Genomic DNA, 57671 nt, shown 5'->3' on the forward strand with positions numbered 1-57671 from the left:
CCGGGCTCGGCCCGGACCCGCTCCTCACACGCCGGAGGGGCTGGATCTGCCCCGCGGGGTCTCAAGCGCAGGCGGGGCTGGATGTGCCCCGCAGGGTCGGGAAGGTGCACGCCGGGGGTCAGGCCGACGCGGTCGGGGGCGGGGTCAGGACGACGAAGTCCGCTTGCCAGGGGTCGACGCAGACGGCCAGGCGGCCGACGCCTTCGGCGTCTTCCGGGGGCATCTGGAGCGCGCCGCCGGCAGACGTGACGGCCTCGGCCGCCGCGTCGCAGTCGAGGACGCGGAAGACCGGGTGCCAGTACGGCTGACCCTTCGTCAGGGTCAGCTGCTCCGGGGGCAGTTGCATCAGACCGCCCTGCATCCGCTCCTCCGGAAGCCCGGCCGGGGTGATGAGGGAGTACGTACCGCCGTCACCCGGCAGTTCCATCTCGCCGTACTGCCACCCGAAGAGCCCGCCGTAGAACTCCTTCGCGCCCGCCGCATCGGTCGTGTACAGCTCGGTCCACGCCAGCGACCCCGGCTCGTCCACCAGTTCCACGCCCGTGTCCCGGCCCGGCTGCCACACCGCGAACTGCCCGCCCTGCGGATCGGTGTACTGGGCCATCCGCCCCCACTCGTCGAGGTCCCGCGGCGGCACCCGCACCGTGCCGCCGGCCGCCTCGACCGCCCGGGTCGTCGCGTCCGCGTCGGTGACGGAGTAGTAGAGCATCCAGGCCGAGCGCGCGCCCTCCTCCGTCAGCCTGCCGAGTCCGGCGACGAGCTTGCCGTCCTTGCGGAACATCCCGCCTTCCATCTCCTCCGACGCGCCCATCGACTCGTACTCCCAGCCGAGCACGGCTCCGTAGAAGGCCGCGGCGGCCGGCACGTCGGGCGAGCCCAGGTCGAGCCAGCAGGGTGCGCCGGGGGCGAAGTCGGTGGTGATCATGACCGTTCCCTTCAGTGGTGCCTCGTCCCAGCCTGGCACCGGTCACGGCCCCGCGCCGTGCGACCCGAGGAGGGGCGGGTCCCCGGGCCGCAGCCGCTGCGATCATGGCGCCATGACCACGACCCCCGACCCTGAACTCCTCGTCGGCCATCTGCGGTCCCTGGACGGGGACGAGGCGGTGGCGGCCGTCAGGTGCCTCAGCGGCCCGGTACGGCTCGGCGCACGCTTCCACCGCATCCTCGGCACCGGCACCGGCGCGGCGCTCGCCACCCTCCGCGGAACGGGCGTCCACCTGCTCCGGACGGGCGACCCCAGCGCCGGCCGGCAGACGGTCCTGGGGACCGATCCGCGCCGGAGCTGAGGCCCCCCGAGGCCCGGCGGGTCAGGCAGTCGTACCCGCAGGTACGTTCAGCCCGTGGGCCGTGACCACCTGCGCCGTGCCGTCGGCGAGCCGGTAGGCCAGGCCGACCACGGCCGCCTCGCCGGCGGCCACCCGGTCGGCGAGCAGGCGGGAGCGGTCCAGGAGCAGGTCGACGGTGTGCCGGATGTGCTCGGCGATGAACTCGCTGTCCTCGGTGTGCCCGGCGGCCCGCGCGGCCAGCACGCTCGGCGTCACCCGCTCGATCACGTCGCGGACGAAGCCGCCTGCGGTGGCCCCTCCATCCACGGCCTCGCGGGTCGCCGCGACCGCGCCGCAGGCGTCGTGCCCGAGGACGACGACCAGCGGGCACTCCAGCACGCTCACGCCGTACTCGATGCTGCCGAGCACCTCCGTGCCGACGACGTGGCCGGCCGTCCGGACCACGAACAGGTCGCCGAGCCCGCGGTCGAAGATGATCTCGGCGGCGAGCCGGGAGTCGGAACACCCGAACAGCACGGCGAACGGCGTCTGCGCCGGTGCGATCTCGGCACGCCGGGCCGCGTCCTGGTTGGGGTGCTCGGGCGCGCCGGCAACGAAGCGTTCGTTTCCGGCCAGCAGGGTCGCCAGGGTCTCCTGCACGGTCATACGATCATCTGTCATGGTCGCAGACTATGCGGATTCGGCCGTCCTGACCGTGTGAGCTGGATCCCTCCCGGGTCCGCCGGCCGACTGCGGGCGCCCGGGCCTTGCCTGCTGCGGCCCGGCGGCCCACAATCGCCTCCCCGGGCCGGTCGGGCGCACCGCTCGGCGGCTCGGCACACAGGGGGTGCTCATGGACACGGTGGCGGACGGCCTGTTCGTCATGTTCGGGGTCGTCACCCTCATGCTCGGAGCGATCAGGGCCTACCTGTGGTGGCCGGAGCTCCGCGAGGCCCGGCGGGCCGGGCCGCCCGCGCACGAACCGGCGCCGTTGACCCTGCACGAGGTGGCCTTCCTGCAGGGCCGGCACACCCGCGTGGCCGAGACCGGCATGGCCGCGCTGTGGCTGTCGGGGCGGCTGACCGTGACGGGCCGGCACGGGGTGCTGATCGGTCCGGGACCCCGGCCGCGCGACCCCGCCCAGGCGGCCGTGGTGGCGGCGCGCGGCGGCCCGCGCGGCCGTGACGCCCGGCAGGTGCGGGACGCGGCGGCCGCCGCCGAGGGCCTGCGCTGGGTCGGCTCCCGGCTGTACGCCGACGGCCTCCTGCGCACGACGGGCCTGGCGCAGGAACCGTTCCGCAAGCTGGTCCGCGTGCACCTGGTCTGCCAGGTCCTGGCGGGCCTGGCAGGCGCCGCCTGGATCGCCGAGGCCGTGGCCGTGCGCACCGTCCCGCTGGTCGCCGCCCTGGTCGTGGCCGCCGTCCTCGCCTTCGGCGTCGTCGTGGCCCGCCTGACCCCGCTCCCGCAGGCTGCCTCCCTCCTCACCCCCCGGGCCCGGCAGCTGCTCGCCGGACTCGATCCGGACGGCGCGTGGGTCCGCCGTGCGCCGGGCGGCCGGACCCTGTCGGCGGAAGAGGCCCGCACGCTGGCCGCGGTCGCCCGCCAGGGCCTCGGCGCCCTCCCCCACTCCTCCGGCCTCGCCCACGCCGTCCACGGCACCCGCGGCCGCACCCCCTGACCACCCCGCCACATGCCCGGTTCCCCGCCGGGTGTCAGGACGGTCCGGGCGATCCGTCCGGCCTCGTCCGACGCCGCCGCCACCAGCAGGGCGGCCGGGCTGTCGTCGCAGCGGGCCACGCCGGCGGGCCGGCCGCGGGCCCCGGTGAGTGCCGGACGGGCGAGCCGCAGGCCCCGGGGCGTCTCGGCGAGGGAGCGGTACGAGGGGCTGACGCCCACCCGGGCGGTGCAGGACCGCTCCAGGACGCGCAGCACCGCCGCGTCCGCCGCCGGGCGGCGGCGGCCGACCACGCCGACGTGCAGGTCGGGCAGCAGCCGCCAGGCCGACCTCAGGTGTTCGGCCTGGGGCCGGGCCTCGATGCCGGGCAGCGCCTCCCGGCCGGGGCCGGCCACCTCGGCGGCGACCACCAGGTAGGGGCCGCCGGTCGGCAGGCCGAGCACGTCGGCGGCTTCCCACAGGGTCGTCCGGTCGGTGAGCAGGCCGGTGAACAGGGCCTCGACCATCGCCGACCGTTCCCGCTCGCGCTGCAGCAGCAGCTCGGACGCCTCTTCGCGGTAGGCGGCGCTCGCGGACGCGGCGAGTCCTCCGTTGACCCACCAGGCGGCCAGGGACACGACGGTCTCGGTCGTGAGGGCGGGGACGGACGACGCCTCGGCGACGAGTGCGGCCCACAGCACCTCGGAACCGACCTGGTAGGCGGCCGGCAGTCCGGCCAACGGCGTGCCCAGGCGGGCCCGTTCGCGTCCGGTCTCCTGAGCCGGTACCGGGTCTCCGGTGCCGCCGTCGGCCAGCTGTCGCAGCACCTGCTCGCAGTTGAGCCGGCACGACGCGGTCAACTCCGCGAAGGGGACGTGCTCGTCGCTGCCGTAGTACGGCACCTCCGCCCGGATGCGTCGCGCCATCCGCCCGCCCAGCTCCGCGCTCCGGTCCGGCATGGCGGCCGCCACGGGCGCGAACTCTGCGGGAGGAACGGGCGTCACACGGCTCATGTCCCGCAGGCCGGCGGCGAGTCGGTGGATGCGGTGTGTGCCGCGGGACAACGGAAAGGGCCGGGGCGCCCTGGACTGCGCGCCGGCACCGGCTTCCGGCGCGCCGGACGGCCGCCCGGTCGTACGTCAGCGCCGCGCGGCCCGTACGCTCCGTTCGCCCCGCTCCCATGCGACGACCTCGGGGTGGTGGAGGTCGAACGCCGGTGACTCGGAGCGGATGCGCGGGAGTTCGCGGAAGTTGTGGCGCGGCGGCGGACAGGAGGTGGCCCATTCCAGGGAACGGCCGTATCCCCAGGGGTCGTCGACCCGGACGCGCGGGGCGGACGCAGCGGTCGTCCAGACGTTGTAGAGGAACGGGAGGGTGGAGATGCCGAGGAGGAACGCGCCGACGGAGGAGACCGTGTTGAGGGCGGTGAAGCCGTCGGCGTCGAGGTAGTCGGCGTACCGGCGGGGCATGCCCTCGGCGCCCAGCCAGTGCTGGACGAGGAAGGTGGTGTGGAAACCGGTGAACAGCGTCCAGAAGTGGACCTTGCCGAGGCGTTCGTCGAGCAGCTTGCCGGTCATCTTCGGCCACCAGAAGTAGAAGCCGGCGAAGGTGGCGAAGGCGACCGTGCCGAAGACGACGTAGTGGAAGTGGGCGACGACGAAATAGCTGTCGGTCACGTGGAAGTCCATCGGCGGCGAGGCCAGCACGACGCCGGTGAGCCCCCCGAAGAGGAACGTGACGAGGAAGCCGATCGACCACAGCATGGGGGTCTCGAAGGAGCAGGAGCCGTTCCACATCGTGCCGATCCAGTTGAAGAACTTCACTCCGGTCGGCACCGCGATGAGGAAGGTCAGGAACGAGAAGAACGGCAGCAGGACCGCCCCGGTCGCGAACATGTGGTGCGCCCACACGGTCATCGACAGGCCCGCGATCGCGAGGGTGGCCCCGACCAGGCCGACGTAGCCGAAGATCGGCTTGCGGGAGAAGACCGGGATGATCTCGGTGATGATGCCGAAGAACGGCAGCGCGATGATGTAGACCTCGGGATGGCCGAAGAACCAGAACAGGTGCTGCCACAGCAGCGGGCCGCCGTTGGCCGCGTCGAAGACGTGCGAGCCGAACTTCCGGTCGGACTCGAGCACCAGCAACGCCGCCGCCAGCACCGGGAACGCGAAGAGCACGAGCACGGACGTCAGCAGCACGTTCCAGGTGAAGACCGGCAGCCGGAACATCGTCATGCCCGGTCCGCGCATGCAGACGATGGTGGTGACGAAGTTGACCGAGCCGAGGATCGTGCCGAAGCCGGACAGCGCCAGCCCCATGATCCACAGGTCGCCGCCCACGTACGGGGCGCGTTCCGCGCCGCTCAAGGGGGTGTACGCGGTCCAGCCGAAGTCGGCGCCGCCCTGCGGGGTCAGCAGCGAGGCGACCACGAGCAGCCCGCCGAACAGGAACAGCCAGAACGCCAGCATGTTGAGCCGCGGGAAGGCGACGTCCGGCGCGCCGATCTGGAGCGGCATGATCGCGTTGGCGAAGCCGGCGAAGGTCGGCGTCGCGAAGAACAGCAGCATGATCGTGCCGTGCAGGGTGAAGGCCTGGTTGTACTGCTCGTTCGACAGCAGCTGGATGCCCGGCCGCGCCAGTTCCACCCGGACGAGCAGGGCCAGGATCCCGCCGAGGAGGAAGAACGCGAACGACGCGATCAGGTACAGGTGCCCGATCTTCTTGTGGTCGGTGGTGGTGAGCCAGTCGACGAGCACCTGCCCGCGGCCGGACCGCCGTTCGGGCACGGGCGCGACCGGCTCGGTGACAGCCGAAGCAGACAAGGGGACCCCACTCTCCGCGACCGGACTGGATCCGGTTCCCGGCAGGCGTGCCGGGATCCAGGACATCCGTATATCCGAAGCGGTCGAGCGGGCACGTGCACGGAAGCCGCGGCGTCCGCACCGCACAACCCGATCGGCCCAAGCACGGGCGGTGTCAGGCCGTCGTGCCGGACACCGCCCGCCGGGGTGCCGTCAGGCCGCGCCGCTGCCGGGGCGCTCCCCGTCGATGAACTCGTTCGCCTTCTCCTGGGCCATGTCGACCTTGTCCGCGTACTTGCCGCCGGTCTTCTCGTCGATCATGTCGCCGCCCTTCTCGACGGCGTCCTTCGCCTTGTCCGCGTTCTGCCCGAGCATGCCCTTGAGCTTGTCCACGAGACTCATGTCCGCGTTCCCACTTCCGTTCGGCCACCCCGAGTCACCCACCACGCTCCCAGAGGCGGCCGCACTCCGCCATCCGTGACCGCTTCGTGCCTCCTGGGCGGACGCGGACGGGAGCCCGCCCGCGCTGCCGGACGTCGTACCGGATCGCGCCGCCGCTGCCGGGGGTGGCGGACCGGGACCCGTCCGGTCCCGTCCCTCACGGACGGCACGGTGACCGGGTCCGGCCGGCTCCCCGCCCCGTACCGGATCGGCACCCCCGAGCGGCTCCGCGCGGCGGGCGGCCTCCTGGTCCGGGTCAACGGGCAGGACCGGTACGGGCTCGTGGGCTACGACACGGCCTGGGGCGGCGGCGGGTGGGCGGGGGCGGTTCCGGCCGGGCGGTCAGCCGTCGGCGAGTGCCGGAGTCAGCGTCCGCCAGGGATTGGGGGGTTCGCCGGTGACCGGGCCGGAGATCGCGGCGCCGCGGGCGGCGGCCGTGCGGACGGCCAGGGGGACGAGGGCTTCGGGGACGCCGTAGACCAGGTGGCAGAACCGTTCCGGCGGGTGGCGGGCGGTCCACGGCGGGCGGCTGAAGGCCGTCGTGTACGTGGACCAGGGGCCCTCGAAGGTGACGACCAGGTCGGCCAGCCGGAGGTGTCCGGGGGCCGGGTGGACGCCCGGGTTGAGGACGACGGTGGCGGCGCCCTGCCGGCGCAGGGCGCGCACCAGGCGCCGGCAGTCGCGGACGTCGCCGGGGCCCGGCGCGATCCGGTCGAGGAAGCAGCCGTGCACGCCGTACCACTGCTGGTGGCGGCGCAGTTCGTCGACGGCCTCGGCCCGGTCGCGGGTGCCGTACGCGGTGTCGATGTAGCCCAGCAGCCGGGCGCCGGCCGTCCGCAGGGCCGCGGCGGCGGCCGTGAAGGCCGGGTCGGGCCGCATGCCCGGACCGTCCGCGGGGTTGATGACCACCGCGTGGGTGCGGGCTGCGGCCCCGATCAGCCGGTGCCAGGCTCCCGGGTCCTCGGCCGGGTGGACGTACAGCGGGACCAGCAGGCTCACGGCGCGACGCGGGCGGCCGCCTCCTGCCAGAGTCCTGCCGCCATGTCGCCTATTTCCAGGGCGGGTTGCCAGCCGAGGGCCCGGCGGGCCGCGGCGTTGTCGGAGCACTGCCACGAGACGGCCGCGGAGCGGGCCGAACCGTCGCCGCCCTCGTCGATCCGGCCGCGGAACCCGGCCCGTTCGGTGAGGGCGGTCACCAGGTCGCGGACCGGCACGGCCCGGCCGGAGCCGACGTTGAGCACCGGCGGCAGCGGCTCGGGGGCCGTGACCGCCAGGGCCACGGCGCGGGCGACGTCGCGGGCGTCCACGAAGTCGCGGTAGGCCGACAGGTCGCCCAGCCGCAGCACGGCCGCCGGGTCCGTACCGGCCGCCCGCAGCAGGGCGGCGACCCGGCCGGGCAGCCCGGTGGCCGGGGCGCCGGCGCCGACGGGGTTGCCGACCCGCAGGACCACGGCGTCCAGGCCGGAGGCCGCGATGGCGAGGGTGCCCACCAGCTTGGTCGCGCCGTACGGGGTGGTGGGGCAGGCGTCGGCGGTCTCGGCCACCCGGGTCCCGGGGGCGCCGGGCCCGTACTCGGCGGCCGAGCCGAGGTGGACCAGGCGGGCGGCGGGGGCGGCCTCGCGGAGTGCGGCGCACAGGGCGGCGGGGCCGCGGGCGTTGACCTCGGCGAGACCCACCGGGTCGCCGCCGGTGCGGCCGGCGCAGTTGACGACGGCGTCGGGAGCGGCCGCGGCCAGGGTCTTGGCCAGCCGTGCGACGCTGTCGGCGCCGAGGTCCGCGGGGTAGCCGGACCGAGCCGACCGGCCGCCGTCGAGCAGCCGTACGCCGTCCAGCGCGCCGAGCCGGTCGGCCACGTGGCGGCCCAGGTAGCCGGTGGCTCCCAGCAGGAGGATGCGCATCGGGTGCTCAGGCTCCCTTGAGGAGGTGGGACTTGCGGCTGGTGAACTCGGCGTTGGCCCGGTCGTAGTCGTCGGGGCGTCCGATGTCCAGCCAGTAGCCGTCGAAGTCGTAGGCGTGCGGCGGGTTTCCGGCGCGCAGCAGGTCGAGGACCAGTTCGTCGAAGCCGAGGGGGAGGCCGGGGGTGTAGCCGTCGAGGGTGGCGCGGCTGAGGCCGTAGACGCCCATGGAGACGCGGTAGTCCATGCTGGGTTTCTCGGTGAAGGCGACGACGCGGCTGTCGTCGGTGGTGAGCACGCCGAAGTCGATGTGCACCTTGCGGGAGTAGGTGGCGACGGTCAGCGGGGCGCCGGACGCGGTGTGGCGGCGCAGGACGTCGGCGTAGTCGAGGTCGGTGAGGACGTCGCCGTTCATGACCAGGAGGTCGTCGGGGAGCCGGTCGCGCAGGCCGAGGAGCGGGCCCATGGTGCCGAGCGGGCTGTCCTCGGTGGCGTAGTCGATGCTCATGCCCCACTGGGAGCCGTCGCCGACGTAGGCGCGGATGATCTCGCCGAGGTGGCCGATGGCGATGGTGCAGCGGGTGAATCCGGCCGCGGACAGCTGGCGCAGCACGATCTCCAGGATCGCGTGCTGGTCTCCGATGGGCACCAGCGGCTTGGGGAGCGCGGTCGTGTAGGGCCGCAGTCGGACGCCCTTGCCGCCCGCCAGGATCACTGCGTACACGGGGGTTCCTTCCTTCGTGGTGGGTTCGAGTGGCGTGGGGGGATGCCGGGGGGAGCGGTGGGGGACCGGTCGGCGCCGGGGTCAGATGTTGTAGATGCCGGTCTTGTAGCGGGCCAGGTTGGCCGGGTTGCGGAAGAAGTCGACGGTGCGGGCGAGGCCTTCTTCGAGGGTGTGGGCGGGGGTCCAGCCGGTCGCGGCGTGGATCCGGGTGGTGTCGGCGACCAGGCGCATGACTTCGGAGGCGGCGGGGCGGATCCGTGCGTCGTCCTCGCGGACGTCGATGGGGGTGTCCATCACCTTCCCGATCAGGGTGACCAGGTCGCCGACCGAAATCTCACTGCCGGTACCGGAGTTGAAGGTGCGGCCCACGACGGCTCCGGCGGGTGCGGTGCCGACGGCGAGGAAGGCGGCGGCGGTGTCCGCAGCGAAGGTGAAGTCGCGGGTGGGCCGCAAGTCGCCCAGGGTGATGGTGCGTTCGCCGGCGGCAACCTGGCCGATGACGGTCGGGATGACGGCGCGCATCGACTGGCGGGGGCCGTACGTGTTGAAGGGGCGCAGGGTGACGACGGGGGTGCCGAAGCTGGCGTGGTAGCTGTCGGCGAGCCGGTCGCCGCCGGCTTTGGAAGCGGCGTACGGGGACTGGGTGTTGATGGGGTGGTCCTCGCTGATGGGGACGGTCTGCGCGGTGCCGTACGTCTCGCTGGTGGAGGTGTGCACGAGGCGGGGCGTGCCGAGGGCGCGGACGGCTTCGAGGACGTTGAGGGTGCCGGTGACGTTGGTGTCCACGTAGCTGTGCGGTGCCTGGTAGGAGTACGGGATCGCGATGAGGGCGGCGAGGTGGTAGGCGCAGTCGGCACCGTCGAGGAGGGTGCGGACGGAGCCGGGGTCGCGGACGTCGCCGAGGACGATGTCGACCTGGTCGAGGACGTCGGGGGCGAGGGTTTCCAGCCAGCCGTAGGAGGAGAAGGAGTTGTACTGGACCATGGCGCGGACCCGGTGGCCGGTGGCGACGAGGGCTTCGGTGAGGTGCGAGCCGATGAAGCCCTCGGCGCCGGTGACGGCTGCGAGCGGGGTGGCGGTCAACGGAGTGTGTTCCCTTCGGTGGGCGGTGCGGGTGCGGACGTGAGCGGTTCAGGCGTGCAGGGCGGGCCGGCCGAGGAGCCGCAGGGCGCAGCCGGCCAGGCAGAGTGCGGCGGCGGCGTGGAACACCGGCAGCCAGTGCGGCCCGGGTGGCAGGCCGAGGAGGTCGACGGCGGCCGCCGCGGCCGCGGTGGTGAGGCAGATGAGGGCCGGCGGCCAGGCCGCGCCGAAGGCCTGGAGCAGCAGGGCGGTCCACAGGATGGCGGCGAGCAGCGGCAGGGCCGTCCAGGAGGCGGATCCGGTGAGCCGGGCCGCGGGGACGAGGGGTGCCGTGTAGGCGAGGAGGCACAGGCCGAGGACGCCGGCGGAGCGCAGCAGGAAGCCGGCGGGGGTGGCGCTGCGGCCGAGTGCGGCGAGTGCCAGGCCGCGGAAGCGGTAGAGCAGCCATTCGGCGGGGCCCATGCTGAGGGTGAGCACGATGACGGCGTACGGTTCGTGCCGGCCCTCGACGAAGACGAGCACCGCCGCGGCCAGCCCGAACAGCCCGTACGGCAGCGAGTCGAGCAGGGCGGGCCGGCCGCCCTGGCCCGGCGTACCGGACGCGTCGGCGAGTCCGGCGTGCAGGGCGTGTCCGGCGGTGGCGGCGACGGCGGCCAGGGCGAGGCCGCAGGCGGCGGTGCGCAGCAGGGGGCCGGGTTCCCACCAGGGCAGGACGGCGGCTCCGGCACACAGCGGGCCGAGGGCGGCGAGCAGGGTCCGTTCGCGGCCGAGGACGAGCAGGACGCCGGCGGCGGCGAGGTAGAGGGACTGGGCGGCGGCCGCCCAGGTGACCGGGCCGGCGCCGGCGGGTACCGCGGCCGCGCCGGTGGCCAGGGCCGCGCCGAGCGGGGCGCCGTACAGAAGGGTGCGGGCGGCTTCGCGGCGGCCGGCGGCCATCCGCAGGTAGGCGCGGTGGCCGAGGGCCTGGCCCCAGGCCCAGGAGACGATGCCGCCGACGACCAGGGGGGCGGCGTCGCGGCCGGGGTTCCACAGCGGGGCGGTGAGGAGGTAGGCGAGGGCGGGCAGCGCGAACAGCACGCCGCGCAGCAGGCAGCGGACGGTGTCGGGGCGCCACGGGTCGGGGGTGGCGGGCGGTTCGGGGAAGGTGCGCGGCACCTGGGCGTAGAGGGCGGCGGCCAGGGAGAAGATGTCGGGGTGCCCGTAGCGGCTGCGGATGGTGTCGGCGGACAGGCCGTCGGCTTCCAGCAGGGCGGCGACCTCGTACGGGTGGACGGCGGGGCCGACGCGGTCGGCGAGTTCGGCGGCGAGGCGGCTGACGGCGGCCCGGTCGGGGCCGTGTCCGGGCAGCCGCAGGGTGAGGGTGGCGGCGTCGGCGAGGTGGCGGCGCGGGGTGCGGGCGGGCGGTACGGCCAGCCGGAGCGACAGGGTGTCGGGCCCGCTGCCGCGGGGTTCGAGGTCCATCGGGCCGCTCATCCGGCGAGGCTCCCGGTGACGGAGACGGTGGGGCCGACGGGGGTGGGGCCGACGGGGGTGGGGCCGACGGGAGCGGGCCCCGCCGGTACGAGCTCCTTGGCTCCCGTGAACGGCTTTACATCTGAGGCGAGTTCGAGGTAGATCGCACGGAAGGTGTCGATCGTCTGCCGGAGGGTGAACTGTTCGATCACGCGCAGCCGGGCGGCCTCGCCCATCGCGGCGCGTCTCGGGGCGTCGCCGAGGAGTTCCAGGGCGGCCGCGGCCATGGCCGACGGGTCCCGCGGCGGGACCACCAGACCGGCTTCGCCGACGGCTTCGCGTACGCCGCCGACGTCGGTGGACACGGTGGCGCGGCCGCAGGACATGGCCTCGATGAGGGTGAAGGGGAAGCCTTCGCTGATGCTGGAGAGCATCACGACGTTCCCCGCCGCGTAGGCGTCCTTGATGTCGTCGACGCGGCCTTCGAAGGTGACGGCGTCGGCGTGCCCGAGTTCTGCGGCGAGCGCCTCGCACCGCTCGCGGTAGGCCTCGCCGCCGCGCGGGGTGCCGCCGAAGAGCCGTAACCGGGCGTCCGGCAGCTGTCTTCTGACCAGGTCGAAGGCGCGGATGAGGGTTTCCAGGTCCTTGATGGGGTCGACGCGGCCGGCCCAGCTGAGGGTGGGCGCGGCGGGTTCCGGGCCGGCCGGCGGGAAGGCGGCGGGGTCGACGCCGTTGTAGACGGTGCGGATGGCGTCGGGGTCGGCGCCGCCCTGTTCTTCCCAGAGCCGGTTGTAGCGGTTGCCGGGGGTGATCAGCGCGGCCCGCCGGTAGCTCTCCTCGGCGAGCAGCCGGAAGAACCCGAGGACGACGGCCCTGACGGGCCAGCGGTACGGGGCAGTGCGGTAGCCGAGGTAGCGTTCGCGCAGGTAGACGCCGTGTTCGGTGAGCAGGAGCGGGACGTCGTGCCGGTGCAGTCCGGCGAGTCCGGGCAGGACGGCGACGCCGCCGCTGACGGCGTGGGCGACGCCGTGCCGGGGCGGTTCGGCGGCGAGGGGCCGCAGCGCGTGTTCGAGCAGGGAGGTCGCGGTGAGCGCGTCGCGCAGGGTCGGGCGGGATTCCCGTACGGCGAGCCCGGGGCGGTTCCAGGCAGCGGCCAGGATGGCGATGGCCCGGTCGCCGCGGAGGAACGCGCTGAGCGTGCCGTCGGCGGCCGCGTGCGCCATGGCGTAGAGGGCGGGCGGGAAGCCGGCCTCGGCGGTGGGGTCGACCAGGGCGGTCAGGAACCGCTCGTAGGCTGCGGACAGCCGGCGCAGCGCGCGGCCGCGCGGGGCGCGGCCCTCCGGCGGTGTCCCCCACATGGGGACCGACATGACGTTCCCGACGTGCGGTGGCAGGTCCCAGGCCAGGGCTTCGCGACCGGTCCCGGTGACGGCGATGACGTCGAAGTCGAGGTCGGGCATGCCCTGGACCAGCTGGTCGCACCAGACGCTGACTCCGCCGTGGCTGTGGGGGTACGTGCCTTCGGTGAGCAGGGTGACGCGCGCCGCGCCAGGGCGGCGCGCGCGGTGCTGAACGTGCATGGGTGTGCTCCGCGGCGGTGGGAGGTGTGGGTGGTCCTGCGTGGTCCGGGCGCCCCGGCCGCGCGCGGCGGCGGTGGGGCACCCGGACGTGCGGTCAGCGCGGACCGGCGGCGGTGCGGGTGTCGCGTACGGCCGCGGGGACCCGGGTGCGGGGCGCGGGGGCGGGCACCCGGGCGGGGTGCGCCGCGGTGTTCGCCGCGGCCGGTGCGGTGGTGTTCGCCGGGAGCGTGTAGGTGAGCGGGGCGCCGGTGGAGGTGGTCCAGCCGGAGGTGCGGCCCGCGTAGGAGGTGCCGAAGGCGGCGTCGTCGAGCCGGGTGCCGTCGGGCAGGGTGGCGGGGACGGCGAGGCCGGCGGGGGCCTGGACGGTGACGGTGTCACCGGTGCGGTGGGCGGTGACCTGGCCGGCGGCGAGGGCCGCGGTCCAGGCGGCGCGGCGGCCGAGTTCAGTGCCGATGTCCTTCATCCGCAGGTTGACCAGGGGGGTGTTGGCGGCGAAGAGGGCGTCGTAGCCGTCGAGGACGCCGTCGAGGACCGGGTAGGCGATGCGTTCCTCGGCCAGGTTCGACTGGTGGATGAAGTGCGGTTTCGGGTCGCCGGTGAGGACGTGGCCGAGGGCGGTGCGGATCTCCTGGGGCACGATGTGGGTGGCGTACCCGGTCGCGGTGTCCAGGGGTGCGGGCAGGCAGGTGGTGGTGTCCGGGTGGTCCTCGCAGATGCCGCTGCCGCCTTGGGCGCGGCTGGTGTAGATCCAGTTGTATTCGTCGGTCTGTTCGACGGCCCGGGCGGCGTTGAAGAACACGTTCACGGGGTGCCGGGCGACGGTGGCGGCGGGGCCGACGAGGCGCTGTTCGGGGGCGCGGGAGTTGTCGGCGGCGAGCCACTTGATGCCGTTGTCGGCGAGGGCGAGGGCGAGGTTGGGGTTGTCCTGGGGCTGCTGCGGCAGGATGGCCATGCCGGAGTGCTCGCCGGTGACCAACTCGTCGTTGTGGAGCGGGAGTCCGGAGGTCTGGCCCCAGACGCGGTTGAGGGCGATCTCGTCGCTGATGGCGTTGCGGCTGACCCAGCGGGTGGCGCCGCCGGGGGTGGTGGCGCATTTCCAGGGGACGACGCTGACGTCCTGCTCGCAGCCCAGGTAGGCGTGCGTGTAGGTGTGGTTGACCCAGCGGAACTCGCTGCGGCGGGCGAGCAGCCGGTCGGCGAGCGCGTCGGTGCCGTTGTTGTCCTCGCGCTGGTCGAGGCTGCCGGCGCCGTTGTAGACCATGTCGAGGGTGAAGCCCTTGCGCTGCTGCCAGTCGGCGGCGTGGTCGGCGTCGGCGGCGGACATGCGGATGGGGTCGGGGGTGCCGGCGCCGCCCGCGCAGTCGACGTCGCCAGGGGTGCAGTTGAGGACGGTGTCCCAGCGGTCGTCGGCGGCGAAGACGTCGTCGACGTGGACGGCGAAGTGGTTGCGGGAGGCGCCGAGCCGGACGCCGCCGGTCATCCAGTCGACGATGCCGCGGGCGAGCAGCCGGAACTGCTGCTGGTACTGGTTGTAGACGAAGGTGACGACGAGTTCGCGGCGGCCGTCGTGGCGGTATTCGCCGACGAGCGAGCCGCGTCTGGAGCTGCCGGGGATCGGGGCGTCGACGTACGTGGTGAAGTCGGCGCCGGGGGCGGGCTGGGCGAGGTAGGCGTAGCTCTCCGCCACGGAGGGCGAGACGTCGTCGAAGGGCACGGTGCCGTCGAGGTAGCCGAAGGGGCCGTTGCGGCCGGCGGTGGTGGTCGCGGCGCGGACGCCGTCGAGGCTGCCGGCGTAGCCGCCGGGGACGAAGTACTGCAGGCCGACCTGGGGCCGGGCGTACGTGTACGCGTCGACCTGCGGGATCCCGTAGGTCTGCTCGTAGCCGATCAGGGCGCTCATCTCGGCGGAGCCGGCTCCGAACGGGTTGTCGTTGGGCAGGACGACGGCCTGGTACCTGGCGCGGGGCGTGGTGTCCGGACCGGAGCCGGTGCCGGTCAGGAAGGCGGAGTCGACGGTGGGGCGGTCGGTGCGGTTGAGGTCGATCTTCGTGTACGGGGTTCCGGCCGCGGCGAGTTCCGCCGCGATGGCCTCGGTGGCCGGGCCGCCGTCGGTGACGACGAGCACCTTCAGGTCGATGCGGGGCGTGGTGGTCTCGGCGTGGGCAGCGCCGGTCGGCAGGCCCAAGGCGGCAATGAGCGCGCCCACCGTCAGGGCGGTGGTGCGTACGGTCCGCTTCATGCGGTGAAGTCCCCTCCCAGGCAGGGGTGAGTGCGGCTCACATGGAGCGGACGCACCCCCTTGCGCGACGCCGGCGCCCCCTCAGAAGCCAGTCGTCGACGCATCCGTCGCGTCACATGGTGATGGCTGTGTGTAGCTTCTGTGGTGATGCCGGGAAAACCGGCGGAAAACCGCAGGCGCCCAACTAGTTGTCACTTCAAGCGAGTTGGTGCCGATTTCCCGGGTTTCGCCGGTGCCCCGGACCGCGCACCGGGGGGCGTGTGCGCTGGTCCGGGGCGGGTGCCGGACACCGGCGGACCCGGGGGTCCACCGGCGCGGCGGCGAGTGGTCCAGACCATCCCGGAGTTGTCGGCTCCGGCGATTTCAGGCCAGGTCCGGATCCGGGCGGCGGCGAGCGGGCGCGTCGGGTCGCACCGGGCGCGTCAGGCGCGTCAGGCGCAGAGGACGCGCGTCTCCGGGGTGTAGACCGGACCGGCACTGGTGCTGCTGCTGTCGCTGAACTCGGCGTAGTAGTACGAGTAGAAGCCGATGTTGCCGTTGCAGCCGGAGTCGGCGGCGATCTGGAGCGTCAGGGTGACGGTGCGGCTCTGCCCGGGCGGGATGGTGGCGCCGTAGTTCTGGCCGAGGTTGGCGGGACCGGTGCCGGCGCAGGGCGTGCTGCCGGAGGCGGTGGCGAGGGTACAGCTGCTGAAGCTGTACTTCAGGTCGGGGCGCTGGGTGGTGAGCCAGGTCGGGTCGATCGTCTGGTAGACGAACCAGACGTCGTACGTCTTGTTGTTGGTGAGCGTCATGGACAGCTCCACCGAGCCACCGGGGGTGGTGGTGGCCTGGCTCGTACTGAACGTCAGCGGCGCGGGGGCGGGGTCGGCACTCGCGGCCGGCGCGAGGCCGAACAGCGCGAGGACGACGGCGAGTACGGCGGCGAGTCCGAGGCGACGGTTCAGAAGTGATCGCATGCCGCCGGACGCTAGACGGCCGCGGGAACCTCCGTCTGCCCCTCCGGAATGCAGTCGGCCGGAAGTGTTCGTACCGTGAAGATCCCGTGCGCAATCGATGGATCAAGATCACACCGCGTATACAACCACGGCACACAACGTATCGGACGCCTCCCCTCCGCCCACCCCCCTTCGCACGAACGCCCGACCATCCCGAACCCCTTTGGCGCACATGCAGTGGGCACATGAACCTCCCGGGGCCGCGGCGTCGCCGTCTACCGCACGGTCCACACCGGAGCGGGGCGCGGCGGCAGGGCCCGGCGGGTCTGATGGAGGAGGAGCGCGGCACCCGCGGCGGCGGTGGCCGCGAAGGAGAGCAGGGCGGCGGCCGGCCACCAGTGGTTCCCCGTGGTCAGGACGGCCGCCCAGGCCACCGAGGTGGCCGCCGCGACGACGGGGAGCAGGACACAGCGGACCCACAGCGGGAGCCGGGTGCTGAGCGCGACGAAGGCGAGGCCCAGGAGCGCCCCGGGCACCGCGGTCACGACCAGACTCAGGACGGCAAAGAAGAGCAGAGCGAAGATCATGCGGATCAGGCCTCCGGCAGCACGGTGAGCGGCGAAATGCAGGCACGAGCAGGGGGTTCACCCGCCCGCTACGGGGCGGCCCCTCATGCGGATCATCCTGCCAAATGATTTGAACGTGTTCAACATCGACGCCGACACCTCCCCCGCACCTCACCCCGCACCTCCGCCACAGGGTCCGGTGGCGCAAATTCACAGCACACGTGTATCCGGAACGTGTCGAACGGCCATTCCGGGCGCATATGCCATCACAGCCGCCCGGGCGCATCGCTTCGCGCGCCCCGCCCGGCGCGCTGAACACGCCCTCCCCACGCACCTGCCGCTGTCATACCTTCACATCACAGGCCGCAAGGACGGGGCCGCCCGAGTCACCCACACCGGGGGCGCGGGCGTGCAGAAACGTTCGCCGCAGTCCTGTTCGAGCCAGTCCGGGTATGGCGGAGGGAGCCGTTGTGGACATGCGCTACGAGGCGCATTCGTACGCCGACAACCTGTTCTACGACTCGCCGGTGCGGTGGGCGACGCGCGACGAGTTCGACGCCGTCGGCGCGCCCCTGCCGGCCGGCTGGCGGGGCACCACCCAGGACGTGTGGGTCGGCAGGACGCCCGACGGCGTCGCACTCCCCGACCAGGGCTGGAAGATCCACGTCTCGGCCTGCCCCGACAACGCCGAGTCCGTGCTCGCGATGGTCGCCGGCTACTGCTTCTACCACCGGGTGGCGTTCAAGTTCCTGCGCAGCCCCGCCCTGGTCCGGACGCAGAACGCGAAGTACGCCTCACGCGGCTCCAGCGGCAAGTTCATGACCCTGTACCCGGTCGACGAGCCGGAGCTGGAGCGCTGCCTCGACGGCCTCGACGCCCTCCTCGCCGGGCAGCCGGGCCCGTACATCCTCAGCGACCTGCGCTGGCGCGACGGTCCCCTGTACCTGCGCTACGGCGGGTTCACCGAGCAGTACTGCCGCTCGGAGACCGGCGAACTGGTCCTCGCCCTCCGCGAGCCGTCCGGCACGCTGCGCCCGGACGTGCGGCGCGCCGTGTTCGAGGTCCCCGACTGGGCGCCCGTTCCGGCCGTCCTCGCCAAGGCGCTCGCCGACCGGGACGCCGCCAGCCGGGCCGACTTCCCGTACGACGTCCAGCGGGCCCTGCACTTCTCGAACGGCGGCGGGATCTACGTCGCCCGCCCGGCCGGGGACACCGGCGGCGAGGAGGTCGTCCTCAAGGAGGCGCGCCCCTACGCCGGCCTCGACCAGCGCGGCGACGACGCCGTACTCCGGCTCCGCAAGGAGTACGACATCCTGCAGCGGCTGTCCGGACTGCGCGCGGTGCCCGCCGCGCTCGACTACCTCACCGCGTGGGAACACCACTTCCTCGTCCAGGAGTTCATACCGGGCGAACCGCTCAACCGCTGGTTCGCCCGCCACTATCCCCTCGTCCGCCCCGACCCGGACGCGGCGGCCGTCGCCCGCTACCGCGAGGAGGCAGAAGAGGTCCTCTCGGGGATCGAGGAGGGGCTGCGCGCCATCCACGACCGCGGGATCGTCTTCGGTGACCTGCACCCGCGCAACCTGATCGTCCGTCCCGACGGCTCCGTCTGCTTCATCGACTTCGAACTCGCCTCCCCCGTCGACGAGTTCCTCCGCCCCGGGCTCGGCGCCGCCGGCTTCGCCGCACCCGCCGGCCTCCAGGGCTTCGCGATCGACCAGCACGCCCTCGACGCCCTGCGGCTGTGGGTGTACCTGCCGCTGATGCAGCTGACCGCCCTGGACCCGGGCAAACGGGCCGAGCTGGAGGCGGCGGCGGCCGTGCGGTTCGGCCTCGCACCGCCGGCCCGGGTGGCGCCGGCCGCCACGCCCACCGCACCGACCGCGCCCGACGCCACCTCACCCGTGACCACCGATCCCGCCGAACGGGCCCGCCTCACAAGGCTCTTCAGCGGCGACCCCGAGGACTGGCCCGCCCTCCGCGACTCCTTGGCGGCAGCCATCACCCGGTCCGCGACCCCCGACCGCACCGACCGCCTCTTCCCCGGCGACCCCGGCCAGTTCACCCACGACGGCCTCGGCCTGGCCTACGGTGCCGCGGGCGTCCTGTGGGCGCTGCACACCACCGGAGCCCCCGTCGACCCCGGCCACGTGCAGTGGCTCCTCGACGCGATACCCCGCCGGCCACTGCGGCCCGGGCTATACACCGGCTCGCACGGCGTCGCCCTCGCCCTGGACCGGCTGGGCCGCACCGAGGAGGCGCACCGCCTCCTCGACCGCCTGATGCAGGACCCGCCCGAAGGCCACGGCGACGACCTCGCCGGCGGACTGCCCGGGGTCGGCCTCACCCTCCTCCACTTCGCCGCGACGACCGGCGACGGCGCCCTGCTCACCGCGGCCGTGGACACCGCCGACCTGCTCGCCGACCGCCTGGCGGACGCCTCCGGCGCCGGCCGACGGCAGCTGCGCCCGGGCCTGTTGCACGGCGCCTCCGGAGCCGCCCTGTTCTTCCTCCGCCTGTACGGCCGTACGTCCGACCCCGGGCTCCTCGACCTGGCCGGGCAGGCCCTCGTACAGGACCTCGACCGCTGTGTCCTGGGGGACGACGGGACGCTCCAAGTCGACGACGGCAGCCGGGTGCTGCCCTACCTGGAGACCGGCAGCGCCGGGATCGCCGCAGTCCTCCACGAGTACCTGCGCCACCGGCCGGACCCGGTGCTCCGGCAGAGCCAGGGCCGCATCCGGGACGCCGCGACACCCGAATTCATCGTCCAGTCCGGGCTGTTCAACGGACGGGCGGGCCTGATCCTGCTGCTGCACCTGCTCCGGACCGGCGAGGGCGCGGGCGACGGCATTGGCGACGGCGACGGCGACGGCGACAACACCCGCGTCATCCGGCGCCACATCCGCCGGCTGCCCTGGCACCTCGTCCCGTACCACGGCCACGCGGCCTTCCCCGGCGAGCAGTTGCTGCGGCTGTCGACCGACCTCGCGACCGGCTCGGCGGGCGTCCTGCTGGCCCTCGGGACCGTCCTCGCCGGCACCCCCGGGCTGCCCTTCCTCGACACCCCGGCCCCGGTCGCGCACGCCGCCCCCGGCCGGACCGCCTGAGCGTCGCCCCCACTGCGGTACGAGCCGGCTGACCACCGCAGTCCACGAGTTTCCGGCGACCGCCGGAAAGCACGGCACCATCCTCACCCGTCAGGAGTACACCATGTCCATCCTCAGCCTGCAGGCCATGGAGCCCGCCGGGGACACGACCGAGTACATGTCGGTCATCAGCTCCCTGAGCGTCGTCAACTGCACCAACAGCACCGTCAGCACCCTGCTCTGCCTCTGACGGCACCCCTGCCGGCACCCGCCCGCCGGACGCGGCGGCGCGTGACCGGATGAACCACGGCCGGCCCGGGCTGCACGAGAGCCCGGGCCGGCTCCTCATGCCCCCCGCACGCCCGCACGCCGGACGTGTGCCCGCACCCCCGACCCCCGTCCGACCGGCCCGAATCCGGAGGAGCACGGCATGGATGCAGACCGGCGGCCCCCCGGCCGCCCCGGCGCACGACGCCTGCGCCACGGGTGGTGGCCGGCGGTACTGGCCCTGTCGGTGGCCGTCAGTTCGCTGGCCGCCCTCGCGCTGCCGGCCGTCCTCGCCGGGGCGGTCGACCGGGCCCTGGCCGACGGCGCGGCCGCCGGGCTGGTCCCGCTCGCACTCGTCCTCGGCCTGCTGACCGCGGCCGAGGCCATGGCCCAGTACGCCGGCCCGTGCGGCACCGCGGGTACGACCGCCCGGCTGCGCGCCGGGCTCTTCCGCCACACCATGGCCGCCGGGCCGTATCCGGCCGAGCGGCGGGCCACCGGGGACCTGGTGGCCCGGCTGACCGCGAGCACCGCCGAGGGCGCGCTCGGCGCACAGGCCGCCGTGTACGCGGTGGCACAGGCCGTGATGGCCCTCGGCGCCGTCGTCGCACTCGGCCTGCTCGCCCCGGAACTGGCCGCCGCGTTCGTCGTCACCGCCCCCCTCGGCTACCTCCTCATGCGCCGCCACGTACGCCGTACCACCGCCGGCGGGGTCGGCTACCAGCAGGCCCAGGCCGCCGTGGCCGCCCGGCTGCTCGACGCGCTCGCCGGCAGCCGCAGCATCGCCGCCGACGGCACCGCCGACCGCGAGATCGCGCGCATCCTGCAGCCCGTTCCCGAACTGTCCCGCCACGGGCGCACGTTGTGGGACAGCCAGCGGCGCGTCGCCTGGCTGACCGGGCTGCTCGCCCCGGCCACCCAGCTCGCCGTGCTCTCCGTCGCCGGCCACGAGCTCTCCCGCGGCACCCTGACCCCGGGGGACCTGGTCGCCGCCCTCGGCTACACCGCGCTCGGGCTCGGCGGCTTCGGCACCGCCCAGAGCCTCCTGGACCTCGCCCGGGCCCGGGCCGGCCGGACCCGCGTCCGGGAAGTCCTGGGCGTGCCCCTGCCGCCGCCCGGGCTGCGCCGGCTGCCGGACGGGCCGGGGCGGCTGGAACTCCGCGGGGTCGGCGTCCGGCGCGCGGGCACCGCCCTGCTCGACGGCGTCGACCTCACCGTTGCCGCCGGCAACTGCACCGCGATTGTGGGCAGTTCGGGGGCCGGTACCTCGCTGCTGACCGCGGTGGCGGGCGGACTGCTCGCCCCCGACGCGGGCGTGGTCCTCCTCGACGGCGTCCCGCTGGACGAGGTCCGGCCGGACGACCTGCGGACCGCCGTCGCCCACGCCTTCGCCGACCCGGTCCTGACAGGCCCGACGATCCTGGACTGCCTGCGCGCCGGCGCCCCCGGGCCGACCGCCGAGCGGGTACGCGCGGCCGCACGCGCGGCGCAGGCCGACGCGTTCCTGCGCCGCCTGCCGGCCGGCTACGGCACCGCGGTCGCCGATGCGCCCCTGTCCGGGGGCCAGCGCCAGCGCGTCGGGCTCGCCCGCGCCCTGACCCGGGACGCCCGGCTGCTCGTCCTCGACGACGCCACGTCCAGTCTCGACTCGGTGACGGAAGCGGCGGTCCTGCGGGCCGTCGATGCCGGCCACGGCCACCGCACCCGCCTGATCGTCACCCGCCGCGCGTCCGTGGCCGCCCGCGCCGACACCGTGGCCTGGCTCGACGGCGGCCGCCTCAGGGCCTGCGCCCCGCACGCCGAGCTCTGGCAACAGGACGCGTACCGAAGGCTGTTCGGGTCGGACAGGGACGAGAACGGCGGCGGGGGTGGCGGCGGGGACAGCGGCGGGGGTGGCTGCGGGGACGGCCCGGACGACACGCCCTGAAGGCCACCCGCCGCCGGTCACGACGAAAGGACCGCCCACCATGCCCGGCCCGCCCGCCCGCACACCGGCCACCCGCACGCCGGCCACCCACCCGGCCACCCGCCCCGCCCTCCGCCTGGTCCTCGCCAGTCTGCGCCGCAGCCGCCGTGCGGCCTGGTCGCTGACGCTGTGGACCCTGCTCTCCGCGGCGCCCGCCCTGGTCACCGGCAAGGCACTGGCGCTGGCCGTGGACCAGGGCTTCCTCGTGCAGCGGCCGCGGACCGCCGCCCTGGGGCTCGGGGTGTTCGCCGGCGCCGCACTACTGGGCGCCTGGGCGAGCCGGCAGACGTACCCGGCACTCGCGGAGATCGTCGAGCCGGCCCGTGACGCGCTGCTGCGGGACGTGGTCACCGGCACGGTGCGGCGGGCCGTCGCCGATGCGACCCGCCCGGACACCGGCGCCGCCGCCGTGGCCGTCGCCCAACTCACCCGCCAGGTGGAGGCGGTTCGCGATGCCCTCGCCGGACAGCTCATGCTGGTCTGGCAGTTCGCCCTGACCCTGGCCGCGGTCGTCGTGGGCACCGCGGCCGTCGCACCGGCCGCCGTCCCCCTGTTCGCCGTGCCGCTGACCCTCGCGCTCATCGCCTTCGGCTGCCTGGCGCCCGTGACCGTGCGCCGCCAGCGCGAGGCCTTCCGCACCGAGGAGGAGCTGGCCGCGCACACCGCCGCCACCGTCGGCGCGCTCCGCGACATCATCGCCTGCGGCGCCCGCGCCGACGCCGAACGCGAGGCCCTGGAGCTCGTCGCCGCGCAGTTCCGGGCGGCCCGCGCCCTGGCCCGGGTCGCGGCGCTGCGGCGGCTGATCGTCGCACTGGGCGTACACCTGCCGGTGGTGCTGATCGTGGCGTATGCTCCGGCGCTGGTGCGCGGCGGGCTGACGCCCGGTGCGGTGGTGGGCGTCCTCGCCTACCTGTTCGCCACGCTGGAGCCGGCGCTGCGGCTGCTCGTCCAGGGCGTCGGCGCCTCCTGGCTGCGCCTGGCGGTCGCCGCCGAACGGCTGGACCTGGCGGCACGGCACCCCGCCCCGCCCGCCGATCCCACGCCCGGGATGCGCCCCGCGGACGGGTCGGCGCGCTTGGCAGCGGTCACGTTCGCCTACGGCCCGGGCGCCGAACCGGTTCTCGACGGACTCGACTTGAGCCTCGCCGATGGGGAACACCTCGTCGTGGTGGGGCCGTCCGGCATCGGCAAGTCCACCCTGGCCGACGTACTGACCGGCCTCCTGCGCCCGGGCGGCGGCCGCGTCGACCTGGGCGGCGTGCCGCTCGACCGGATCGCGGCACGGGATCTGCACCACGCCCGGGTCCTCGTCCCGCAGCACCCGTACGTGTTCGCGGGAACGCTCCGGGAGAACCTGTGCCACCTCGCCCCCGCCCCGGACGCCGTACTGGCGGACGTGATCGGGAAGTTGGGACTGGACCCGCTCGCGGAGCGCCTCGGCGGGCCCGACGGACGGCTGGAGCCGGGCGCCCTGTCCTCCGGAGAGCGCGCCCTCGTCGCACTCGCCCGCGCCTACCTGTCGCCGGCCCGGCTGGTCGTCCTCGACGAGGCCACCCGGCACCTGGACGCGGCGGCGGAGCTCGCTGTGGAGGAGGCCTTCCGGCAGCGCCCGGGGACGGTCGTCACCATCGCCCACCGCCTCGCACCGGCCCGCCGCGCCGACCGCGTCCTGCTCCTCGACGGCGTCCGCCCGCTCGCCGGCACGCACGCCTCGCTCCTGGCCGGGTCGCCCCTGTACGCCGATCTCGTCGGGCAGTGGGACGGGCGCGGGCCGGACACCGCCGGGCCGCCAGGTGCCGACCCCGGCGCCGGCACCGGCTCCGGCGCCGGCACCGCGGGAGGCGGTACCGGCGCCGGGCAGCCGGTCAGCCGCCCGGGCGCAGCGTCAGGTCGCTGACGGTGGCGTCCCCGGGCAGGTCGAGGGCGGTGGCCACGGCGGCGGCGACGGTCTGCGCGCTCATGTGCGCCGCCGGGTCGTAGGGGAGGCCGAACTGCGCATGCAGCCGTACCTGCATCGGAGTGTCCGTCTCGCCGGGGTAGACGGTGGTGACGCGGATGCCGCGCCCGTACTCCTCGGCGCGCAGCGACTCGGCGAGGGCTTTGAGTCCGAACTTGGACGCGGCGTACGCGCTCAGCCGTGGCGGCGCGTGCAGACCGGCGCCGGAGTTCATGAAGACGACCTGCCCGCGGCCGGCGCGCAGCGCGGGCAGCAGCAGGCGGGTGAGCTCGGCGGGGGCGGTGAGGTTGACGGCGAGGGTGTGTTCCCAGGCGGCGGCTCCCGTCTCCTCGACGGTCCCCGCTTCCGCGACCCCGGCCACGTGCAGCAACGAGTCGAGTCGGGTGGGCAGTTCCTGTCCTTTGAGGCGGTCCTGGAGCAGCGCAGGCTCTGCCAGGTCGGCGACGACTATGCGGCACCCGGGGTGGCGTTCGCCCAAGGCCTGCGCCCGCGAGCCGTCCCGCGCGAGCAGCCAGAGGGTGTGCCCGCGCGCCGCGAGGAGGTCGGCCAAGGCCGCACCGATTCCTGAACCGGCTCCTGTCAGCAGATGTTCTCCCATACCTCCTTGTCTACCCATACATGGGCTTTCATCCACCAACTCGCCGTGAAATTGCGGGAGTTCAGCGGCAGCAGGATCCGGCCATCCTCACCGCCAACGGTGTCCGGATACCGACTCCCCCACCCATCGCTCTGCAAGTTCTTGCAGAATCTTGCGCAAGAACTTGCCGCACTCCACCGCCCGAAGGAGCCCCGACCGATGCCCCGCCGCCGACCCGCCCACCGCCCGACGCGCACCGCCTCCGCCGCACTCACCGCCCTCGCCTCCCTCACCACGGCCTGCCTCCTCGCCACGGCGACGGCTACGGCCACCGCCACGGCCGCGCACGCCGCCACCGCACCCCCCGACCGCACCACCGTCACCTTCGACGTCCGCACCACGACCACCTGGGGCGAGGGCGTGTACGTCACCGGCAGCACCGCCGAGCTCGGCTCCTGGGACCCGGCCAGGGCCGTCCCGCTGTCCGCGGCCGGCTACCCGGCCTGGAGTGCCACCGCCACCGCGGCCGCGGACACGCCCGTCCTGTTCAAGTACCTGATCAAGCGGCCCGACGGGCAGGTCGTCTGGGAACAGGGAGCGGACCGGCTGCTGACCACCCCGCCCGGCACCGCCGCCCTCACCCTGCACGACGTCTTCCGCACCGAGCCCGGCACTGCGGGCTCCGGCACCGCACCCGCCTGCGCCTCCGTGGGCACGACCTGGCGCTACGCCTCCGTCCACAACGGCTGCGGCACCCCGCTGACCCTCCAGGTCCAGCACCGCAGCGGCGGCCTCAGCGACTGCCGGCCGGTGCCGCCCGGCGCCACGGCCACCTTCCCCGGGTCCGGGCCGGAGTCCGATCACGTGGTGGCCGTACGAATCTGCTGACACACAAGTCACAGGAGCATCGGGGGTCTCGGCAGCATCGGAAACCCCGGGAACCTCAACAACCCCACCAGCCCCTGTGGCATTCGGGTGATTTTCGTTAATCCACGAAGTTTTCAGTGCTTATGATCCACCGTCATGACAGCAAGTCAGAAGGCCCGAACACCGGCCCGGGACACGGCAGATGTGGTGATCCTCGGCGCCGGACCCGCCGGGCTGGTGCTCGGAAATCTCTTACACGGCGCCGGAATCGACTGCGTGGTCCTGGAACGCGCCACCCGTGAGCACGTGCAGACCAGGACCCGCGCGGGCTACCTCGCCGAGCACAGCGTGCGCGTCCTCGACCGGCACGGCCTGGCCGAGGGCGTGCACCGGCGCGGACAGCGGCACGGCGTCTGCGAGTTCCGCACCGAGAGCAATCGTTTCCGCCTCGACTACGGCCGCCTCGGCAAGGGCGAACAGCACGTCGTCTATCCGCAGCACGACCTCGTGACGGACCTCCTGACGCAGTACGTCGGCGCCGGCGGCCGGATCCGATTCGGGGCCGAGGCGCTGGCCGTGCGCGACGCCGACGGACCGCACCCCTCGGTCGACGTGCGCGATGCCGACGGCCGCCCCGGCCGCTGGCACGCCCGCTACGTCGCCGGGTGCGACGGCCGGCACGGCGCCGCCCGCCGTTCGCTGCCCGCCGGCGCGGGCCGCCGCCACCACCGCGACCACGGCGTCACCTGGCTGGGCCTGCTCGCCGAGGCACCGCCCAGCCTCGACGCGGTCGGTTACGCGATCCATCCGCGCGGATTCGCCGGCCACATGGCCCGCTCCGCGGAGGTCACCCGCTACTACCTCCAGGCCGAGCCCGGCACCGCCCCCGACGCCTGGTCCGAGGACCGGATCTGGGACGAACTCGCCCTGCGCCTCGGCGCGGCGGAGCACGGCCCGCTCCACCGCGGCCGGATCGCCCAACGCACCGTCGTGGCACTGGAGTCCGACGTGCTGGAACCGCTGCGGTACGGCTCCCTCCTGCTCGCCGGCGACGCCGCGAGCCTGATCAGCCCCTCCGCCGCCAAGGGCGCCAACCTCGCCGTACTGGAAGCGGAACTCCTCGCCCGGGCCCTCACCGCCGCCCTCCGGCACGCCGAACACTCCGCGCTCGACCGCTACTCGGCCGACTGCCTCGCGTACATCTGGCGCGCGCAGGAATTCTCACACTGGATGATCCGCCTGCTGCACGCCGAACCGGAGGCGGCGGCCGGCACCGGCCCCGAGGGCGGCTCCCGCTTCCAGGACCGTCTGCGCCACTCCCGGATCGACGCGCTGCGGACCTCCCGCACCCAGCAGGACTGGTTCGCCGAGAACTACGTCGGCCTCTGAGCCGGCCGCCCCTCCACCGGGGCGAGCCACCGGGGCGAGTCCCCGCATCCCCGAAGCCGGCCCCTCCCCGCTTCTCCCCCACCCGGAAACGGAACGGAACCAAGGATGTCCTCTTCGCCATGACCACACCCACGGCACCCCCCACCTCCACCCCCACCGCCACGGCCACCGCCACCGCCACCGCCACCCACGCCCCCTCCCCCGACGACGCGGACCGCCTCGCCGCCGCGGTCGACTTCGTCCGCAGCCAGGACACCACCACCCTCCTCCGCCTGCTCCTGCCGGACCTCGACGCACCGGAACTCCGCGCGCTCGCCGACCGCTGCCGGTTCGCCCACGCCGCCCTGCTGCTCTTCCCGCCCGACGCGGCAGCCCTGCGGGGCCAGTTGACCGCCTGCGGACTGGACCCCGCCGCCCCGGCCCAGCCCAGCGTCGTCGTCCGCGACCGGCTGGCCCTGCGCCACCAGCGCGATGCCGCAGCACTCGACGTAAGGATTCTGCGTCCCGAAGTGCCGTGCGCCGACGGCGAGCGCCGGGTGGTGGAGGTGTTCACGCTCACCGTGCCGCCCGGCTCGGACCTGGCGTCGGTCGCCGCACACGAACGCGCCGCCGACCACGAGGCGCACCTCGCGTTCGAGGTCGTACGGCCGGACCCGCTGGTGCTGCGCGGCCTGTGCGCGACGTTCGCCCGGCACGGGGCACTCGCCGACGGCGGCGGCTACAACCCGCACGAGGACGGCACGGTGTTCTACTTCACCGCCCCCGCCGACTCGAAGGCCGGCCACCGGCGGGTGGAGCTGTACGCGAGCGGCGACCACCGCGGTGTGCTCGCCCCGCACCTCGACGCGTACCGGTCGCGGCAGCCGGCGGAAACGCTCCTGCGGCTGATGACCGGCGCGTGGACCACCCAGGCCCTCGCCGCGTGCGCACAGCTGCGGCTGCCCGAGGCGATGGCCGCGCCGGCCGGCGGGGGCGAGCACCCCACCGCCCACGGCGTGGACGCACTGGCGCACGCCGTCGACGCCGACCCGCAGAACCTCGCCACCCTGCTGCGCTACCTCGCCATGCTGGGCGTCGTCGACCAGCAGCCGGAAGGATTCCGCCTCACCGCGCTCGGGGCGCTGCTGCGGGCGGACTCCCCCGGCTCGATGCGGCCGCTGGCGCTGATGTACGGCGGCGCGTTCTACCAGTCCTTCGCGCTCCTCGCCCATGCCGTGCGGACCGGCCAGACCGGCTTCGAGCAGCTCTTCGGCGAGAACCACTTCGACTACTTCGCCCGCCATCCGGAGCTCGCCGAGCGCTTCGACCAGTCCATGGCGGCGAGCTCGCGCATGTTCGAACCGCTCCCCGCGCACCCGGTGATCGCGGCGGCCGGGGCCGGTCCCGGCCGCCGTACGGTCGTCGACGTCGCGGGCGGCACCGGTGAACTCCTCGGGCGCATCCTGGCCGCCCGCCCGCACCTGGACGGCGTCCTCCTCGAACGCGCGCACGTGGTCCAGGCCGCCCGCCGCCACCTCGACGCGGCCGGGGTCGGCGCCCGCTGCAGCTACCGGGTGGGCGACTTCGCGGACGTCCCGGCCGGCGGCGACGTGTACGTCCTGTCCCGCGTCCTGCACGACTGGGACGACGACCGGTGCCGCGACATCCTGCGCCACTGCGCCCGCGCCATGCCGGCCCATGCCGACCTGCTCATCGTGGAACGCCTGCTCCCCGCGGACGGCTCCCCCTCCCTGGCCACGGCCTGGGACCTCCACATGATGTGCAACGTGGGCGGCCGGGAACGCCGCGCCTCCCACTACGCCGGCCTCCTCGACCAGGCAGGCCTCCACCTGGTCGGCCACAGCCCGCTCCCCCTGGACGCCCACGTCCTCCACGCCCGCCGCACCCCCCACCTGCCGTCCCCGTCCCGCCAGGCCTGACCACCGGCGCCCGCCCCGGGGCTCCGGCCCCGGGGCGGGTGTCCCGCCGGATTCCGGGGCGGGTGTCCCGCCGGATCCGCAGAACCCGGGCAGGTGGTGCATCCGGGTGGGCGGGTCGGGCCGAAAGGGCGGTAGGGGGTGGGGGCTCCGGTCGGGGTTCTCGCCTTCGGTGTTCTGCTGGGGTTGTCCGGGGGTCCGCTCGGTGCCGGCTCCGGGCCGGCGGGCGGACCGTTGACGGGAGTGTCGATGTCCGTTGCCGTTGTGCTGTTCACGTCCGATCTGCGCGTGCACGATCATCCGCCGCTGCGGGCCGCGTCGGAGGCCGCGGACGAGGTCGTGCCGGTGTTCGTGCGGGACCCGGCCGTGGACCGGGCCGGGTTCGGGGCGCCTAACCGGCTGGCCTTCCTCGCCGACTGCCTGGCCGATCTCGACGGCGCGCTCCGCGCCCGCGGCGGCCGGCTCGTCGTGCGCAGCGGGGAGGCCGTGGCCGAGGTGTGTGCCGTGGTGCGCGAGGCGGAGGCCGACGAAGTGCACATGTCGGCCGGCTACACGGCCTTCGCGCAGGCCAGACAGGCGCGGCTGCGCGAGGCGCTGGAGGCCGACGGCCGCCGCCTGTACGTGCACGACGGCGTGACCACGGCCGTGCCGCCCGGCTACGTCCTCCCCCAGGGCAGCGACCACTACGCCGTCTTCACCGCCTACTACAAGCGCTGGGGCGCGGAACCGCTCCGCAATCCGCTCGCCGCGCCCCGGACCGTCCGCGTGCCGTCCGCCGTGCGCTCCGAGACCCTGCCGGAGCGCACGGCGGTCGGGGGCGTCTCGCCGGGCCTGGCCCGCGGCGGCGAGACCGAGGCCCGCAAGCGGCTCAAGTCCTGGCTGCCGCGGCACGGCGGTGCGTACGAGGAGCTGCACGACGACCTCGCGGGCGACGCCACCTCGCGGCTGTCGCCGCACCTGCACTTCGGGACGCTGTCGGCGGTCGAGGCGGTGCACCGGGCCCGCACCCTCGCCGGGGCCGGTCCCGGGGCGGCGGCGTTCGTCCGCCAGCTGTGCTGGCGCGACTTCTACCAGCAGGTGATCTCGGCCCGCCCGGAGGCCTCGGCCGAGGACTACCGCACCCGCCACGACCGCTGGCGCACGGGCAAGGCGGCCGAGGAAGACCTGCGTGCCTGGCAGGAGGGGCGAACGGGGTACCCGGTGGTCGACGCCGCGATGCGGCAGCTCGCGCACGAGGGCTGGATGCACAACCGCGGCCGGTTGATCACTGCGTCGTTCCTGGCCAAGACCCTGTACATCGACTGGCGCGCGGGCGCCCGCCACTTCCTCGGCCTGCTGGTGGACGGCGACGTGGCGAACAACCAACTCAACTGGCAGTGGGTGGCCGGAACGGGCACCGACACCCGCCCCAACCGGGTCCTCAACCCCGTCCTCCAGGGCAGGCGCTACGACCCGGACGGCACGTACGTCCGCCGCTGGGTCCCGGAACTGGCCGCCCTGCCCGGCGCCGCGGTCCACGAACCGTGGCGCCTCCCCGGCCTGGAGCGCGCGGCGTACGACTACCCGGACCCGCTGATCGCCCTGCCGGACGGCCTGGCCCGGTTCCGGCACGGGCGGCAGGGGGACTGAGGGGAAGCGGGCCCGCCCACGTCGGCAGGACCGCCTCCGCAATTCGCTGCGCAACCGATGCGACTTGCCGGGCCTCCCCCGTACGGCGGAGTGTCGGCACAACGGCACCGCCTCGGGTGCCGTCGCCCCGGGAGGAGCAGCGATGACGCGCACGACGCCCGCGCAGACGGCCACGGCCCGCCCCCGGATCCCGCCGGACCCCGACTCCTCCGACGCCGAGGTCGCCCTCGGTCTGGCCGCCGGTGACGAGGACTGCCTCGCGCTGGCGCACCACCGCTGGAGCGGCCTCGTACACGCCTACGCCGCCCGCGCCCTGGGCGACGTACGCGAGGCGGAGGACGTGACGCAGCAGGTGTTCGTCGCGGCGTGGCGCGGGCGGGCCGGGTTCCGGCCGGAGCGGGGTTCCGCACCCGCCTGGCTGCTGGGCATCGCCCGGCACAAGACCGCCGACGCCCTGTCCGCCCGTACCCGGCGGCTGGAGCTCGCCGCCGCCGCGGCCGCGGCGCCCGGCGCCGGCGGGGAGGACGGCACCGACCGGCTCCTCGACCGGATCGTCATCACCCGGGAGCTGGCCCGCCTCCCCCGCGCCCAACGCGACGTCCTGGCCCTGGCGTTCTACGCCGACCTGACCCAGGCGCAGATCGCCGCCCGTACGGGAATCCCCCTCGGCACGGTCAAGAGCCACACCCGCCGCGGCCTGCACCGCATCCGCCACAGCCTGACCGGTGCCCCGTCCTGACCCGGGCGGCGGGCTCCCGTCGGCGGGCGGAGCCGGCCCCCCCGGAGCGCGGGCCGCTGACCGGCCGAAACGGGACGCCGGGGACGACGGCGGCTTTAGGATCTCCGGTATGGCTACGCGACTCGTGCAGATCAACATGAAGGCCCACGACGACTCCGCGCTGGGGCGGTTCTGGGCGGCGGCGCTCGGTTGGGTGGTCGACAGCGAGGGGCCCGGCGTCACCAACCTCGAACCGGCGGGGCTCGCCTACCCCGACCCGTCGGCCGTCTGCATCGACATCATCGCCCGCCCGGAGCCCAAGACGGTCAAGAACCGGGTGCACCTCGATCTGGCCACCACGTCGGCCGCCCATCAGGCGGAGCTGGTCTCGCGCCTGAAGGACCTCGGTGCGACGCTCGCGGACATCGGTCAGGGGGACGTCCCCTGGACGGTCATGGCGGACCCGGAGGGCAACGAGTTCTGCGTCCTGGAGCCCCGCCCGGTCTACGGGGACACCGGGCCGGTCGCCGCGGTGGTGGTCGACTGCACCGACCCGCGGGCGATGGCCCGGTTCTGGGGCGAGGCGATGGACTGGACGGTGCACGAGGTCACCGACGACCAGGCGAGCCTGCGGTCCGCGCAGGGTGTGGGCCCCTACCTGGAGTTCGTACGGACCCCTGACGCGAAGACCGGGTGGAACCGGGTCCACCTCGACGTCAGCCCCTACCGCGGGGACGACCCGGCGGCAGAGGAGGCGCGGCTGCGGGCGCTGGGAGCGGGCGATCCCGGCATCGACCAGTCCTCGATCTCCTGGCGGATCCTGACGGACCCGGAGGACAACGAGTTCTGCCTCCTGAGCCCGCGCTGAGCCTGCGCGCCTTTGCCGGGGCTCAGGCGCGGGGCCCCGGTTCGGGGCCGGACAGAAGATCCAGCGCGTCCCGCAACCCGTGCGGCCGCAGCATCCCGCCCCTCGGCACCCTGCCCGCCCACCCCGGCCCGGCCAGGAGCACCCGCGGCCCCACCCGCGCGCCCCGCGGCCCGAACGCCATCTCCGCCACGTGCCGCGCAAGGCCCCGGTCCGCCGTGGACCGCGCCTGCGACCACAGCACGACGGCCACCGGCCCGGACCGCCGTACGGCCGCATCCAGTGCCTCCGCCGGCACGGCCGCGCCGAACATCCGTACCGGCACGCCCCGTTCGGCCAGCCCGGCCGCCAACGCCTCCAGCGGCAGCGTGTGCTGCTCGGCCGGCACGCAGGCCAGCACGACGGGCGCCGCCCCGGCAGCACCCGGCCGCCCGACAGTCGCCCTCCGCAAAGTGGTCGACACGTGCCAGGACAGCAGGTGCTCCACCTCGACGTAACGGTCCCCGGAGGACTCCCATTTGCGGCCCACCGCGTGCAGAGTCGGCATCATCACCTCCTCCCACGCGGTGACGAGCCCGTGCTCGGCCACCACCGAGCCGAGCAGCGCCTCCATCGCCGGCCCGTCAAGCCGCACCGCGGCCCGCGCCAGCCCCCGGCACTCCTGCCGTACGTCGCCCAGTGGCAGCCCGTTCCCGGCCCCCGGCTGCCGGGCCGCGCGGACCGGCGCGGCCACGACCGCCGCCGACCCCGCGGCCGCCGGCGGAGGGGCCCCGGCCGCTGCCCGCGCCGCCTCCGCCGGCGGGATCCCCAGCGCCGTCAGCCGGCACATCTCCTCCAGCACGGCCACGTCCTCGGGCATCCACCGCCGGTGCCGCCCGCCCTCGCGCACCGCGGGCCCGATCCCGTACCGCTGGTCCCAGGACCGCACGGTCGTCGGCGACACCCCCAGGCGCCGCGCCACGGTGCCGGTGGACACGCCGAGGTCCGCCCGTACGGCAGTCGTGTCGTCCATGGCTCCAGACTACGACGCACAACCGATGCGAGTCATCCGGAAGGCGGCGGCACGGGTGGTGGCGGCACCACCCACCGGATCGCCGCCAGCACCACCCGCCCGCCGGGTCCGGCCAGGAACAGCAGGGCCCGCCGCCACCACGGCAGCCCCAGCGCCGCCCGCGCCCACGGCGGCAGCAGGCCGACGGCCGCCCCGGCCAGGAACACGTACGGGATCTGCGCGGGCACCGGCAGTGGCGGCCGGGCCAGCAGGAACCGGGCCGTGTCCCGCGAGGCCGGTGTGGCCCGCAGCTCGGGCCGGTAGGCGGCGATCCGCGCCGCCAGCCCGGCCAGTGTCTCGGGCGGGTCCTCGGCCCCCAGCCGCTGCGCGACCTGCGCCATGTCCGCGACGTATCCGTCCTGCCCGGCCCGGTCCAGCGGCCGGCGCCCGTACCGCTGGTGCGCCCGGAGGAAGCACGCCGTCTCGGCGATGTGCACCCAGGTCAGCAGGTGCGGGTCGGAGGCCCGGTACGGGATCCCGTCCCCGGTCGTCCCGCTGATCGCCGCGTGCACCTGACGCACCCGCGCCACGGCCTCCCGGGCATCGGCGTCCGTGCCGAACGTGGTCACGGCGAGGAACGTGCTCGTGCGCTGGAGCCGCCCCCACGGATCGCCCCGGAACCCCGAGTGGCCGGCCACGGCCGCCATGGCCACCGGGTGCAGCGACTGCAGCAGCAGCGCCGCCAGCCCGCCGGCGTACATCGAGGCATCCGCATGCACGACCCGCACCGGCCGTTCCGGCCCGAACCAGCGGGGCCCCGGCGTCCCGTGGATCCGCGCACGCTTCGCCCTGGCCGAAGGGCCCGCCACCCGCAGCAGCAGCACCTCTCCCGCCCGCTCCCGCACCCTGGCGACGAACGCCGGTCTCCACCCCATGCACCCAGCATCCCCCACCGGCGGACCACGGCACAGGGGGGTTCTCGTGGTGTCCGCCCGTCGGCCGGAACCGGCGGCCGGTGCGGCGACTTCCGGCCGCTTCGGCACGGTCCGGGAGCGGCCGCGGTACGGGCGTGGTACGACGCTGACCCGTAGCCGACATCACGGAGGATCCATGGCACTCGTACCCGGTTCCGCGGACGGGGAGCTCCCCGGCAGGCCGCCCGTCGTCGATCCGGCCACCTGGCAGGCCGCCCGGGCGGAGCTGCTCGTGCGGGAGAAGGCGCACACCCGGGAGGGGGACGCGATCGCCGCGGCCCGGCGGCGGCTGCCGATGGTCGAGTTCGACGGGAAGGCCGAAGTGACCGGGCCCGACGGGCCGGTCCCGTTCCTCGACCTGTTCCAGGGGCGCAACGAACTCGTGGTCTACAAGCACATGTGGCACGACGGTGCGCCGCACCAGGGGCAGTGCGAGGGGTGCACCACCGTCGCCTGGCACCTGAGGGACGCCGTCTACCTCAACGCCCGCGGCGTGTCCGTCGCGTTCGTGACCACCGGCGCGTGGGACGAGGTCGCCTCCTTCGTCGCCTTCATGGGGTACACCCAGCCCTGGTACTCCGTACGGGACGTCGAGGGGCCGATCGGCGGCGACATGGGGTACCTCGCCTGCTTCCTCCGCGACGGGGACCGCACGTTCCTCACGTACGAGACGACCGGGCGCGGCAACGAGGCCGCCAACGGCTCTTTCGGTCTGCTCGACATGACCCCGTACGGCCGCGGCGAGGCGTGGGAGGACAACCCCGGGGGACGGCCCGTGATCGGCAACGTCAAGGAGGGCTACCCGGCCGCCGGGAGCCAGGCCTGCTGGTACTGGCGCACGGACTCGGACGGCGACGCCACCTGGGGTCCGACGAGCCGCCCGACCCCGCAGTGGACCCGGCCCGGCGTCACTCCCGAGGAGACCCTGGGCCGCAAGGACGCCTGCCACTGACCCCGACTGCCGACGAACCGTCACCGGCTGCCGGCACCAGCTCCCCTGGCGCCGTCAGTCGTCGTTCGGCAGGCTGCCGACGAGTGCGTGGTAGGCGTCCATCACGTCGACGGCCAGCACGGTGGTGATCTCCTCGGTTGTCGGGTCCTCGTCGATGCCGTGCAGGTCATGGACGCGCAGGTCCCGTACGGCGGCGGCGCGGCGGGCCAGTTCGCGGGCGAAGCGGCCGTTGCCCAGGCGGTCGACGAGGCCCTCGGCGACGACGAGGTCGCACGCGGCCGCGAGGGCGCGGTCCGCGTCCTCGGTGAGCACGTCGCCCTGGGCTTCGAAGAACGAGGCGGTGATGCGGACCAGTTCGCCGGCCGCGTACGCGGGGAAGTCGACGCGGGTGGAGAAGCGGGAGGCCAGTCCCGGGTTGGCGGAGAGCAGCCCGTCGATCTCGGCCGGGTAGCCGGCCAGCACGACGACGAGCCGGTGCCGGTCGTCCTCAGCCCGCTTCAGCAGCGCCTGTACCGCCTCCTGGCCGAACGCGTCGCCGTTGTGGTAGCCCGCGTTGACGAGGGAGTAGGCCTCGTCGACGAAGAGGATGCCGTCCAGGGCCGAGTCGATCACCTGGTTGGTCTTGATGGCGGTCGCGCCGAGGTACTGGCCCACGAAGTCGACACGCGTGGCTTCGACGAGGTGGCCGCGCTCCAGCAGGCCGAGCCCGGCGTAGATCTTCCCGATGATCCTCGCCACGGTCGTCTTGCCGGTGCCGGGCGGACCCGTCAGGACCAGGTGCTGCGGTGTCGCCGCCGTGCCGATCCCGCCGGCCCGGCGGATCGCCGCCATCCGCAGCTGTGCGGTCAGGGTGCGCACCTGCTCCTTCACCGGTGCCAGCCCCACCATGGCGTCCAGCTCGGCCCTGGCCTCGTCGAGCAGCGCCGCCCGGGCCCGCTCGGCGGCTTCGGACTCGGTCGCATCGTCCGCGCCGGCCCCGGCAGCCTCGGCGGGCGGTTCCGCCGGCGGCCCCTGGGGCGGAGCCGGGTGCGTGGGCGTGATCGTCGTGATGTGGACGGACTGGTCCGAGGCCCCGGCGGCACCCCTGCGGCCGGCGACGCGCTGTGCCACGTCACCGAACCCCGGGTGGTAGCGGTACGCCTTCTCGTACTGCGCCAACGCCTCTTCCGTGCGCCCCAGTTCCTCGTAGGCACGGCCCCGCAGGTACGCCGCCTCGCCCCGGAAGTGCGCCGAGTCGCAGAGGGCCAGCGGCAGCGGTTCCAGCACGCTGAGGGCCTCCCGGTGGATGCCGCGTGCCAGCAGGCCGTACGCGATGTAGAGCTGGGACTGGTCGCGGAGGAAGCGGTCCGTGATCGGCTCGGCGGTGGTGCCGAGCAGGGTCCAGTTCTGCCGCAGGTAGGCGTAGCGCGCGCAGACGAACCGGGTTTCGTCGCAGTCGAGGACGGCGGTGGACAGCCGCTGCCACGCCTCGTCGAGCCGCCCGTGGTCGAGGTGACGCGACACGGCGGCGAGCCACAGGTCGCGGATGAGCTCCAGGCGGAAGACCACGTACGGGCTGATCTCGTACTGCGACTTCAGGGGCATGGCCAGTTCGTTGCGCAGTGCCCCGAAGGAGTGCGCGGTGCGGTCCATGACCGTCAGCGCCTCGTCCTGGCGGACTCCGGCGGCGTGGAGGCCCAGCCAGGCGTCGGCTGCGGACGGGTCGTGGGCGACGGCGGCCGTGAACGCCGCTGCCGCCGCGTCCCTGTGCCCTGCGTCCAGGAGCCGGACGCCCTCGCTCCAGGCCTGCCGGCACTTCCGGCCCGGCCCCCACAACCCACTCATCCCAGCCTCCGCCCAGTGGTCGCCGGGCGCCGCCTGCCGCGCCGTCCCGTACCGGGGACAACGGCGCGGGGCCGCTCCCGGTTCCGGGCCGGGAGCGGCCGGTCCCCGTCAGCAGGCACCGGCGTGGACGCGGTCGCCCGACCGGTCCGCGGCACCGGCCAGCTCCAGCCGGCGGCCCGGGAACCCGGCCCGGAGCCGGCGGTCGTGGCTCACGACGACCAGTGTGCCGGGGAACGGGGCCAGGGCGGCTTCGAGGTCCTCGACGACGCCCGGCGCCAGGTGGTTCGTGGGCTCGTCGAGGAGCAGCACGTCGTACGGGCCGCCGGCGACGAGCCGGCCGAGTTCCAGCTTGCGGCGCTGGCCGACGGACAGCTCCCGGATCGGCTTGGCCGTGTCCGCGACCGTCAACAACCCGCAGCATACGATCAGTTCACCGAACTCCTCTCCGAACTTCGCCAGCACCGAACGTCCTTCGCGCGTCCATCCGGTGTCCTGCCGCAGCAGTCCGACCCGGCCGCCCACCCGTGCACCGTCGTGGCGCTGCTGCTCGGCCAGAGCGTGCAACAGGGTAGACTTCCCTGCCCCGTTGGGGCCGGTGACGAGCAGCCGCTCGCCGGGCTCCAGACGGAAGGAGACCGGTGCGAGCCGGCCCGGGACCGCCAGGTCCACGGCCTCCACGACCCCCGCGCCGCCTTCGGCGGCGAACCCTCCGGTGAACCGCAGCGGTTGCGGCGGCGCCGGCACCGGGTTCTCCGTGAGCCGGTGCAGCCGCTCGCGGGCGTTGCGGATGCGGCTCATCGCGCCGTGCGCCCGTGACCGGGCCCGGAAGGCTCCGGCGCCGCTGAAGGCCGCGGGCGCCTTGCGCGGGATCTCCGCGAGCCGCCCGATGTTGGCGTCGGCGAGCCTCCCCACGCGCCGGACCTCCTCACCCCACTCCTCGTACTCGCGTTCCCAGCGGGCCCGGGCGGCGGCGCGGCCGGCGAGGTGCCCGGCGTAGCCGTTCCCGTAGCGGTGCAGGGTGTGGCGGTCCTGGTCCACCTCCAGGATCGCCGTGGTGACCCGGTCGAGGAACGTACGGTCGTGGCTGACGGCGACGACCGTGCCGCGGTGGCCGGTCAGCCGCTCCTCCAGCCATTCCAGGGCCTCGTCGTCGAGGTCGTTGGTCGGCTCGTCGAGGAGCAGCAGTTCCGGTTCGGACGCCAGGGTGGCGGCGAGTGCGAGCCGGGACCGCCGGCCGCCGGACAGGGTGCCCAGCGCCCGGTCCCGGTCGAGCGGGGCCCGCTCGCCGAGCCTGCGCAGGGTGGTGGCCACCCGCCGGTCGGCATCACGGCCGCCGCGTGCCTCGTACGCCGCGACCAGGGCGTCGTAAGCGGCCAGTTCCTCGGGTCCGGCGGCCGCCATCCGCTCCTCGGCGGCCCGGATCCGCCGTTCCAGGGCCCGTACGTCGGCGAGCGCGAGGTCGATCGCGTCCCCGACCGTCGCGGCCGGCCCCAGTTCCAGGGTCTGTCCGAGGTACCCGACCCCGCCGGGCGCCCGTACGCTCACCGTCCCGCCATCGGCCCGCTCCTTTCCTGCCAGCAGTTTCAACAGGGTCGACTTCCCCGACCCGTTGTCCCCGACCACACCGACCCGCTCCCCGAGCCGTACCGCACCCGAAACCCGATCGAGCACGACCCGGTCCCCGTACCGCTTGGAGACCTCGTCCAGAACGACCTGACTACCGGCGACTGAAGCACGCAAGGGCAATTCCTCTCACTGGACTACGTGGACGCGAGACGCGAGGCACGACCCGAGACCAAGATCCCGAGACGCAACGTCTCGTCTCGTTAGAACTATAAGCACAATCCCTTCATCGACGCAAGACGTTCCGTCTCGTTTGTTTGCGACTGCCGCCGGACCGTCCCCGCCGGGCCGCCTCCGGACGCACTGCGGGGGCGGCCCGACATCGTCGTCGGGCCGCCCCCGCAGTGTGGGCCGGGTGGGTCAGGAACCCACGTGGGTGCCCTTCGCCCACTCGACCTCGCCGCTCTTGGCACAGGTCGAGCCGTAGATCGGGCCGTTGAACGCCGGGAGCATGTGCGGCACGGCGGCGATCGTCTTGCAGTCGGACGAGAAGCCCGCGTGGCCGCCGTTGAAGTAGTCGATGTCGAAGCCGTCGTGGGCGACGGCGGCACCGGCACCGCCGAGGAGCATGCCGACGGCGAGGACGGACGACGTGACAGCGGAACGGATGGTCATGACTCTCCCAAAGAGATCTGTGGAACCGCGCCAATCGGTGTGCGCGTCGGCCGGTCCAACCGTGCGAGGGCACTGCCGGGAACGGGCGTTCACTCTGATGCCACGGCTGTATCGTTCCTTCACTCCTTACGACGGGGCGCACAGCACGCACATCGCACGGCACGCACGGCATCGGCGAGGCACTTGCGGCGAAGGGGAGAGCAGTGCTCTACGAAGAGAGCGGTGGTCAGCGGGGTATCCATGCCTGGGTCGACGACGCGACCGCGCGGGCGGCGGCGCTGGGGCCGACCCAGGAGCAGCCGCTGCGCGAGGCGGTCGAATACGACACCTGCATCGACGAACTGACCCAACTGGCGGCCCTGTTGCAGCACGACCCGGCCGCAAGGGCCGGGGTCGCGATCCGGCTGGGCGTCCTGCTCGTCCTCCGGTACGCGGCCGGCAACTGCCCCGAGGACAAGGACCGCGCGGACCGGCTGCTGCGCGACTTCCGCGCGGCGGAACCCCCGGCGGAGGTCCCGCCCGACGACCTCCACATGGCACGGCTCTTCCACGCGTACCTGTCCGTGCCGCAGCTCGGCAGAGTACTGCGCGGTGACATGACCTTCACGGAACTGTCCCTGCTGAGCGCGGAGGCCGGCTCGGCCGAGGCGATGGAGACGGTCATGCGGGAGTTCGTGGACGCGCGCCCGGCGGACCGGTCCCCCGAGACGATGCGCGTGCGCACCATGGTCGCGGCCGTGGACGCGTTCCGGGCCACCGGCGACGCCGACGGCCTGCTCGCGGTCATACCCGAGGACCATCCGTTCGCCTCCCAGCTGCGCACCATGGCCAGGCAGTTGCAGGGCGTCCCCGCGGACGTGCGCGCCGAATGGGTCCGGCAGGCACCCACCCCGGACGTGCAGTCACCCGACGCCCTCGCCATGCAGGGCCTGGTTCCGGCGCTCACGCTCATGACGGCCGGCATGACGGCCGACGACCCCGACCAGGTGCGGGCCGCGGGGGCGGCGCTGCGCACGGCGCACCGGCAGATGCCGCCCGGCCACCCGCTCACCGAGGCGGTCGGAGAGGCCGCGGACGCACTCCGGTACCTCGGGGAGGGCAGCGGCGGGGTCCGTGAGGACATGGCGGCCGCCCGGCAGTCCCTTCCCGAGGCCCTCCGGAAGCTCACCGGCGCCCTCGCCACCCGCGCCGGCGCCGAACACGCCCTGCCGATGCGCCTGCTGGAGCTGCGCACCGCCCTCGACGACGCACGGCGTGCGGACGACGTGCCCGGCGTCGAGGCGGTCACCGCCGAGCTGCACGGGATCGCCGACGGCCTCACGGCGGACGCGCCGGCGTACTGCCTGGTGCAGCTGGCCCTGGCCGACGCCTACCTGGCGGCGGGCCGACTGCTCGACGACACCGCCCTTCAGCTGCGCGGGGTCGACCACCTCGACCTGGCCGTCGCCGCCGGTCCGCAGGCGCCGTCCGCCGTGCAGGAGAACCTGCGGGTCCGCGAGGAGCAGGCCCGCGCCCTCCGGGCCGGGCTCACCCGGGATCCGGCGCCGCTGGCGGAGATGCCCGCGGTCCCGGCGGACGCCCCGCCCGGGGACCTGCGCCGGGCCGCCCAGGCCGTGCACATCCGCTACCTGCTGACCCGGGACCCGGCGGACCTGGACGAGGCGATCGGGCTCGGGGAACGCGCGCGGGCCGCGTTCGGGGCCGGACGGGCGCAGTCGATCGCCGCCGACACGCTCTGGGAGCTGTCCGGGTACCTCCGCAGCCGCTGGGACCTGTCCCACGAGGTCCGGGACCTGACCGGTGCGACCGGGACCGCCCTCGCAGCACTCCGGGCGCTCGGGGCGGACGTGGTCCTCCAACTGGGCGCCGAGCAGGGCCTGTACACCGCCCGGTCCGGAGCGCAGCGGGCGGTCGAGGCCGCGTGGTGGGCCGCCACCCGCGGCCAGGCGGAGGAGGCCGTGACGGCGCTGGAGCTGGGCCGGGCGCTGGTGCTGCGGGCCGCGTCCGTCTCGGCCGACGTGCCCGGGCTGCTGGAGTCCGGGGAGCGGCCGGGGCTGGCCGCGGCCTGGCGGGAGCACCTGCGCCGGTCTGCCGACGGCGACCCGGGCACGTTCGCCGACGAACTGCCGAGCGCACTGCGGCGCCAGGTCCTGGAGGCCCTGGACTACCGGGGCGAGGCGCTCGCCGCGCCGCCCGGCTGCGGGGAACTGGCCGCGGCGGTCGAAGCCTGCGACGCGGACGCCCTCGTCTACCTGCTGGCCGGTCCCGGCAGCGAGCCGGGCGTGGCGGTGCTCGTCGGCCCCGCCTGCGGGACGCGCGCCGTACTGCTGCCGGGGCTGTGCGCGGACCGCAGCGGACCTCTGCTCCGCTACCTCGCGACGGCCGCCGACCGGTCACGGGTACTGGCGGGCGAGGCGCTGACGGACGGTGCACCGGCGGCAGCCGACGGCCGGGCCCCGGCCGGACCGGCAGGCCCGCTCGGTGAGGCGGCCACGCCCGACGCCGCCGAGCCCCCGCCGCTCCCCGACGAGCAAGCCGTCGAGCAGGCCTGGGAGTCCGCCCTCTCCGACCTCTGCGACTGGGCCTACCCGGCCGCGTTGGGCCCCGTACTCGGCGCACTGTCCGCCCGTACCGAGGGCCCGCCCGGCTCCGCCGGCTCCGACGGACCGCCCGGACGGCAGCGCCTGCCCCGCCTGGTCCTGGTGCCGTGCGGGAACCTCGGCGTGGTGCCCTGGCATGCCGCTCGGCTGCCCGGCGGCGGCCCGGGCGACTACGCGTGCCGGATCGCGGCGGTCAGCTACGCGGCTTCGGGCGGCCAGTTCCTGCGGACGGCGGGCCGTGACCGAAGGGCGCCCGCCGAGGCCCCGGTGCTGCTGGCCGATCCCCGGCTGGAGCTGACCCATGCGGAACGGGAGGCGGCCGCGCTGAACGCGGCGTTCTACCCGGGTGCCCGGATGCTCGGCGCGTACTACGAGCCGGTCGTGGAGCCCGAAGCGGAAGGCACTCCGGACGAGCTGCTCGCGGTCCTGCGGGACCGGCCGTCGCTGGTGCACCTCGCCTGCCACGGCTCGGCGGGCCCGAGTCCCGACGTGTCCTCGCTGCACCTGGCGTTCCCGGTGGGGGCCGAGGAGCTGTCCGCCGCGGACGGCGGGCCGGGGGCGCGGCCGGACCTCGGCATGCTGACCGTGGCCCGGCTCCTCGACCACGCGAGCGGCGGCCGCCCCGACCCGTCCGGGCCGCTGGTGGTGCTCAGTGCCTGCGAGACGGACCTGAGCCGCCGGGACCACGACGAGGCCCTGACCCTGGCCACCGCTTTCGTCACGCACGGCGCCCGGGACGTGGTCGGTTCCCGCTGGACCACCCAGGACGGCGCCTCCGCGCTGATGATGGCCGTCTTCCACCACCACGTGGCGGTCGAAGGCCGCTCCCCCGCGGACGCCCTGCGCGAGACGCAGCTGTGGATGCTGGACCCCGACCGCCGCGACCCCGGCACCCTCGGTCCGGAGCTGGCCCGCGAGCTGCACCGGCCCGGCCTGGACCGGCTGCCGGTCTGGGCGGCGTACGTCCACCAGGGCAACCCGGGCGCCCGGCCGGCGGGCCACGTCCCCGAGCCGCCCCACACCCGCCGCCGCCCGGCCCGCGACCCGGCCCTCACCCTGCTCCGCCTGGTCGGCGTCCATCTCGACGGCGTCCGGACGGCCCTGAGCCCCGGCGAGTACGCCGTCCTCCGCACCCGTCTCGAAACCCTCGCCGCACGGGACCCGGCGGCACCCCGCCCCGTACGCCTCGCCCTCCAGGGTGTCCGGCTCGCCCTGCTGCCCCTCCCCCTCGGCCACCCCGTGCGCCGGGCGCTCGACGGCACCCGGCTGTCCGGCGTCCGGCCCGGCCCGGCGGTCGTGTCGGGGGCGGCGGCGGTGCTGGAGCTGATGGCGGACGAGGCGGCACCCCCGGCCGTGTGACCGGAGGTGCCGCCTCGTTCCCCTGCAGGACCCGGTGCCGTGCTACGGGGCCACCGGCAGGTCCGGGGTCATCAGCGTCGGGATGCTCCAGCGCTGGGCCGGAGTGCCGTTGCACGTCCACAGCATGAGCTTCGTGCCCCAGTCGCGCTTGGCCTGCGGGAGGTCGAAGCAGGCGTTCGACTGGGGGTTGAAGAGGCTGCCGTCGGCGCGCGGGAGCCACTGCTGGCCGCCCTCGCCGAGGCACTGCCAGAAGATCAGGTCGGTGCCGGCCGCGGTCTGGTTGCCGCGGACCGCGACGCACTGGCCCTTCTGGGTCAGCGTGCCGTTGGCGTTGACGCTGAACTTCTGGGAGTCGCCGCCGTTGCAGTCCCACAGCTGGAGCTGGTTGCCGTTGCCGTTGGCGCCGCCGGGGGCGTCCGCGCAGAAGTCGGGCGAGGCGGCGTAGCGGACCGGCAGGTCCGTGGTCGTCACCGGCGGCACGTGGTTCTGGTAGACCGACAGGCCGGCGACGGCGCCGTCGAGGTGGTTGCTGGGCTTGCTCACGTACTTGTAGCGGCCGATGACCAGGGCGCCGCCGGGTGCGGGGCTGGTGCTCGCCCGGTGGTGGCCGCTGGAGGCCAGGGTGCCGTTCACGTACAGGTTCATCGCGCCGGTGGTGGCGTTGTACGTGGCCGTCAGCTGGGTCCAGACGCCCGGCTTGAAGGCGTTGGCCGAGGTGACGGTGGAGTTGTGGTCGTACGGCCAGCCGTCGTTGTCCCCGTGGGCGATGGCGAAGCGCCAGTGGCCGGCGTCGGCCCAGAGCTTGAACGCGCTGGCGTGGGCGCCGTCCTGACTGACGATCATGCCGTCGGGCGCGTTCATCCTGACCCAGGTGCTGATGGTGAAGGACTGGCGGGTGTCGACGGCGTTGGCGGGGCCGGTGACGACCGACTTCGCCGCCGGGTCGAAGACCGCGACCTTGCGGGGGCGGCCGTCCACGGTCTCGGTGGCGTAGGTGACCGCGGTGGCGGTGGCGTCGTTGGAGGCGCCGCTGCCGTTCTTGGCGGGGATCGCCTTGGTGTCGCCTTCCAGGCGCCACTGGACGGTCGGGGCCTGGGCGTCGCCGCGGACGTGGTGGCCCTCGTAGCCGGTGACCGCGCCGCCGGCGGCGGTGCCGGCCCAGGCGTGCAGGGTGCCGTCGGTGCCGACCGCCCAGAAGTCCGGGACGTCGTCGCCGGTCACGTCGCCGTCCGAGCCGACGCGCGGGTAGTCCGCTCCCTTGATGCCGTAGCCGATGCGGGTGGCGGGCTGGGCCGCCGCGCCGGTGACGACGACGTACCCGTCGGCCGCGCGGGTGGCGGTCGTCAGCTTGTACTGGAAGATGTCGCCGCTGGTGCGGTTGCGCACCCACAGGGCGGGGGCGGTGTCGGTCGTGGCGCCGATGTTCAGGGCGTTTCCGGGGATCATCAGGTCCTTGTCGTCCCAGGTGCCACCGGCGTCGACCAGTGTGGGTGCGGCGAGGGTCTGGTTGGTCTTGACCGGGTAGAACCACAGGTTGCCGGCCTCCACGGCCAGCAGGCCGGTGGCATCGGTGACCTTGCGGCTGGGTGTACGGGTGGTGCGGGCCGGGCCGGTCGGGGTGATCTGGCTGGAGTACTGCCAGGTCGCCTCGTTGCGGTAGCCGGTGCAGGCGGTCGTGTACGCGGTGGAGCACTCCGGCTTGTCGACGGTGGTCTTCGTGCCGAGCGTGAAGCGGCCCGGGTCGGAGAGGGTGTTGTCGTAGGCGAAGAGCTGGGCGCCGCCGAGCGCGCCTGGGGTGGCGGGTTCCTGGTGGACGAACAGGTCGTCGACGTTGCGGCCGGGGTCGAGCGAGCCGCGGTGGACGGTGCGGTAGTCCTTCCAGGTCCGGCCGCCGGCCGCCTCGGGGGCCTGGAGGGCGGTGGCGGCGGTGCCGCTGGGGATCATGCTGCGGCTGGTGCCGTCGGAGGCGCGGCCGTGCGTGACGAGGTTGCCGGCGGCGTCCGGGAGCAGGATGTCGGAGCGGGCGTCGCCGGTGGTGTCACCGAAGGCGACCGCGCCGTCCTTCCACGGCACGTAGAACGCGTACGACTTGGTCGGTGAGGCGTTGCCGGCCTCGTCCAGGACCCGGGCGTAGACGATGTTGGTGCCCCAGTGGGTGGGCTTGACGCCGAGCGCGCTCTGGGCGAGCGGGCTGCCGCACTGCTTCTGGGCGCCGGTGAGCTGCGGGTCGAAGCCCCACTCGATGCAGGCCAGGCCGGAGCTGCGCAGGCCGGCGCCCGGGCTCGGGTCGGAGGCGACGAAGGGCAGTGAGCCGGTGTCGCCGAGGCGCAGCCGGGAGATCTGGCCGTGGCCGGCCGGCGGGAACTGGGTCGCCGGGTCGGTGAACGGGCCGAACTCCAGGACCGGCGGGGTCAGGTCGACCGCGAAGTGGCAGGGGGCGGAGCCGGGGCCGCGGATCAGGCCGTCGTCGCCCTGGACCGCCCATCCGTAGTTGCGGCCGTCCTTGAGCGCGTCCAGCGGGGTCGAGTAGAAGGCGTCCGTGCCGGTGGCGACGAAGCCGGACCAGCCTGCGTTCACCTCCGTGCCCGTTTCGTGGTCCCACACGCGGACGTACTCGGTGAGCTGGCCCTGGTTGGGGCTGCCGACCTTCGAGGCGAGGGTGACGGTCGGGGTGGTGATCCAGCCGAACTGGTCGGCGGGCACCTCGGCGCAGGCCTGCGTGTCCCCGGCGACGACGCGGCGGGGAGCGGGGACGGTGCGGGTGTTCTCGGGCACGAGCGGCGGGAAGTCGTACTCGGCGCTGAGCACCGCGGTGTACGCGAACCGCTTGAAGGCGATCTTGTCGCCGGTGCCTTCCTTGCCGGTCAGGGCGAAGGCGAGCGGGGTGCCGGTGGTGCGGATGCCGTCACGCATGGCGTTGGTGACGTTGAACTCGACGGGAATGTTGGGGTAGCAGTCGTTGCTGTTGCCGTTGCCGCCGACGTTCTGGTTCTGGATCCACTCGCGGATCTGGTGGTTGCTCCACTTGACCGAGGAGTCGAAGGCTCCGGCCCGGTAGAGGTGCACCGGGTACTGGTTGGTGCACGACCAGTCGGCCGACGTGTACTGCTCCAGGCGGAGCTTGGCGTAGTTGACGGTGGCGCCCGCGTATCCGCTCAGGTCGAACTCGTAGAGCGCGCGCTCGATGCCCTTGCTGGTCTCCCAGCCCTGGTAGCCGACGCCCGGCTTGTCGCGGTCGCCGGAACCGGTGCGGTCGTAGTTGCCCGCGTCGTACGCCTGCTGGACCCACGCGTGGTGCTGCTTGCCGCGGCTGTCCACGGACCACGAAGGGTCCACGTAGACCGGGTACTTGGTGGCGGCGCCGTCGAGCAGGGCGGCGCTGGGGGCGAGGGCGATCCGGCCGGTGGCACGCCGGTGGGCGGCCTTCGCGCCGGCGGCCTCCGCGCCGGCCGTGCCGGCGCCGGCCGTCTTCGCGCCGGCCGTCTTCGTGCCCGCCGTCTTCGTGCCCGCCGTCTTCGTGCCCGCCGTCTTCGTGCCCGCCGTCTTCGCGGCGCCGGGAACGGGCACCTCGGTCACCTGTGCGCCGGTCACCGGGATCCGCGCGACGGAGGCGCCGGCGCCCGGGCCGTCCGCGCTGCTGAGTCCGGACGCGCCGTCGAGGTCCGCGTAACGGGAGCCGCGGGCACCCGGCGTGCGGGCCTCTCCGGCCGACCACATGAGGGGGGCCGGGGCGCGGAAGACGGTGTCCTTGCCCGCGGTGGCGGTGAGGCCGCCGTCCTTGCCCTTGTTCAGGGTGAGGCCGTGGGTCTCGGCCGGGAACACCAGGTTGCGGACGGCCGGGTTGGCCGCGGCGGCGGGGGTGCGGAGCACGACGACGGTGGTGTAGCCGCCGTACTTGGTGGCGGTGACCTGGAGGTCCGTGTCGGTCGCCACGTTCTCGAACACGGCGTCGTTGCCGCGGAGTACGGGCTTGGGCAGGGCACCGGGGAACGGCGAGGACACCGACAGCTTCTTGCCGTCGGGGGTCGTCATCGTCGCCAGCGGGCCGTTGCCGCCACCGGAGATGACGAGGTCGGAGCCGGCCGACTTCGGTGCCACGGTGCCGTCCGCACGGACGGTCAGCGTGTCGTCGAGCGTCTGCCAGCGGCCCTTGGCGCCCTTGCGGCGCTGCGGCAGCACATGGCTGTCGGAGCGGAGCTTGCCCTTCGGGGTGGCGACCGTGGTGGTGTGTTCCGTGGTCAGCTCCGGGACCGGAACGTCCTTGCCGGTCTTCGCCGCCTGCGCCCGCGCCTTCTCGACGGCGGTGGACACAACGGACTGCGGCCGGGCCGCGGACCCGGCCGTGGGGGCCGGTGCCGCCGGCGACGCGGACGCCTTCGGCGCGTTTCCGGCGTCGGGCAGCGGCACCGGCGCGGCCTCCGCGACGTACGGCGTCGCCAGCAGCAGGGCCGCCGAGACCCCCGCCGCCAGTCCGGCGGCAACCGGCTTGCGCAGCCCGGCTCTTCGTGCATTGGACATGCGAGTGCCCACTCTCCCTGGACGAGTTGAGTCCCTGATCGGATCGAGTCCCGGATCGGACTGGCAAGGACCGGGGCACTGTGGCAGGCGGTGGTGCTGTCCGCCAAAGGCCGGAGGAGTCAATTCCGCCCCTCCTCGGTGAAGTTGTACGGAATTCGACCCCAGGGTGACCTTCCCCACCTGGAAATAAACTGCCGTTGAGAGTGACTCAACGGACGTTTACTGTTAGCTTCCGTCGTTCAGACCGGCGGTCGACGCGGTCCCGAGCCCGGCCGGCACAGCTCCGACGGCTCCGGACCCGACCTGCACGCCTGCTTCTTGCGAGGTCCCGGCCCTGCCGCCCGGACCTCGGCTCTCTGCTGCCCCCCAGACGGAGGAAACCCATGCCAGTCCCTGGCGTGCGCCGAAGAACGCGCACGTACGTCCCCCGCATGGCCACACCGGTCGCCCTGGCTCTCGCCGCCTCGCTCCTCGGCGCACCCGCCGTGCAGGCGGCGCAGACCGGGACGACCGCCGCCGAAGCGGACTTCTCGAAGGTGTGGAAGCCGCCGCACCGGCCGCTGCCCGGCACCAAACCGGTCAAGGCCTCCGCCGTCCGCAAGGCCAAGGCGGTCAAGCCCCGCTACCCGGTGCCGGCACGCACCGCCGCGCAGCCGAGAACCCCGTTCACCGCTCCGGTCAGCGGCAGCGCCGACCTGGCCGCGGCCACCGGCACCACCGCGGTGCGCGCCGGCCGGCTGCCGGTGTGGGTGTCCCCCAAGGGCCTCACCGCCAAGGCGGGCGGCTCCGCGGGCAAGACCGGCGGCGCGGTCACCGGCAAGATCACGGTGGTCCGCACCGACGACCGCTCCGCGCGCCGCGCCGGGGTCAACGGCGCCCTGTTCAGCCTGGCCCGCGGGACCTCCGGCACGTCCGGCACGGCCTCCCGGGTGCGGGTGGGCCTGGACCTCGCCGGTCTGCAGAGTGCGACCGGCGGCGAGTTCGCCTCCCGCGGCCGCCTGGTGACCCTGCCCGCCTGCGCGCTGACGACGCCCAAGGTGCCGTCCTGCCAGGTGCGTACGCCGCTGGCCACGCGCTACGACAAGGAGACCGGGCGGCTCGTCACCGACCTCGCGCTCCCCACCGCGAAGGCGCCCGCCCCGTCCCCGGCCGCCGCCTCGCGCGCGCCCGAGTCCGGCAGCCTGCTGCTCGGCTCCGCCGCGGCCCCGATGCTGCTGGCCGCCGAGACGGACTCCTCCGGTCCGGGCGGCACGTACGAGGCCACCCCGCTCGGCGCCTCGCAGAGCTGGTCCTCGGGCGGCAGCTCGGGTGCTCTGACCTACCAGTACCCGATCCAGATGCCGCCCGCGCTCGGCGGAGCCGCGCCCGAGGTGTCGCTGGCGTACAACTCCTCGTCGGTGGACGGCAAGACGTCCGTCACCAACGCGCAGGCGTCCTGGATCGGCGACGGCTGGGAGTTCAACCCCGGCTTCATCGAGCGCACCTACAAGCCGTGCGACAAGGCCGGCATCCCCGACTCGGGTGACGCCTGCTGGGCCGGCTTCAACGCCACCCTGTCGCTGGGCGCGCACTCCGGCACCCTCGTGCGCGACGACCAGGCGGGCTCTGCGACGGCCACCACCGACGCCGCGACCGGCACCTGGCGCCTCAAGGACGACGACGGCACGAAGATCGAGTTCGGCTCGGGTGCCGCCAACGGCGTCCGGGACGGGGCGTACGCGAAGGTCACCGACTCCTCGGGCACCACGTACTACTTCGGTGTCAACCACCTGCCCGGCGGCGATAAGACCGACCCGGCCACCGGCTCCGTCTCCTCGGTGCCGGTGTACTCGCCCAAGAGCGGCCAGCCGTGTTACGACGCCGCCAAGGGCGCCGGGTCCTGGTGCACGATGTGGCAGCGCCTCCACCTCGACCACGTCGTGGACGCGCACGGGAACCTCACCACGTACACGTGGGCACCCGAGACCAACTGGTACAAGCGCGGCGCCGGCCAGAACAGCGGCAACGGCACCATGACCGAGTACACCCGGGCCAGCACGCCGAAGAGCATCGCCTACGGGCAGAAGCTCGCCGACCAGATCGCCGCCAAGGGCACCCTGCAGCCCGCCGCCAAGGTGAACTTCGGCGTCGTCGAGCGCTGCACCGCCGCCGGCACGGCGTGCGAGCCCGCCAACCGGACCGTCGCCAACAAGGCGAACTGGCCCGATGTCCCGGTGGACAACGAGTGCAAGAGCACCGGCACCTGCGTCTACTACTCGGCCACGTACTTCACCACCAAGCGGCTGACGGAGATCACCACCCAGGTGCGCGTCGGCAACGCCTGGCAGGACGTGGACCACTACCGGCTGGTGCAGTCCTTCCCCGACCCGAAGGACGCGGGCAGCCAGCGCGCGCTGTGGCTGGACTCGGTGCTGCGCACCGGCAGGACCGGCACTCCGCACGTCGGCCTGCCCGCGGTGACGTTCACGCCCGTCATGCTGCCCAACCGGGTGGACGGCACCAACCTGGTCCCGGCCCCGCCGATCATGAACCGGCCGCGCATCCAGCAGATCCGCAACGAGACCGGCGGCGTCCTGAACGTCGACTACAACCTGCCCGACTGCTCGCGCGTGGACAACGTCATGCCGGCCGCCGAGGACGACAACAACCGGGCCTGCTACCCGGTCCGCTGGTCCCCGCCCGGCTCGGTGGCCGACGCCGATCCGGTGCTCGACTGGTTCCACCACTACACGGTGAAGTCGCTGACGGAGAACGACACCGCCACCGACACCCCGCAGAAGATCACCTCGTACGGGTACGAGAACGCGGCCTGGCACCGTGACGACAGCGAGCTCACCGAGGCCAACGCCAGGACCTGGGGTGACTTCCGCGGCTTCGCCAAGGTGACCACCACGGTGGGCTCGGGCACCGACGGCCCCAAGGCGCAGACCGTCACCACCTACCGGCAGGGCATGGACGGGGACGTCCGCAAGAACGGCTCCACGCGCTCGGTGCGCCTGACGGACGCGCTCGGCCGGGACGTGACGGACGTGGACTGGCTGAGCGGCCGGACCCTGCAGACCGAGACGCTCACCCAGGCGGGCGGCACGGCGGTCACCCAGACCGTGCACGCCTCCAGCGACCCGGTCGAGACCGCCAAGCGCACCCGCACCGGTCTGCCGGCGCTGATCGCCCGCTACGCGGGGACGAAGAGCAGCACCACGACCCGGTCCAAGCTGGCGGACGGCACCTGGCGCACGAGCACCGCCGGTCAGACCACCGACCCGGCGAAGAACAACCGCACGGTGACCTCCCTGGAGCAGGCCGACGGCGTGCCCGACCAGTGCACCCGCACGTCGTACGCGACCGCACCGGACGCCCAGCGCACCGGCCTGGTGTCCGAGGTGCTGAAGGTGTCGGGCACCGACGCCTGCACCGCCGCCGCCACGGCCTCGAACACCCTCTCCCGGACCCGGACCTCGTACGACGGTCTCGCCCACGGCCAGGCCGGCGCCGCCGGCGACGCGACGAAGAGCGAGGTCCTGGACCGGTACGCCGCCGACGGCAGCCCGGTCTTCGTGACCACCTCCACCAGCACCTACGACGGCTACGGCCGCCTCACCTCGACGACCGACCCGAACACCACCGACGCCCAGCACCCGAACGGCGCCACCAGCAGCACGGTCTACACCCCGGCCGCCGCCGGCGAGCTGCCCGGCACCGTCACGGTCTCCGCGCCGGTCCCCGGCCAGGCCACCGGCACCTGGGACACCGTCACCACCTACGACGCCCGCCGGTCGCTGCCGCTGAAGTCGACCGACGTCAACCAGAAGACGACGACCACCGGCTACGACGCGCTGGGCCGGCTGACCGCGGTGTGGCAGCCGGGGCGCGCCCCCGAGACGCACCCGAACGCCAACACGGTCTTCGGCTACCGGGTCTCGAACACGGCGGGCAAGCCCTCCGCGATCACCACCAGGAAGCTGACCGTGGACGGCAGCACCCCGGTGTGGACGTCGGCGATCGAGCTGATGGACGGCTTCGCCCACACCCGCCAGGTGCAGACCAGCCCGGCGAACCCGGCGTACACCGGCCGTCTGGTCACGGACACCCGCTTCGACTCGCAGGGACGCCAGTCCGTCGCCAACGCCGCCTGGTACAACGACGCCTCGGGTCCGGTGGACGTCCTCGTGGCCGCCGCCGACAGCGCGGTTCCGGCGCAGAAGCGGACCGCGTACGACGGCCTCGGCCGGACGACCGTGATCTCGAACTGGTCGCTGGGCACCGAGCAGAACCGTACGGTGACCAGCTACCCGGGCGCGGACCGCACGGACGTGCTGCCGCCGAAGGGCGGCGCGCCGTCGTCGGTGTTCACGAACGCCCTGGGCCACACCACCGAGCTGTGGCAGTACTCCACCGCCACCCCGACCGGTCAGGCCGCGGACGCCGCAGTCACCCGGTACACCTCCACCCTCGACGGCCGGCCGCTGACCCGCAAGGACGCCGCCGGGAACGTCTGGTCGTACTCCTACGACCTCCGGGGCCGGCAGACCGGCTCCAACGACCCGGACAACGGGGTCGGCACGCGGACGTACGACGCGGCCTCGCGCCTGTCGAGCACCACCGACGCCAAGAACCAGACGCTGGTCTACACGTACGACCTGCTCGGGCGGAAGACCGGCCTGTACGACGGCAGTGTGAGCGCCGCCAGGCAGCTGGCCGGCTGGACGTTCGACACGGCCGCGGGCGGCAAGGGCAAGCCGGCGACGTCCACGCGCTACGTGGGCGGCTCCGCCGGCAAGTCGTACACCAGCGAGGTGAACGGCTACGACGACGGCGGCCGGGTCACCGGTACGACCATCAGCGTGCCCGGCACCGATGCGGGCCTGGCCTCGGGCACGTTCACGTACCACGTCGGCACCACGCACGACCGGCTCACCGGCAACCCGAAGAACACGGTCCTGCCTGCGCTCGGCGGGCTGCCGCTGGACGACATCGCGTACTCGTACAACGACTACGGACAGCTGTTCAAGTACGCCGGCGCCACCACCTACGACACGCAGACCGAGTACGACGCCCACGGACGCGTGATCCGCTCCACGGTCAACCCGTGGGCCTCGCAGGTCGTCACCACCTCGGTGTACGACGAGGCCACCGGGCGGCTGCGGGACCAGTTCGTCGACAAGCAGACGTCGACGACGGGCGCGGTGCAGCAGACCGGCTACACGTACGACCAGAACGGCCGGATCACCTCGCTGACCGGCATCGCGGACAACACGCCCGCGCAGACCGACCGCCAGTGCTTCACGTACGACCACCTCGGCCGGCTGACGGCGGCGTGGACGGACACCGGCGGCATCAGCCGGCCGGACCCGCTCACCCACCCGACGGCCGACCAGGGCGCGTGCGCCAACACCACCCCGACCAGCGGTGCCGTCGCCCCGGCGAAGACCACCGTCGGCGGGCCGGCCCCCTACTGGCAGGAGTACTCCTACGACCTGACGGGCAACCGCACCACGGCCGTGCGCCGCGACGTGGCGGGCGACACCACCAAGGACGCCACGACCACCCAGGTGTTCGGCGCGCCCGCGCAGCAGAACGCCCCGACCTCCGCTCCCGCCACGGGCGGCGGAACCGGCGGCCCGCACGCGCTGCTGACCGCCACCACGAAGACGGGGACGACCACCACCAACACCGACGCGTTCCGCTACGACGCGAACGGCGCCACCACCTCGTACCGGGCCGGGAAGGCCGGGACGAGCAGCCTGACCTGGAACAGCGAGGGCAAGATCGCCTCGCTGACCACGGCCACGCAGATCAAGGGCGTCGCCGGCAAGTGCCTGGATGCGGCGGGCAATTCGACCGCGGCCGGCAGCCCGCTCCAGATCTACACCTGCAACGCCAACCCCGGTCAGCGGTACGCCACCGCCAACAGCACGCTCTCCAGCGGCAACCGCTGTGTCCAGGCCATGGGCACGACGGCCGGTTCGCTGATCAAGTTCCAGGACTGCGACGGCGGCGCCGACCAGACCTGGACGGCGCGCGCCGACGGCACCTTCCACAACCCCGCCTCCGGCCGCTGCCTCGCGGTGCCGGGTGACGTCAGCACCGACAGCACGGACCTGGTGCTCGGCGACTGCGGCAGCCCGGTGCCCGCCGGGCAGAAGTGGACCGTCCCGAACACCACGACCACGTACCTGTACGACGCGGACGGCAAGCTGCTGCTCCGCCGCAACCCGGGTACGGCCACCCTGACCCTCGGCAACGACGAGCTGACGGTGAACACGGCCACCCAGGCCCGCACCGGTATCCGCTACTACCCGGTCCCCGGCGGCATGACCATCGTGCGCACCGGTGCGGGCACGGCGGCCGGCGGGTTCGTCGCCCAGGTCTCCGACCAGCGCGGCACGAACAACCTGAGCATCGACCTGTCGACGCTCGCGGCCACCCGCAGCCGTACCGACGCGTTCGGCGCCGCCCGCGGCACCGCGCCCGCCGCCTGGGCCGGCACCAAGGGGTTCGTCGGCGGCCAGAAGGACGACTCCACCGGGCTCACCAGCCTCGGCGTCCGCATGTACCAGCCGGCCACGGGCCGCTTCATCAGCCCCGACCCGCTGCTGTCCCCGATGGACCCGCAGCAGTGGAACGGGTACGCGTACGCCAACAACGACCCGGTCAACAACACCGACCCGGACGGCCGCCGCTGCCTGCACGGCTCACCGGGCGGCGGCGCGGACGGCATCTGCGCCGGCGTCGACGGCGACACGGACGGAGTGATCGGCGACAACTCCGACAACTGCGGCCACCCGTCATGCCGCAAGGCCGCCAACGAGATGGCGCGCACCGCGAGGAGGAACGGTACCTACAACCGGACCCCGAAGGGCGAGGACCGGGCCTACCACCCCAAGCCGGTGAGCGACTACCGGTTCAGCTACACGTACACCTACAGCCACTACCTGGGGCCGACGTCCACCATGGGCACGCCGGAGTCCGTCATGGCCGCCTTCCAGGCAGACCCCGGGAAGGTCTTCCCGTTCCGGGTCGACGGCTGCGACTCGTTCGAGGACGGGGACTTCTGCACCCTGTACCCGGGCCTCTCCGACTACGGCATCAGCCCGACCCTCGCCGGCGGCCCCGGAGTGGTGCGGGTGACGGTCGCCAAGACGAGCTTCACCTTCGAGGTGATGGAGGAGGGGTACTTCGACGACCGGGGTTCCACCATCACCTTCACCATCGATCAGAAGGGCGACGGCCTCTACCTCAGGCAGGACGCCATGACGACCGGGTCCAAGGCGGGTCCTGCGCTCGCCGTCCTGGCCGGAGCGGCCGAGTTCGACTGGAAGAAGCAGGCGTTCAACCTCCAACGCCTGATCGTCGGCCCCGACCTGATCGACAAGTTGGACCACCGGATCATGCCCCGCGACCCGGCGGCAGAACTCCTGGATCCCTTCCACCCCAACAACATGGACAAGTGGCGGCGCTGAGGCGGGCCAACCGGTCCTGACCTGCCCGCGTACCCCCTGGCTGCCTCGGCTGCCGGGGGGTACGCACATGGTCAGCGCCCGAGCGCCCGGGCGATCGACACCAGCAGGTTCGGGTCCTCGGACTCGGCCGCGCGGACGGCGGCCACCGCGTCGAGCCCTTGCCCGGCGTCCGGTGGTGCGCCGTCCGCGCGGTTTCCGGCCGCGGCCGCGAACATGGCCGCGAGCCCCGCGGCCACCGCCTCGCGCCGCGGGGCCCCGGCCGCCGCGGCCTGCCGGCCGGCCGCCTCGCGCACGTCGTCCGCGCAGTACGGCGACAGGTCGAGCATCCAGTCGTGGATGGTGGTGATCCGGTAGAGCAGCACCTGCTCGGGACCGGCGTACCACGGGGGTGCGAGGAACACGTGGCCTCCGGGCGCGGCGCCCGGCCGGCGGACCAGCCGCCACAGCGGCCGCAGCGCGCGGATGCCGACCAGCGGCTGCCACACCCGGTCGATCAGCGCGGGCCCGTACGCCGGGACGAGGAGTCCCGCACCGATCATCATGCCGCTCGCCGAAATGAAGGGAGACAGGCCCTTGTTCAGCGCGTCCCAGTCGGCCCCCGCCCACCGGGCGGCGATCGAGATCAGCCTGAAGGAGCCGAACACGACATTGGCCACGGCGGCGACCACCATGACCTGCAGCCCGATCCGCAGGCAGGTGTCCACCGACGTGCGGGCGCGGTGGGCGGTCTCCCGGCCGATGTCGAGGATCCAGTTGCGGCACACGACGGCCGTGGCCGCGCCGGCGGCGACGTACGCGGCCAGGTACAGCACCACCATCTCGCCGATGAACGGGGTGGCCGCGTAGTACGTGTCGAAGTCCAGGGGACGCTCCACGGGGACGTCGCCCAGGGCGAACAGCACGGTCAGCGCCACGATCACGGCGACGCAGCCGGCCTTCCAGACCCGCACCCGCCGCCGGGTGCGCGCCCGGTCGCCGGACTCCGCCCGCCAGTAGTCCAGCAGCACCAGTGACACGCAGGCGAAGGCGGTCATGATGCTGTGGACCAGCAGGGCGGAGAAGTTGCTGATGCCCGTGATCCGGTTGACCGCCGAGATGGTGGGCTGGGAGGACAGCACGAACCCGGCGCACGGCAGGAACAGCAGCGCGTACACCGCCCGGACGGTCGGGCTGCGCCAGCCGCGCACCAGGCCGGGCGCTTTGACCACCAGGGAGGCGGCGAGGACGGCGGCCGGCAGGTAGTAGTCGGGACCCGCCGCCATCAGCGGCCTCCGAGGGAGGTCCAGATGCGGCCGATCCGCTCGTCCGAGGCGGTGTGGTGGCGCTTGCCCAGCAGGAAGGGGCGGAACTTGGCCGCGAGCAGCCGCCCGAACCGCTCCGCGCGGCGCTCCTCCTCCACGTCGTAGATGGTGCGGGCGGCGGCGACGTGGGCGACCGCGTCGCCCAGGGTCCACCGCTCGCCGAGCAGCCGGGCCGCGGCGGGGGTGCCTCCGGAGTCCGTGGGCCCGCCGGCGGTGGACCGGCCGAGCCGGTGCTCCTGACGGTGCCACAGCTCGTGACCCAGGATCACCATCTGGTGCAGGGGCAGGGTGTTCTTCTCCACGGCCACCACCTCGTGGTCGCCCAGGTCGAGCCACAGCCCGCTGACGGTGTCCGGCGGGAACGGCTCCAGCATCAGCCGGACCTGGCGCCCGGCGCTCTGCGTCAGGTACGCGCAGACCGCGTGCATCAGCTCGTTCGGTTCCCTGCCGTCCGCCAGCGCCATCGCTCCGGCGAACAGTTCGTCCCTGTGCCGTCGCATCGCACGGGAAGTGCCCAGCGCGTCCCACATGTCTTCCCCACCCGGACGCATCCCTTGTCGGCGCACCGCTTGTCGAGCGCTGTCACGCGCACAGATTTTCGTCAGTTCATATCACTAACCGGCCCCGGGTGATGCTTCCGGGGCCGGTGATCAAGGATTGAACGTCCGCGGGCGGGGCGGCGAGTGGGCCGCTGCGGGTCCGAAGTGCGTCCTATTTACGTCCGATATGCGTCTGATATGCGTCTGATGAGAGTCCGAAGTGAGAGTGTTGCCCTAGCCGTGCCCGCCCGGCCGGCTCTCCCGCGCCCGTTCCTCGCGCGAACGCCGCGCAATGGACTCGATGAGCGCGATGATCGGCTGCGCCGTGTCGTCCGGTACGTCGACCAGGGCGCGGGCGGCGTAACTCACCACCCCGAGGTCCGCACCGGCGGCGGCGGCCGCGGCGGGCCGGGTCAGCCGCTCGATGTCGGCGTCCTGCCGCTCGACGGTCCGCTCCAGCAGGTCCTGGTAGATCCGGTGGAGCACCCGGTCCAGGGCCACGGCAGGCTCGGCGACCAGGAACTCGATGCTCTCGCCGAAGAACGCCGCGATGCCCGCGGCGTGGTCGAGGTTGGGCGCCTTCCCCGTCTTGATCATCTTGTCCAGCCACTGCGCGCTGGTACCCGCGGCCGTCGCGATCTCGGCCAGGGAGTACGCCCGCCGCTGCCCGTCCGGTGCGGTCCGCAGCCGGGTCCGGCGCAGGAACACGATGCGGTCGACGGCCCGCCGGTGCCGCTCCTCCACCTGGTCGGCGTCCCCGCCAAGGCCGCCGGCCGGCGGCTCGCCCCGCAGCAGCGCCCGTACGTCGTCCTCGGGCAGCCCGGAGGCGTACGAGAGGCCGCCCTCGCCGTCCACCCGCAGCACGTCCCCGGGGTCGAGCCCGACCCGCTCCAGGAGGGAGGTGATACGCCGGACGGTCCCCGCCGGATCGGCGGCAAACCCCTCGCTCATTCCTGCTCCCTGCTCCCTGCGTCCGGCGGACCGTGAACCGCGTCGCTCGTGACCTACACACAGCTTCAACGTCACACAGTATGACT

The 57671-nt window shown here is 74.1% G+C and carries 38 protein-coding genes and 1 pseudogene; 15 read left to right on the forward strand and 24 right to left on the reverse strand.

Annotation, left to right across the window (positions count from 1 at the left end):
- Positions 1–118 precede the first annotated feature (118 nt).
- Positions 119–925 carry a VOC family protein gene (locus tag LG634_RS22740; RefSeq protein WP_226735776.1) on the reverse strand — a complete coding sequence of 269 codons (807 nt, stop codon included), beginning with the start codon at positions 923–925 and terminating at the stop codon, positions 119–121.
- A gap of 112 nt (positions 926–1037) precedes the next feature.
- On the opposite strand from LG634_RS22740, the gene LG634_RS22745 reads away from it, so the two are divergent.
- Positions 1038–1286 (forward strand): hypothetical protein, encoded by a 249-nt coding sequence (locus tag LG634_RS22745; protein WP_226735777.1) that lies wholly within the window; start codon positions 1038–1040, stop codon positions 1284–1286.
- Positions 1287–1307: 21 nt separating this feature from the next.
- On the opposite strand, the gene LG634_RS22750 is transcribed toward LG634_RS22745, so the two are convergent.
- Entirely contained in the window at positions 1308–1946 is a 639-nt protein-coding gene (locus LG634_RS22750) for a carbonic anhydrase (RefSeq protein WP_226735778.1), read from the reverse strand.
- Positions 1947–2118: 172 nt separating this feature from the next.
- On the opposite strand from LG634_RS22750, the gene LG634_RS22755 reads away from it, so the two are divergent.
- A complete protein-coding gene (locus LG634_RS22755) occupies positions 2119–2943 on the forward strand; it encodes a TIGR04222 domain-containing membrane protein (RefSeq protein ID WP_226735779.1) in 825 nt (274 codons plus the stop codon).
- 158 nt (positions 2944–3101) lie between these two features.
- Here the strand turns inward: LG634_RS22755 and LG634_RS38290 are convergent.
- The 12 genes and pseudogenes from LG634_RS38290 to LG634_RS22815 form a co-directional block, all read right to left on the reverse strand.
- Positions 3102–3932, reverse strand: a pseudogene (locus tag LG634_RS38290) (RsbRD N-terminal domain-containing protein); the annotation flags it as partial.
- 126 nt (positions 3933–4058) lie between these two features.
- Complete coding sequence (ctaD, locus tag LG634_RS22765) at positions 4059–5708, reverse strand: aa3-type cytochrome oxidase subunit I (RefSeq protein ID WP_443729021.1); 1650 nt, start codon at positions 5706–5708, stop codon at positions 4059–4061.
- Positions 5709–5936: 228 nt separating this feature from the next.
- On the reverse strand, positions 5937–6125 hold the full coding sequence (locus LG634_RS22770) for an antitoxin (protein WP_226735780.1): 189 nt from the start codon (positions 6123–6125) through the stop codon (positions 5937–5939).
- A gap of 381 nt (positions 6126–6506) precedes the next feature.
- Positions 6507–7163: a spherulation-specific family 4 protein gene (locus LG634_RS22775; protein WP_226735781.1), complete on the reverse strand. Its 657-nt coding sequence runs from the start codon at positions 7161–7163 to the stop codon at positions 6507–6509.
- On the reverse strand, positions 7160–8062 hold the full coding sequence (locus LG634_RS22780) for an NAD-dependent epimerase/dehydratase family protein (protein WP_226735782.1): 903 nt from the start codon (positions 8060–8062) through the stop codon (positions 7160–7162). Before LG634_RS22780 ends, LG634_RS22775 begins: the two co-directional genes overlap by 4 nt.
- A 7-nt stretch (positions 8063–8069) precedes the next feature.
- The gene (locus LG634_RS22785; protein ID WP_226735783.1) at positions 8070–8783 is read right to left on the reverse strand and encodes a nucleotidyltransferase family protein; all 714 of its coding nucleotides are present in this window, start codon (positions 8781–8783) and stop codon (positions 8070–8072) included.
- Positions 8784–8864: 81 nt separating this feature from the next.
- On the reverse strand, positions 8865–9866 hold the full coding sequence (locus tag LG634_RS22790) for a GDP-mannose 4,6-dehydratase (protein ID WP_226735784.1): 1002 nt from the start codon (positions 9864–9866) through the stop codon (positions 8865–8867).
- Positions 9867–9914: 48 nt separating this feature from the next.
- Positions 9915–11336, reverse strand: coding sequence for a hypothetical protein (locus LG634_RS22795; RefSeq protein ID WP_226735785.1), 1422 nt, complete (start codon positions 11334–11336; stop codon positions 9915–9917).
- Positions 11333–12895: a GT4 family glycosyltransferase PelF gene (gene pelF, locus LG634_RS22800; RefSeq protein WP_226735786.1), complete on the reverse strand. Its 1563-nt coding sequence runs from the start codon at positions 12893–12895 to the stop codon at positions 11333–11335. Before pelF ends, LG634_RS22795 begins: the two co-directional genes overlap by 4 nt.
- Before the next feature lie 94 nt (positions 12896–12989).
- The gene (locus tag LG634_RS22805) at positions 12990–15134 is read right to left on the reverse strand and encodes a hypothetical protein (protein WP_226735787.1); all 2145 of its coding nucleotides are present in this window, start codon (positions 15132–15134) and stop codon (positions 12990–12992) included.
- Between the two features lie 431 nt (positions 15135–15565).
- The gene (locus LG634_RS22810; protein WP_226735788.1) at positions 15566–16090 is read right to left on the reverse strand and encodes a hypothetical protein; all 525 of its coding nucleotides are present in this window, start codon (positions 16088–16090) and stop codon (positions 15566–15568) included.
- 254 nt (positions 16091–16344) lie between these two features.
- Positions 16345–16656, reverse strand: coding sequence for a hypothetical protein (locus tag LG634_RS22815; protein ID WP_226735789.1), 312 nt, complete (start codon positions 16654–16656; stop codon positions 16345–16347).
- A 455-nt stretch (positions 16657–17111) separates the two neighbouring features.
- Between LG634_RS22815 and lanKC the strand changes: the two genes are divergently transcribed.
- The 4 genes from lanKC to LG634_RS22835 all read left to right on the forward strand — a co-directional run bounded on the left by lanKC (position 17112) and on the right by LG634_RS22835 (position 23854).
- On the forward strand, positions 17112–19745 hold the full coding sequence (gene lanKC / locus LG634_RS22820) for a class III lanthionine synthetase LanKC (protein ID WP_226735832.1): 2634 nt from the start codon (positions 17112–17114) through the stop codon (positions 19743–19745).
- 103 nt (positions 19746–19848) lie between these two features.
- A complete protein-coding gene (locus tag LG634_RS22825; protein WP_226735790.1) occupies positions 19849–19974 on the forward strand; it encodes a SapB/AmfS family lanthipeptide in 126 nt (41 codons plus the stop codon).
- Positions 19975–20154: 180 nt separating this feature from the next.
- Entirely contained in the window at positions 20155–21918 is a 1764-nt protein-coding gene (locus tag LG634_RS22830) for an ATP-binding cassette domain-containing protein (RefSeq protein WP_226735791.1), read from the forward strand.
- Positions 21919–21958: 40 nt separating this feature from the next.
- Complete coding sequence (locus tag LG634_RS22835) at positions 21959–23854, forward strand: ATP-binding cassette domain-containing protein (RefSeq protein WP_226735792.1); 1896 nt, start codon at positions 21959–21961, stop codon at positions 23852–23854.
- Here LG634_RS22835 and LG634_RS22840 read toward each other — a convergent pair.
- A complete protein-coding gene (locus tag LG634_RS22840; RefSeq protein WP_226735793.1) occupies positions 23823–24512 on the reverse strand; it encodes an SDR family oxidoreductase in 690 nt (229 codons plus the stop codon). The genes LG634_RS22835 and LG634_RS22840 overlap by 32 nt on opposite strands.
- Before the next feature lie 198 nt (positions 24513–24710).
- Between LG634_RS22840 and LG634_RS22845 the strand changes: the two genes are divergently transcribed.
- The 6 genes from LG634_RS22845 (at position 24711) to LG634_RS22870 (ending at position 31878) form a co-directional block, all read left to right on the forward strand.
- Positions 24711–25379 (forward strand): alpha-amylase inhibitor, encoded by a 669-nt coding sequence (locus tag LG634_RS22845; protein WP_226735794.1) that lies wholly within the window; start codon positions 24711–24713, stop codon positions 25377–25379.
- Positions 25380–25514: 135 nt separating this feature from the next.
- Positions 25515–26747, forward strand: coding sequence for a 4-hydroxybenzoate 3-monooxygenase (locus LG634_RS22850; RefSeq protein WP_226735795.1), 1233 nt, complete (start codon positions 25515–25517; stop codon positions 26745–26747).
- Between the two features lie 119 nt (positions 26748–26866).
- Entirely contained in the window at positions 26867–28666 is a 1800-nt protein-coding gene (locus LG634_RS22855; protein ID WP_226735796.1) for a methyltransferase, read from the forward strand.
- Between the two features lie 246 nt (positions 28667–28912).
- On the forward strand, positions 28913–30292 hold the full coding sequence (locus LG634_RS22860; RefSeq protein ID WP_226735797.1) for a cryptochrome/photolyase family protein: 1380 nt from the start codon (positions 28913–28915) through the stop codon (positions 30290–30292).
- Between the two features lie 142 nt (positions 30293–30434).
- Entirely contained in the window at positions 30435–31031 is a 597-nt protein-coding gene (locus tag LG634_RS22865) for a sigma-70 family RNA polymerase sigma factor (protein ID WP_226735798.1), read from the forward strand.
- A 109-nt stretch (positions 31032–31140) separates the two neighbouring features.
- Positions 31141–31878 carry a VOC family protein gene (locus tag LG634_RS22870; protein WP_226735799.1) on the forward strand — a complete coding sequence of 246 codons (738 nt, stop codon included), beginning with the start codon at positions 31141–31143 and terminating at the stop codon, positions 31876–31878.
- A gap of 22 nt (positions 31879–31900) precedes the next feature.
- On the opposite strand, the gene LG634_RS22875 is transcribed toward LG634_RS22870, so the two are convergent.
- A complete protein-coding gene (locus LG634_RS22875) occupies positions 31901–32887 on the reverse strand; it encodes a MerR family transcriptional regulator (RefSeq protein ID WP_226735800.1) in 987 nt (328 codons plus the stop codon).
- A gap of 32 nt (positions 32888–32919) precedes the next feature.
- On the reverse strand, positions 32920–33801 hold the full coding sequence (locus tag LG634_RS22880) for an oxygenase MpaB family protein (protein WP_226735801.1): 882 nt from the start codon (positions 33799–33801) through the stop codon (positions 32920–32922).
- Between the two features lie 175 nt (positions 33802–33976).
- Between LG634_RS22880 and LG634_RS22885 the strand changes: the two genes are divergently transcribed.
- Complete coding sequence (locus LG634_RS22885) at positions 33977–34792, forward strand: DUF899 family protein (RefSeq protein ID WP_226735802.1); 816 nt, start codon at positions 33977–33979, stop codon at positions 34790–34792.
- A 54-nt stretch (positions 34793–34846) separates the two neighbouring features.
- On the opposite strand, the gene LG634_RS22890 is transcribed toward LG634_RS22885, so the two are convergent.
- The 3 genes from LG634_RS22890 to LG634_RS22900 form a co-directional block, all read right to left on the reverse strand.
- Positions 34847–36616: an AAA family ATPase gene (locus tag LG634_RS22890; RefSeq protein WP_226735803.1), complete on the reverse strand. Its 1770-nt coding sequence runs from the start codon at positions 36614–36616 to the stop codon at positions 34847–34849.
- A 108-nt stretch (positions 36617–36724) separates the two neighbouring features.
- Complete coding sequence (locus tag LG634_RS22895) at positions 36725–38356, reverse strand: ABC-F family ATP-binding cassette domain-containing protein (protein WP_226735804.1); 1632 nt, start codon at positions 38354–38356, stop codon at positions 36725–36727.
- 243 nt (positions 38357–38599) lie between these two features.
- Positions 38600–38854 (reverse strand): hypothetical protein, encoded by a 255-nt coding sequence (locus LG634_RS22900; protein ID WP_226735805.1) that lies wholly within the window; start codon positions 38852–38854, stop codon positions 38600–38602.
- A gap of 203 nt (positions 38855–39057) precedes the next feature.
- Here LG634_RS22900 and LG634_RS38295 point away from each other — a divergent pair, with 203 nt between their 5' ends.
- The gene (locus LG634_RS38295) at positions 39058–42813 is read left to right on the forward strand and encodes a CHAT domain-containing protein (protein WP_226735806.1); all 3756 of its coding nucleotides are present in this window, start codon (positions 39058–39060) and stop codon (positions 42811–42813) included.
- Between the two features lie 42 nt (positions 42814–42855).
- Here LG634_RS38295 and LG634_RS22910 read toward each other — a convergent pair whose 3' ends face one another.
- Complete coding sequence (locus LG634_RS22910; protein WP_226735807.1) at positions 42856–47331, reverse strand: ricin-type beta-trefoil lectin domain protein; 4476 nt, start codon at positions 47329–47331, stop codon at positions 42856–42858.
- Positions 47332–47762: 431 nt separating this feature from the next.
- Between LG634_RS22910 and LG634_RS22915 the strand changes: the two genes are divergently transcribed.
- Positions 47763–54794, forward strand: coding sequence for a ricin-type beta-trefoil lectin domain protein (locus LG634_RS22915; protein WP_226735808.1), 7032 nt, complete (start codon positions 47763–47765; stop codon positions 54792–54794).
- A gap of 71 nt (positions 54795–54865) precedes the next feature.
- On the opposite strand, the gene LG634_RS22920 is transcribed toward LG634_RS22915, so the two are convergent.
- The 3 genes from LG634_RS22920 to LG634_RS22930 all read right to left on the reverse strand — a co-directional run bounded on the left by LG634_RS22920 (position 54866) and on the right by LG634_RS22930 (position 57585).
- Complete coding sequence (locus tag LG634_RS22920; RefSeq protein ID WP_226735809.1) at positions 54866–56056, reverse strand: MAB_1171c family putative transporter; 1191 nt, start codon at positions 56054–56056, stop codon at positions 54866–54868.
- Positions 56056–56595 (reverse strand): toxin-antitoxin system, toxin component, encoded by a 540-nt coding sequence (locus LG634_RS22925; RefSeq protein ID WP_226735810.1) that lies wholly within the window; start codon positions 56593–56595, stop codon positions 56056–56058. The genes LG634_RS22920 and LG634_RS22925 overlap by 1 nt, the downstream gene beginning before the upstream one ends.
- 273 nt (positions 56596–56868) lie before the next feature.
- Positions 56869–57585 carry a hypothetical protein gene (locus LG634_RS22930; RefSeq protein WP_226735811.1) on the reverse strand — a complete coding sequence of 239 codons (717 nt, stop codon included), beginning with the start codon at positions 57583–57585 and terminating at the stop codon, positions 56869–56871.
- Between the last annotated feature and the right edge of the window lie 86 nt (positions 57586–57671).

It is taken from the genome of Streptomyces bambusae (assembly GCF_020532645.1).
Taxonomy (GTDB): Bacteria; Actinomycetota; Actinomycetes; order Streptomycetales; family Streptomycetaceae; genus Streptomyces; species Streptomyces bambusae.

Excerpts from the sequence above, each read along its gene's own strand:
- LG634_RS22740 (WP_226735776.1), bottom strand. The coding sequence starts at position 925 with ATGATCACCACCGACTTCGCCCCCGGCGCACCCTGCTGGCTCGACCTG.
- LG634_RS22745 (WP_226735777.1), top strand. The coding sequence starts at position 1,038 with ATGACCACGACCCCCGACCCTGAACTCCTCGTCGGCCATCTGCGGTCC.
- LG634_RS22750 (WP_226735778.1), bottom strand. The coding sequence starts at position 1,946 with ATGACAGATGATCGTATGACCGTGCAGGAGACCCTGGCGACCCTGCTG.
- LG634_RS22755 (WP_226735779.1), top strand. The coding sequence starts at position 2,119 with ATGGACACGGTGGCGGACGGCCTGTTCGTCATGTTCGGGGTCGTCACC.
- LG634_RS22770 (WP_226735780.1), bottom strand. The coding sequence starts at position 6,125 with ATGAGTCTCGTGGACAAGCTCAAGGGCATGCTCGGGCAGAACGCGGAC.
- LG634_RS22780 (WP_226735782.1), bottom strand. The coding sequence starts at position 8,062 with ATGCGCATCCTCCTGCTGGGAGCCACCGGCTACCTGGGCCGCCACGTG.
- LG634_RS22795 (WP_226735785.1), bottom strand. The coding sequence starts at position 11,336 with ATGAGCGGCCCGATGGACCTCGAACCCCGCGGCAGCGGGCCCGACACC.
- pelF (WP_226735786.1), bottom strand. The coding sequence starts at position 12,895 with ATGCACGTTCAGCACCGCGCGCGCCGCCCTGGCGCGGCGCGCGTCACC.
- LG634_RS22805 (WP_226735787.1), bottom strand. The coding sequence starts at position 15,134 with ATGAAGCGGACCGTACGCACCACCGCCCTGACGGTGGGCGCGCTCATT.
- LG634_RS22810 (WP_226735788.1), bottom strand. The coding sequence starts at position 16,090 with ATGCGATCACTTCTGAACCGTCGCCTCGGACTCGCCGCCGTACTCGCC.
- LG634_RS22815 (WP_226735789.1), bottom strand. The coding sequence starts at position 16,656 with ATGATCTTCGCTCTGCTCTTCTTTGCCGTCCTGAGTCTGGTCGTGACC.
- lanKC (WP_226735832.1), top strand. The coding sequence starts at position 17,112 with ATGCGCTACGAGGCGCATTCGTACGCCGACAACCTGTTCTACGACTCG.
- LG634_RS22825 (WP_226735790.1), top strand. The coding sequence starts at position 19,849 with ATGTCCATCCTCAGCCTGCAGGCCATGGAGCCCGCCGGGGACACGACC.
- LG634_RS22830 (WP_226735791.1), top strand. The coding sequence starts at position 20,155 with ATGGATGCAGACCGGCGGCCCCCCGGCCGCCCCGGCGCACGACGCCTG.
- LG634_RS22835 (WP_226735792.1), top strand. The coding sequence starts at position 21,959 with ATGCCCGGCCCGCCCGCCCGCACACCGGCCACCCGCACGCCGGCCACC.
- LG634_RS22840 (WP_226735793.1), bottom strand. The coding sequence starts at position 24,512 with ATGGGAGAACATCTGCTGACAGGAGCCGGTTCAGGAATCGGTGCGGCC.
- LG634_RS22845 (WP_226735794.1), top strand. The coding sequence starts at position 24,711 with ATGCCCCGCCGCCGACCCGCCCACCGCCCGACGCGCACCGCCTCCGCC.
- LG634_RS22850 (WP_226735795.1), top strand. The coding sequence starts at position 25,515 with ATGACAGCAAGTCAGAAGGCCCGAACACCGGCCCGGGACACGGCAGAT.
- LG634_RS22855 (WP_226735796.1), top strand. The coding sequence starts at position 26,867 with ATGACCACACCCACGGCACCCCCCACCTCCACCCCCACCGCCACGGCC.
- LG634_RS22860 (WP_226735797.1), top strand. The coding sequence starts at position 28,913 with ATGTCCGTTGCCGTTGTGCTGTTCACGTCCGATCTGCGCGTGCACGAT.
- LG634_RS22865 (WP_226735798.1), top strand. The coding sequence starts at position 30,435 with ATGACGCGCACGACGCCCGCGCAGACGGCCACGGCCCGCCCCCGGATC.
- LG634_RS22870 (WP_226735799.1), top strand. The coding sequence starts at position 31,141 with ATGGCTACGCGACTCGTGCAGATCAACATGAAGGCCCACGACGACTCC.
- LG634_RS22875 (WP_226735800.1), bottom strand. The coding sequence starts at position 32,887 with ATGGACGACACGACTGCCGTACGGGCGGACCTCGGCGTGTCCACCGGC.
- LG634_RS22880 (WP_226735801.1), bottom strand. The coding sequence starts at position 33,801 with ATGGGGTGGAGACCGGCGTTCGTCGCCAGGGTGCGGGAGCGGGCGGGA.
- LG634_RS22885 (WP_226735802.1), top strand. The coding sequence starts at position 33,977 with ATGGCACTCGTACCCGGTTCCGCGGACGGGGAGCTCCCCGGCAGGCCG.
- LG634_RS22890 (WP_226735803.1), bottom strand. The coding sequence starts at position 36,616 with ATGAGTGGGTTGTGGGGGCCGGGCCGGAAGTGCCGGCAGGCCTGGAGC.
- LG634_RS22900 (WP_226735805.1), bottom strand. The coding sequence starts at position 38,854 with ATGACCATCCGTTCCGCTGTCACGTCGTCCGTCCTCGCCGTCGGCATG.
- LG634_RS22910 (WP_226735807.1), bottom strand. The coding sequence starts at position 47,331 with ATGTCCAATGCACGAAGAGCCGGGCTGCGCAAGCCGGTTGCCGCCGGA.
- LG634_RS22915 (WP_226735808.1), top strand. The coding sequence starts at position 47,763 with ATGGCCACACCGGTCGCCCTGGCTCTCGCCGCCTCGCTCCTCGGCGCA.
- LG634_RS22920 (WP_226735809.1), bottom strand. The coding sequence starts at position 56,056 with ATGGCGGCGGGTCCCGACTACTACCTGCCGGCCGCCGTCCTCGCCGCC.
- LG634_RS22925 (WP_226735810.1), bottom strand. The coding sequence starts at position 56,595 with ATGCGACGGCACAGGGACGAACTGTTCGCCGGAGCGATGGCGCTGGCG.
- LG634_RS22930 (WP_226735811.1), bottom strand. The coding sequence starts at position 57,585 with ATGAGCGAGGGGTTTGCCGCCGATCCGGCGGGGACCGTCCGGCGTATC.